This is a genomic window from Gaetbulibacter aestuarii (genome assembly GCF_039537665.1).
Lineage (GTDB): Bacteria > Bacteroidota > Bacteroidia > Flavobacteriales > Flavobacteriaceae > Gaetbulibacter_A > Gaetbulibacter_A aestuarii.
In genome coordinates this window covers 519045-576715 of sequence record NZ_BAABAY010000001.1, presented here as the reverse complement: position 1 = coordinate 576715, position 57671 = coordinate 519045, and the positions used below count along the sequence as shown (strand labels likewise).

General features: G+C 37.6%; 54 protein-coding genes and 1 tRNA gene (2 of these 55 cut by a window edge). 31 read left to right on the top strand and 24 right to left on the bottom strand.

The features are described 5' to 3' along the window. The 4 genes from ABD682_RS02450 to ABD682_RS02435 all read right to left on the bottom strand — a co-directional run. A protein-coding gene (locus ABD682_RS02450; protein WP_344738632.1) for an aldo/keto reductase crosses the window boundary here: on the bottom strand, positions 1 to 796 show its 5' portion. 188 nt of this gene lie to the left of the window's left edge; only the first 796 of its 984 coding nucleotides appear in the window; its start codon is at positions 794 to 796; its stop codon lies beyond the left edge, outside the window. 521 nt (positions 797 to 1317) lie between these two features. Continuing rightward, the gene (locus tag ABD682_RS02445) at positions 1318 to 1827 is read right to left on the bottom strand and encodes an RNA polymerase sigma factor (protein ID WP_344738630.1); all 510 of its coding nucleotides are present in this window, start codon (positions 1825 to 1827) and stop codon (positions 1318 to 1320) included. Positions 1828 to 2043: 216 nt separating this feature from the next. Further along, the gene (locus ABD682_RS02440; protein WP_344738628.1) at positions 2044 to 2820 is read right to left on the bottom strand and encodes a DUF6090 family protein; all 777 of its coding nucleotides are present in this window, start codon (positions 2818 to 2820) and stop codon (positions 2044 to 2046) included. Positions 2821 to 3191: 371 nt separating this feature from the next. Continuing rightward, positions 3192 to 3914 carry a hypothetical protein gene (locus ABD682_RS02435; RefSeq protein WP_344738626.1) on the bottom strand — a complete coding sequence of 241 codons (723 nt, stop codon included), beginning with the start codon at positions 3912 to 3914 and terminating at the stop codon, positions 3192 to 3194. A gap of 565 nt (positions 3915 to 4479) precedes the next feature. On the opposite strand from ABD682_RS02435, the gene ABD682_RS02430 reads away from it, so the two are divergent. Together ABD682_RS02430 and ABD682_RS02425 are read left to right on the top strand one after the other, a co-directional pair. Beyond that, complete coding sequence (locus ABD682_RS02430) at positions 4480 to 5841, top strand: hypothetical protein (RefSeq protein WP_344738624.1); 1362 nt, start codon at positions 4480 to 4482, stop codon at positions 5839 to 5841. Further along, on the top strand, positions 5838 to 6473 hold the full coding sequence (locus tag ABD682_RS02425; RefSeq protein WP_344738622.1) for a CPBP family intramembrane glutamic endopeptidase: 636 nt from the start codon (positions 5838 to 5840) through the stop codon (positions 6471 to 6473). The genes ABD682_RS02430 and ABD682_RS02425 overlap by 4 nt, the downstream gene beginning before the upstream one ends. Before the next feature lie 97 nt (positions 6474 to 6570). Here ABD682_RS02425 and ABD682_RS02420 read toward each other — a convergent pair whose 3' ends face one another. The 10 genes from ABD682_RS02420 to ABD682_RS02375 all read right to left on the bottom strand — a co-directional run bounded on the left by ABD682_RS02420 (position 6571) and on the right by ABD682_RS02375 (position 13321). Further along, positions 6571 to 7221: a hypothetical protein gene (locus tag ABD682_RS02420; protein ID WP_344738620.1), complete on the bottom strand. Its 651-nt coding sequence runs from the start codon at positions 7219 to 7221 to the stop codon at positions 6571 to 6573. Between the two features lie 53 nt (positions 7222 to 7274). Continuing rightward, on the bottom strand, positions 7275 to 8018 hold the full coding sequence (locus ABD682_RS02415) for a hypothetical protein (RefSeq protein WP_344738618.1): 744 nt from the start codon (positions 8016 to 8018) through the stop codon (positions 7275 to 7277). A 203-nt stretch (positions 8019 to 8221) separates the two neighbouring features. Continuing rightward, on the bottom strand, positions 8222 to 8833 hold the full coding sequence (locus ABD682_RS02410; RefSeq protein ID WP_344738616.1) for a porin family protein: 612 nt from the start codon (positions 8831 to 8833) through the stop codon (positions 8222 to 8224). Positions 8834 to 8937: 104 nt separating this feature from the next. Further along, positions 8938 to 9534, bottom strand: a complete 597-nt coding sequence (locus ABD682_RS02405) for a hypothetical protein (RefSeq protein WP_344738614.1) — start codon at positions 9532 to 9534, stop codon at positions 8938 to 8940. Positions 9535 to 9675: 141 nt separating this feature from the next. Next, the gene (locus tag ABD682_RS02400; RefSeq protein WP_344738612.1) at positions 9676 to 10146 is read right to left on the bottom strand and encodes a hypothetical protein; all 471 of its coding nucleotides are present in this window, start codon (positions 10144 to 10146) and stop codon (positions 9676 to 9678) included. A 147-nt stretch (positions 10147 to 10293) separates the two neighbouring features. Continuing rightward, positions 10294 to 11058 carry a DUF6090 family protein gene (locus tag ABD682_RS02395; RefSeq protein WP_344738610.1) on the bottom strand — a complete coding sequence of 255 codons (765 nt, stop codon included), beginning with the start codon at positions 11056 to 11058 and terminating at the stop codon, positions 10294 to 10296. A gap of 162 nt (positions 11059 to 11220) precedes the next feature. Beyond that, complete coding sequence (locus ABD682_RS02390) at positions 11221 to 11925, bottom strand: TPM domain-containing protein (RefSeq protein WP_344738608.1); 705 nt, start codon at positions 11923 to 11925, stop codon at positions 11221 to 11223. Between the two features lie 150 nt (positions 11926 to 12075). After that, positions 12076 to 12576 carry a hypothetical protein gene (locus tag ABD682_RS02385; RefSeq protein WP_344738606.1) on the bottom strand — a complete coding sequence of 167 codons (501 nt, stop codon included), beginning with the start codon at positions 12574 to 12576 and terminating at the stop codon, positions 12076 to 12078. A 269-nt stretch (positions 12577 to 12845) separates the two neighbouring features. After that, positions 12846 to 12930 (bottom strand) — tRNA-Leu (locus ABD682_RS02380). A 13-nt stretch (positions 12931 to 12943) separates the two neighbouring features. Beyond that, positions 12944 to 13321, bottom strand: a complete 378-nt coding sequence (locus ABD682_RS02375) for a GIY-YIG nuclease family protein (RefSeq protein ID WP_344738604.1) — start codon at positions 13319 to 13321, stop codon at positions 12944 to 12946. 141 nt (positions 13322 to 13462) lie between these two features. Here ABD682_RS02375 and ABD682_RS02370 point away from each other — a divergent pair, with 141 nt between their 5' ends. The 3 genes from ABD682_RS02370 (at position 13463) to pth (ending at position 15820) form a co-directional block, all read left to right on the top strand. Then, the gene (locus tag ABD682_RS02370) at positions 13463 to 14404 is read left to right on the top strand and encodes a ribose-phosphate pyrophosphokinase (RefSeq protein WP_344738602.1); all 942 of its coding nucleotides are present in this window, start codon (positions 13463 to 13465) and stop codon (positions 14402 to 14404) included. Between the two features lie 54 nt (positions 14405 to 14458). Continuing rightward, positions 14459 to 15127 carry a 50S ribosomal protein L25/general stress protein Ctc gene (locus tag ABD682_RS02365; RefSeq protein WP_344738600.1) on the top strand — a complete coding sequence of 223 codons (669 nt, stop codon included), beginning with the start codon at positions 14459 to 14461 and terminating at the stop codon, positions 15125 to 15127. 75 nt (positions 15128 to 15202) lie between these two features. Beyond that, positions 15203 to 15820, top strand: coding sequence for an aminoacyl-tRNA hydrolase (gene pth, locus ABD682_RS02360; RefSeq protein ID WP_344738598.1), 618 nt, complete (start codon positions 15203 to 15205; stop codon positions 15818 to 15820). A 3-nt stretch (positions 15821 to 15823) separates the two neighbouring features. On the opposite strand, the gene ABD682_RS02355 is transcribed toward pth, so the two are convergent. Continuing rightward, complete coding sequence (locus tag ABD682_RS02355; RefSeq protein ID WP_344738596.1) at positions 15824 to 18529, bottom strand: zinc-dependent metalloprotease; 2706 nt, start codon at positions 18527 to 18529, stop codon at positions 15824 to 15826. 173 nt (positions 18530 to 18702) lie between these two features. Between ABD682_RS02355 and ABD682_RS02350 the strand changes: the two genes are divergently transcribed. The 14 genes from ABD682_RS02350 (at position 18703) to ABD682_RS02285 (ending at position 31161) form a co-directional block, all read left to right on the top strand. Continuing rightward, positions 18703 to 19638 (top strand): bifunctional riboflavin kinase/FAD synthetase, encoded by a 936-nt coding sequence (locus tag ABD682_RS02350; protein ID WP_344738594.1) that lies wholly within the window; start codon positions 18703 to 18705, stop codon positions 19636 to 19638. Between the two features lie 88 nt (positions 19639 to 19726). Continuing rightward, positions 19727 to 20998 carry a serine--tRNA ligase gene (gene serS / locus ABD682_RS02345; RefSeq protein WP_344738592.1) on the top strand — a complete coding sequence of 424 codons (1272 nt, stop codon included), beginning with the start codon at positions 19727 to 19729 and terminating at the stop codon, positions 20996 to 20998. A gap of 468 nt (positions 20999 to 21466) precedes the next feature. Then, the gene (locus ABD682_RS02340; RefSeq protein WP_344738590.1) at positions 21467 to 23275 is read left to right on the top strand and encodes a tetratricopeptide repeat protein; all 1809 of its coding nucleotides are present in this window, start codon (positions 21467 to 21469) and stop codon (positions 23273 to 23275) included. Positions 23276 to 23299: 24 nt separating this feature from the next. Then, entirely contained in the window at positions 23300 to 23623 is a 324-nt protein-coding gene (locus ABD682_RS02335) for a DUF4286 family protein (protein WP_344738588.1), read from the top strand. Between the two features lie 3 nt (positions 23624 to 23626). After that, on the top strand, positions 23627 to 24400 hold the full coding sequence (rsmA, locus tag ABD682_RS02330) for a 16S rRNA (adenine(1518)-N(6)/adenine(1519)-N(6))-dimethyltransferase RsmA (RefSeq protein ID WP_344738586.1): 774 nt from the start codon (positions 23627 to 23629) through the stop codon (positions 24398 to 24400). An 18-nt stretch (positions 24401 to 24418) separates the two neighbouring features. After that, complete coding sequence (gene mgtE / locus ABD682_RS02325) at positions 24419 to 25792, top strand: magnesium transporter (protein ID WP_344738584.1); 1374 nt, start codon at positions 24419 to 24421, stop codon at positions 25790 to 25792. A 266-nt stretch (positions 25793 to 26058) separates the two neighbouring features. Beyond that, positions 26059 to 26994, top strand: coding sequence for a 2-hydroxyacid dehydrogenase (locus tag ABD682_RS02320; protein ID WP_344738582.1), 936 nt, complete (start codon positions 26059 to 26061; stop codon positions 26992 to 26994). 27 nt (positions 26995 to 27021) lie between these two features. Then, positions 27022 to 27477 (top strand): DUF1801 domain-containing protein, encoded by a 456-nt coding sequence (locus ABD682_RS02315; RefSeq protein WP_344738580.1) that lies wholly within the window; start codon positions 27022 to 27024, stop codon positions 27475 to 27477. A 23-nt stretch (positions 27478 to 27500) separates the two neighbouring features. Next, positions 27501 to 27872, top strand: coding sequence for a VOC family protein (locus ABD682_RS02310; protein ID WP_344738578.1), 372 nt, complete (start codon positions 27501 to 27503; stop codon positions 27870 to 27872). A gap of 83 nt (positions 27873 to 27955) precedes the next feature. Then, positions 27956 to 28720 (top strand): sulfite exporter TauE/SafE family protein, encoded by a 765-nt coding sequence (locus ABD682_RS02305; RefSeq protein ID WP_344738576.1) that lies wholly within the window; start codon positions 27956 to 27958, stop codon positions 28718 to 28720. Positions 28721 to 29401: 681 nt separating this feature from the next. Continuing rightward, positions 29402 to 29761: a TM2 domain-containing protein gene (locus ABD682_RS02300; RefSeq protein ID WP_344738574.1), complete on the top strand. Its 360-nt coding sequence runs from the start codon at positions 29402 to 29404 to the stop codon at positions 29759 to 29761. Positions 29762 to 29847: 86 nt separating this feature from the next. Further along, on the top strand, positions 29848 to 30171 hold the full coding sequence (locus ABD682_RS02295) for an ArsR/SmtB family transcription factor (RefSeq protein ID WP_344738572.1): 324 nt from the start codon (positions 29848 to 29850) through the stop codon (positions 30169 to 30171). 46 nt (positions 30172 to 30217) lie between these two features. Next, on the top strand, positions 30218 to 30715 hold the full coding sequence (locus ABD682_RS02290; RefSeq protein WP_344738570.1) for a DUF6428 family protein: 498 nt from the start codon (positions 30218 to 30220) through the stop codon (positions 30713 to 30715). Between the two features lie 20 nt (positions 30716 to 30735). Next, positions 30736 to 31161, top strand: a complete 426-nt coding sequence (locus ABD682_RS02285; RefSeq protein WP_344738567.1) for an arsenate reductase ArsC — start codon at positions 30736 to 30738, stop codon at positions 31159 to 31161. Here ABD682_RS02285 and ABD682_RS02280 read toward each other — a convergent pair. The 3 genes from ABD682_RS02280 to ABD682_RS02270 are packed head-to-tail and all read right to left on the bottom strand — an operon-like array spanning position 31158 to position 34752. Next, on the bottom strand, positions 31158 to 32984 hold the full coding sequence (locus ABD682_RS02280; protein ID WP_344738565.1) for a GNAT family N-acyltransferase: 1827 nt from the start codon (positions 32982 to 32984) through the stop codon (positions 31158 to 31160). The genes ABD682_RS02285 and ABD682_RS02280 overlap by 4 nt on opposite strands. A 23-nt stretch (positions 32985 to 33007) precedes the next feature. Further along, positions 33008 to 34273, bottom strand: coding sequence for an aspartate kinase (locus ABD682_RS02275; protein ID WP_344738563.1), 1266 nt, complete (start codon positions 34271 to 34273; stop codon positions 33008 to 33010). Next, positions 34273 to 34752, bottom strand: a complete 480-nt coding sequence (locus ABD682_RS02270) for a GNAT family N-acetyltransferase (RefSeq protein ID WP_344738561.1) — start codon at positions 34750 to 34752, stop codon at positions 34273 to 34275. The genes ABD682_RS02275 and ABD682_RS02270 overlap by 1 nt, the downstream gene beginning before the upstream one ends. Positions 34753 to 34873: 121 nt before the next feature. Here ABD682_RS02270 and fbp point away from each other — a divergent pair, with 121 nt between their 5' ends. Further along, positions 34874 to 35881, top strand: coding sequence for a class 1 fructose-bisphosphatase (gene fbp, locus ABD682_RS02265; protein WP_344738559.1), 1008 nt, complete (start codon positions 34874 to 34876; stop codon positions 35879 to 35881). 56 nt (positions 35882 to 35937) lie between these two features. Here fbp and ABD682_RS02260 read toward each other — a convergent pair whose 3' ends face one another. Continuing rightward, positions 35938 to 37401 (bottom strand): glutamate synthase subunit beta, encoded by a 1464-nt coding sequence (locus ABD682_RS02260; protein ID WP_344738556.1) that lies wholly within the window; start codon positions 37399 to 37401, stop codon positions 35938 to 35940. 4 nt (positions 37402 to 37405) lie between these two features. Then, the gene (gltB, locus tag ABD682_RS02255) at positions 37406 to 41920 is read right to left on the bottom strand and encodes a glutamate synthase large subunit (protein WP_344738554.1); all 4515 of its coding nucleotides are present in this window, start codon (positions 41918 to 41920) and stop codon (positions 37406 to 37408) included. 461 nt (positions 41921 to 42381) lie between these two features. Between gltB and ABD682_RS02250 the strand changes: the two genes are divergently transcribed. The 5 genes from ABD682_RS02250 (at position 42382) to ABD682_RS02230 (ending at position 46766) form a co-directional block, all read left to right on the top strand. Next, on the top strand, positions 42382 to 43392 hold the full coding sequence (locus tag ABD682_RS02250; RefSeq protein WP_344738552.1) for an outer membrane beta-barrel protein: 1011 nt from the start codon (positions 42382 to 42384) through the stop codon (positions 43390 to 43392). A gap of 35 nt (positions 43393 to 43427) precedes the next feature. Further along, entirely contained in the window at positions 43428 to 43766 is a 339-nt protein-coding gene (locus tag ABD682_RS02245; protein ID WP_344738550.1) for a P-II family nitrogen regulator, read from the top strand. Between the two features lie 29 nt (positions 43767 to 43795). Further along, entirely contained in the window at positions 43796 to 45040 is a 1245-nt protein-coding gene (locus ABD682_RS02240; RefSeq protein ID WP_344738548.1) for an ammonium transporter, read from the top strand. Between the two features lie 145 nt (positions 45041 to 45185). Further along, a complete protein-coding gene (locus ABD682_RS02235) occupies positions 45186 to 45524 on the top strand; it encodes a P-II family nitrogen regulator (protein WP_344738546.1) in 339 nt (112 codons plus the stop codon). Between the two features lie 30 nt (positions 45525 to 45554). After that, positions 45555 to 46766: an ammonium transporter gene (locus tag ABD682_RS02230; protein WP_344738544.1), complete on the top strand. Its 1212-nt coding sequence runs from the start codon at positions 45555 to 45557 to the stop codon at positions 46764 to 46766. Between the two features lie 73 nt (positions 46767 to 46839). On the opposite strand, the gene ABD682_RS02225 is transcribed toward ABD682_RS02230, so the two are convergent. From ABD682_RS02225 to ABD682_RS02210, 4 genes are all read right to left on the bottom strand, one after another. Next, complete coding sequence (locus ABD682_RS02225; protein WP_344738542.1) at positions 46840 to 48258, bottom strand: amidohydrolase family protein; 1419 nt, start codon at positions 48256 to 48258, stop codon at positions 46840 to 46842. A gap of 68 nt (positions 48259 to 48326) precedes the next feature. Continuing rightward, the gene (locus ABD682_RS02220) at positions 48327 to 50915 is read right to left on the bottom strand and encodes a phosphoenolpyruvate carboxylase (protein WP_344738540.1); all 2589 of its coding nucleotides are present in this window, start codon (positions 50913 to 50915) and stop codon (positions 48327 to 48329) included. A 142-nt stretch (positions 50916 to 51057) separates the two neighbouring features. After that, positions 51058 to 53421 (bottom strand): hybrid sensor histidine kinase/response regulator, encoded by a 2364-nt coding sequence (locus ABD682_RS02215; protein WP_344738538.1) that lies wholly within the window; start codon positions 53419 to 53421, stop codon positions 51058 to 51060. Positions 53422 to 53568: 147 nt separating this feature from the next. Continuing rightward, positions 53569 to 53901: a single-stranded DNA-binding protein gene (locus tag ABD682_RS02210; RefSeq protein WP_344738536.1), complete on the bottom strand. Its 333-nt coding sequence runs from the start codon at positions 53899 to 53901 to the stop codon at positions 53569 to 53571. Between the two features lie 311 nt (positions 53902 to 54212). On the opposite strand from ABD682_RS02210, the gene ABD682_RS02205 reads away from it, so the two are divergent. The 6 genes from ABD682_RS02205 to ABD682_RS02180 form a co-directional block, all read left to right on the top strand. Continuing rightward, entirely contained in the window at positions 54213 to 54698 is a 486-nt protein-coding gene (locus tag ABD682_RS02205; RefSeq protein ID WP_344738534.1) for a hypothetical protein, read from the top strand. A 157-nt stretch (positions 54699 to 54855) separates the two neighbouring features. After that, positions 54856 to 55251, top strand: coding sequence for an META domain-containing protein (locus ABD682_RS02200; protein ID WP_344738532.1), 396 nt, complete (start codon positions 54856 to 54858; stop codon positions 55249 to 55251). Positions 55252 to 55407: 156 nt separating this feature from the next. After that, a complete protein-coding gene (locus ABD682_RS02195; protein ID WP_344738530.1) occupies positions 55408 to 55809 on the top strand; it encodes a hypothetical protein in 402 nt (133 codons plus the stop codon). Further along, positions 55802 to 56269, top strand: coding sequence for a DUF4265 domain-containing protein (locus ABD682_RS02190; RefSeq protein ID WP_344738528.1), 468 nt, complete (start codon positions 55802 to 55804; stop codon positions 56267 to 56269). Before ABD682_RS02195 ends, ABD682_RS02190 begins: the two co-directional genes overlap by 8 nt. A gap of 161 nt (positions 56270 to 56430) precedes the next feature. Next, positions 56431 to 56817 (top strand): mannose-1-phosphate guanylyltransferase, encoded by a 387-nt coding sequence (locus ABD682_RS02185; protein ID WP_344738526.1) that lies wholly within the window; start codon positions 56431 to 56433, stop codon positions 56815 to 56817. A gap of 453 nt (positions 56818 to 57270) precedes the next feature. Beyond that, a protein-coding gene (locus ABD682_RS02180; RefSeq protein ID WP_344738524.1) for an RDD family protein crosses the window boundary here: on the top strand, positions 57271 to 57671 show its 5' portion. It continues 91 nt past the right edge of the window; only the first 401 of its 492 coding nucleotides appear in the window; it begins with the start codon at positions 57271 to 57273; the stop codon falls past the right edge of the window.

Below are 57671 nucleotides of genomic sequence, written 5' to 3'. Positions count from 1 at the left end.
GTAACCAGGCGAGAGCAATTTGGGCAGGAGTTACCTGTTTTTTAGTGGCGATCTGCTTAATTAAATCAACCAGAGCAAGATTAGCTTTAATATTTTCTTTTGAAAAGCGCGGCAAATTATATCTGAAATCGGTTTTTGAAAATTCAGTTTGTGCATCCATAGCACCGGTTAAAAAACCTCTTCCTAAAGGACTAAAAGGAACAAAACCGATCTGTAATGTTTCCATCAACGGAAGGATCTCTTTTTCCGGGTCGCGGTTGAATAAGGAATACTCACTTTGTAAAGCTGAAACAGGTTGTTCTTTGTGAGCCTCTTGGATGGTGTCAGGTCCTGCTTCAGACAAGCCCCAGTATTTTACTTTGCCTTCCTTGATGAGGTCTGTGATCGTGCCGGCAACCGCTTCAATAGGAACATTCGGGTCTACCCGATGCTGATATAACAAATCGATATAATCCGTTTGCAAATAGCGAAGTGAATTTTCAACAACCTTCCTGATCCGTTTTGGGGAACTGTCTAAACCAAAACTGGCATCCCCGTTTTTGAAACCAAATTTTGTTGCAATAATGATCTTATCCCGAAACGGTTTAACCGCTTTTCCTACCAATCGTTCATTACCACCTTTGCTATAGGCTTCGGCGGTATCAAAAAAAGTAATGCCCAGATCATAAGCTTTTCTTACGAGATCGATGCCGGTTTTTTCATCGGGGGGTGTCCCGTAGCCATGCGTCAATCCCATACAGCCCAATCCTAATTCAGAAACCTCTAAACCCTGATTTCCTAGTGTTCTTAAATTCATGAAGTATGTATCAATTTATTATCCTTAAAAGTAAAAAATTCTTGTTAAAGGCCAGGCAAACTAATCCAACCAATGTATGCGTACTGAAATCAATTCCGGCAATTAAATAGGTGTTTTTATAAGATAGAAATATAAAGGATTGTTTGCGCTACATAATGTTGTAGAGATGGGTTTGGGAAGAATCAGGAACCGAGCAAGGAATTTTACACGGTGTTGCCAGTAGTTTTTATCTCTTAAATCTATTAATTACTTTCCTTATAAATTTCGAAATAATATGGATGTCCTTTTTTATGGAATTTTTTTCAAATGGGCTGACGTTATTCCTTTTCGTTTTATCCCAGTTCAATTTCAAAGTAGCTAGGTCTGAGTTAACCGAATCTTTCTCGAATTGACTTATTTTACTTTTGAACTCATTTATGAGCTGTGATACTTGAATATTGATTTTTTCAGATTGAGGTTGTTCATTCCAGGTATTTTTTATGTCTTGCCAAATGTTTTTCTGTTCACTGTTCTTCATAATATTATATTTTATTCGTTATACAATCCAATAGGATTTTTTTAATTCTTTTCATTTTTACTGCAATATGATTTTCTGTTAATCCAGTTATTTCAGCAATTTCTTGATACTTTAATTCTTCTAAATAAAGGATAATGATTGATTTATTTTCATTGTTCAATTTTGAAATACAAGAAGTCAAAGCATTATACTTTTCTTGCTGATTATTCTCAATAGGAATTTCGACAGGAATGAATTGAATAGATTCTAATTGAAGTGTCTTGTTATAGGTTTTCTCTGATTTTTGTTTTGAGCGAAGACAGACATTTAGCGTAATTCTGTAAATCCAAGTGTCAATATTAGAATTGCCTTTAAACGTTGAAAGAGATTTCCAAATTGCAAAAATTACGTCTTGGAAAAGGTCTTGAGGTTCTAAAGGGGAAACTGCGTAGATTTTACAAATTCTATAAATTTTCTCTTTATTATTCTCAAGTAGCTGTTCAAATGTTTCTGTCATTGGTTTATTATCTTCCATTAGTACTCTCTGCTTATTTAGTAACAAGAATTTTCAAATTATGACAGATTTTTGAATTTATTTGTGGATTTCTGAAAATTACTGGTAACGGTTTGGCAATGATTTCGGCGTGGAATCGTCCACAGGACTATTCAGCAGAGAAATCAAGTTGGTTATGTGTTTTACTTTGAGTTTTTGCACTATCGCCACTGAATTATAGCCGGTGTTGTGCTTAGGTTATTTTTTTAAATCCGATTTTAATTGTGCAATCATTATGTTGGTTTTATAAAGACGCATATCATTAAAAAATATCGTTTTTAAATTTAACTCGTAATAGGTGTTTAATAAAGTAATGAATTTGATTTGCACACTATTCCAATCAACATTATTCCATACTTGATTGTATAGATTTTGGTTAACAATGTTCATTCCTTTAGATTGCATGGCAGGAATGTTGTTTATATATTCAAAATACACGTCATTTTTGCTTGTGATTATTTCTTCAATCATAAATGAATATTTTCTAGTGTAACCATAAAAACTCACTATCTCCTCTTGTAGTTTATTGTCAAGTAAAGTTATTTGACCTGAATTCTGAAGCGATTGAAAAGTATTGTCACTTACAAGTGGATATTCGGTAGTGGCTAACATGATCCAAGGTTTTCTTTTAAAAAAAGTCAAGCTTTTTCTAATAACACTGTTTAAAGTGTCTTTGTCTGAACTAGAACGATGAAGTATCGTTCTTAAGCTGTCAATAGTCTTGTTTTCTTGCTTTGCATGAGATAAATGAAATTCGAAGTGACTAACATCCAATAATAAATCGTTTATCAGTTCGGTTTTATAAACTGAAACTAATTCTTGATTTTTTCGATTCTCATTCCAAGTATTAATCTGCAGAGCAATCAAAATTCCAATGACCACCAAGATTATTTCTCCAATAGCATATTCAAAATACTTTCCGGTTTTGTTTTCAATAAGTAAACTTTGGCGGATTTTTCTAAATAATTTTATCATCAGAGGTTAGTTTCTCTAAAGATATGATTTTTAATTAATTGAAATTCTGAGATCATGGAGCACAACGTTTTTGTGTATGGTTTGTTGCTTTGGTTAGGTCATTAATTTAGCAATTAAAACCGAACCATAGGAAAACCCCAAAGATTTTAGTTTAATAGAGGTAGAATGAGCAATAAAGCAAATTTGGTATGATGGCAAATCGTTTTTATTCGTTTATTTCGGCATCAAATATTTACGCTAAATATTTCTTAGAATTTCTACTTTAAAGCCGCCATGAAAGTATCCTGATTGATGAAACAAATTCATTTAAAGCATTTGTTAACTCAGGATCAGAGGTCTTTTTTAGAAATACCGAATTGAACATTTAATTATTAGCCAGTGCCTTGAAAGAATTGTATAATTTCCTTTCCCAATCCTGAATTTACGATATAACTAAACAGTTCATTGGATAATAGAAACCAGACTAGTCCAATTAGACTCACTAAATACGGTCTTTTAAGGGTAATAAGATCATAAATGACAATGGCAGATATTATTAATAATGAACCGACAAAAACGTATATATAGGAATTGAATGCATAATCTGAAGAAAATTTCAGAAATTCATATTTTAGATGTAAACGGTCTAATGCCGGTCCCATCATTGAAATTGTTCCTAAAAGCATCAAACGTTTATGAATCTGAGGCAATCGTCTAAAATAAAATCCAAATCCTATATAACCAGCAAAGGATATCACGCCTAAAAGGTTGCCAATGACAGGGCCCATTACCCGCATCTCATATGAATTTAGATTTTCGGGTCTTTGGGCCACAACGTAAATTATAAAGATATTCATGCATACAATAGCAACTGCAAGGAGTCCCCAAAGAGTGCCAATTTTTTTATGAATATTGAAGTTATTGGTTTGTATCCACCAGCTTTGAGAAACCAGTACAAACATCCATAGCGTATTAAATAGCCCATGAATAATAAAGTAAAAAGGCAATGGATCCTGGTTGGTTAACGATCGTAAGTAGAAGCTAGGTGCAAAAGCAAATAGTACGATTGAGAATAGAATCAGACCCATTATTAAGAAAAATCTATCTCTTTTCATTTTTAAAATGTCTGGTGTTATCAATATGTAAATATACATTTTATTTAGAGCCATACTCCAAATAAAAGGACCTTCTGGTCGTATTCATTGCTATTAATGTAAAACGTTTATTTTAAGGATAGTAGCCGTGGGCATGTCACGTGAGGTTACAAGAAAGAGGAAGTGGTTACTCCCTTGAATTTCCTATTGAACTTGCTATTTTTTTAAATATTCTTCAAAGCTAGCTTTTTCTCCATTTTTATCTGTTATTCAGTTGTTTTCAGTATCGATTACCTGACGAATCAAATCAGGTAAACAGGAATCTTTAAAAACAGCTTGTAAATAATAAGGGTGATATATTTATTCCTTGCGTTTTATCTATGCAGTTCTAAGTCCAGGCATTTTTGATCCTAACAAATCCCATCTGTCACGTCCTGAAATACGGCTAGTTCGGTTAACAATTTCTTTTTTATGCACTACAAACACATGGGTTCTTTAGCCTACGATTTTTTATTCATTCAATTATTCAAATGCTTTATTTCGTATCTTTAATAAGACTTAAGGGGAAAATTCCTGAGCATGCTTTATGTTAAGTAGGAAACACATCAGTTCGGTTATTTTTTTCATTTTGATACTCTTGCTGTGGCAATGCAAACGCAATGAGGAAAACGATATCCGATTAATTACTTTTAAAGGATCAAACGTTGCACGTTTTCTAGATTTTGGCACTAGTTTTCCCCCATTGGATAGCCTTGGATATGGAAGCCTTTTGATGCGTCAGGGAGACTTTCTTTCTACCGATAAGTTTGTTATCTCTGTCCATAGGGATTTGGAAGACACTCTGAGTGTTCAGCAGATAGATTCATTGTTGTTTATCAATGGGCATTTAACCGGGATTTCCATCGGGAATAATAGTCCACCATTATCCTTTTTTAATCAACTTTCAGAAGAAGAAATTTCGCATTTAAGATCCATCCAAGTTGAGAAGCCTATTTTGGATTCGTTGAGACCATATTTAAAAAAAATAGCGCTTCTAAATCCTGATATCGACCTGGTTTATTTCTATGAAATGGACTCAGTAGCACAGGTAAATAAGGATTTGCTGTGGGTCTCTAAAAATTTTAATCCCAAGGCTGTATTCATGGAAAATGAAGCAGATTCTATTTCATTTTCCATTCTTGCCAAATTTCCGTCTTTAGAAACCCTCATGATTTCTGTTCCAAAAAAGGATAGTGGTTACTTTATGCACCTTCCTCATTTGAAAGAAATCATTCTTATTAATAATTCAGACAGTACTTTCATTGGCTCTAATTTTTTTAAGGAAAATACTGATCTAGAGAGTTTAAGAATTATTGATTTCAATGGCGTTGATATGGACTGGACGTCATTAAATAACCTGAAAAAGCTAAAGAGCCTTTACATTGAATCGGATAGTATAAATATCAATGCGCTATATGAGAATCATCCCCAACTTAAGTTCCTTCATTTGGGGATCTATAAGCAAGAGGTTCTGAATTCAGATGTCTTTAAGAAAAACAAACTTAAATGGCTTTCAATTTATCCCGATGATAATCCATTAATGGAGCAAAATCCGAAGGTGTTCCAGGACTCATTTCCTGAATTAGAATATCTTGAATTTAAAAATAATGATACGCTTTTGGATTACAACAATTTTAAAAACTTTAAAAACCTAAAATATCTTATTGTGTCTGGTACAGTGGGGTTAGATTCCACCCTTTATAATTTAGATGGTCTTCATTACCTCTCACTTTCTAATGATTTTTTAAAGGATTCTGTTAATGTATTGAAATTAAAGAAAGCCTTACCAAACACGATCATTACGCCAAACTCTGGAGCTTGTTTGGGCTCCGGTTGGTTACTGCTTATCCTACCTTTGGCTGGTCTCTGGTTTTATTTTTTAAAGCCTAAAAAACATAGGTTTCAATGATTGAAAATGCTAAAAGGATAACATTTAAATCGCTTGCTCTTACCGGTGCTTTATGGCTTTTTTCATTGTTAATCAATTTTGATTTTCCTATAAAAATAATAGCTTTAATTGCCTTGGTAATGTCAGGTTTCTGGGTGCATTCCATTTATAAAGATATCTCTGAATCTCTTTTGTCTGCCTTTTTATGGCGTTTTAAGAAGTTGTTTAACTGGATTTTTATTGCCGTTATTTTTTCCTTTTTGCTTGCCATTTATTCACGAATAGAGGATGGCTTACCGGCAATACCATCAAAAATAGGTGCATTTGTAATACTGGCTGTCCTGATTGGTTTTATTGAGGAAGTTGTCTTCAGGGGATTTGTGCAAGGAGCAGCGCAGCAATGGCATCAGAGAGGAGCCATAGTATTGGCATCGGTGTCCCACGCCGGCTACAAAGCAATGTTATTTGTTTTTCCATTACAACATCTTAACAACAGCGCAGTTGAATTATTTGGGTATACATTTTTGGCAGGTTTAATTTTAGGCTATTCCCGTTATGTTACAGGGTCTTTGTGGCCTGCGATTATAGCACATTGTTTGTTTGACTTTTGGTTATATATAGAGCAACCTTTTGCTCCCTGGTGGGTGTGGTAAATTTAATAGATGCACATGCATTATTCTAAAAATTATTGCAGGGATTTTCCGAAGAGGCAAGAACCTGGCAATGAATTTTACACGGTGTGAGCCAAAGTTATTTTTTATTTTTTTTGGTTAATCTTCCTGTTGCAAATAAAATTCTATCAATATAGTATGAATATTCCTGTTCTTTTTTTAGGGTATCATTTATAGAGTCAGAATTTAGCCAATCTATATAATTTTTTATTAATTCTTTTTCTTTTTTTGTTATTACACTTAGTAGTCTAATTTTAGATATTTCTTTAGTTTCAACATATTGATAAATAGCAAAAGCTCGTAGCACATGCTGGTCAATTATTGGTTGACTTTTTTGTTTTGTTAAATATTTGCCAAACTGATAAAATACAAAGCTATTTTCTTGCTCCATAATGCTTAAGTCTTCTCGGTGAATTCCTTTAGCAATATGCTTTAATTTTTTTAAATCTCCATTTTTCCAGATTATTGAATATAAAAGTTTTATCAAAGAGCTACTATTCTCGGGTATAGGATTTAAGTTATAGTTTTTGTCAATTACATTATTCGCTATCAGATTGTCAATTTCTTCAGATGATATGTTAAAATCAATTTTAGGGAAAGCTTTTGGATCCATCAGATATTTATTATCAAAGCTCTCTTTTTCAATTTTAACTAGATCATTTATTGAATTAGATTTTATTATTTTATCAAATATTTCTGAAACAAAGTTTTTAGATTCCTGGTCTGTCATTTAATATTTAGGTTAAATTTTTGCTAACGGTTATACATTGTTGTATCGCGTTTTTAATTAATATCAGTTAACATTTCTAAATGTTCTAAAGTAGGAATTAAATGAACCGTGTTTACATTTATTCCTACTCCTTCTTTTTCGTCAAAAATTGGTTTTGACTTGGGAATGGTCTCTCGAACTAACATAATTACTAATTCAGTACTTCTTTCAGATTTACTTCCAATGGGTAGTTTATCTTTTTCTTCTTTTGTGAAAAAGTTTTGTATGACAACAGGTTGATCTATAAAAGTAAATCTATTTAATCCTTTGTTATTCTGAGTCATTTTTAATGGGTCCACACTTCCACATTTAGAGATAATTAATAAACTAAAATTTTTGATAGAATTAATTTTCCATACAGTACTATTACTAGAGGACGGATTTTCAGGTTTTAATCTTTTCTTCACATATTCATTGTCTTCAACAAAAAAACTTTCAAGATAAATTGGAAGAAAATGACCTCTTTCTAAATTAAAGGGATTAATTTCAATTTCGATTGGCTCCAAATAAAGCTTTTTTTTCTTTTCATTTTTGAGCTTTGTGTGTATTCTACCGTTATTATGAAAAGATATGTGATCTGGTAAATGCCACTTATCAATTTTATTTGTACTAACATCTTGATACTCACTAGGGGAACGACTGCCCCAAGGAAAATGGTAATACAATTCTATTGAATTAGCTAAAGCACGTATGCTTCCTGCATAATAAGAGACATTATTTATTTCAAAATACAACCGATATTCTCTAATATCTGCCATTAATTAAATCATTTCTGGTTAATTCACTACAACATTCTCAGTTAGCGTAGTTGCGCGTTTTAGTATTTAACTTTACAAAACTTGCTAGCCGGAAGGCAGGTATACAAATTGCTGAAAATTCCGAAGTATTCTTCAGGAAAATCGATAACAGTGCCATTACTTACAGGTATTGTTAACAGCAGGTATTAATTCCGGCTTTCTATTTATATTTTAAAAACAGCACCAAGATTGAAACTCATATAAAAATTCTTTCCATTTCTTTGTTCGGTAGTATCCGTAAGTCCAATTAGATTAGAATTCTCAACGATCAATAAAAATTTTGGCGATACTTTGAATTCGTATCCAATTGCTCCGATAATTCCAAATTGAGTAGAATTGGCGAGGTTATTTATGTCAACAAACCCATTACCATCATTATAATTTGCTTCAGCATTGGTTAAAAATCCAACCCCTATCCCATAATTCACATACCATTTCCATTTTGTTCCGAAATGATAATTCACTGTCAACGGGACAGAAATGTAATTTGTTCTTTCGGAATATTCGTCCGTAAAAATAGAAAAATCAACATTGTTAGTTCCCATTTTTTGATATAACAAACCTGAGCGTAAACTCCATCTATTATTTAAAAAATAATTTCCATAAACTCCAAATTGAATTCCAGAAACTGATGTTGAACCAAAAAGAAAAGAGTGTAATTGATAAGATGTGCTGTATCCAATTATCGGTGTTAATTCAATATCTCCTTTTTCTCTCCTTTGGCCATGGCATAATATACTATTTAATAAAAGTCCAAAGCAGATTAAATATTTCATATTTTCGATTGCATTTAATAAATTAATGCTATTCGTTCTCACTTGCTGTTAATATTCTCGGTGATAACTAGCAATTATTTATAGCCATTGTTGTAACCCGTTTTTTATTTCATGTTTATGATAACATTGGTTAATCCTGTGAACCAAATCAAAAAACCCATACCAATCTGCCATTTAATCTTTTTATGATACCAGATGAATAAACCATACAGAATTAAATAAAATAAAATCCATTCCAAACCAACATTTCCAAACAAATGTCCAGAGGCTCTATCCCAGGCAGGTTGAATGAGAAGAAAAGAGCCAAACATGATATTGGTTTTATGGAGTTCAGAATTCTTCGTTCTATTTCGAAATGCAATCCCAATGAGAATTGTTGCAAAAACCAGTTGACTGAAAACCATTATTGATAATGGCTCAAATTTTTTTAAGTAAAGAGGAAGTGTAGTTATTAAAAATCCTAAATAAATTATAAAACCGATTATCCCGGTTCTCATATGAGCTTTGACATTATTTTTCTTTATTAGCCCATTTTGAACAATTAGAATTGTGAACCAGCTAAAAGCAAAAAATGCATGAATCAGAAATTTTGGTTGAGAATTACTAGGTTGACCTACGTCTGTAAGCCAATTGTCGGAAAATCCAATTAGCATAATTATCCAAAGAATAATACTTAAAGTTAAATAGAAGTGTTTTTTCATGGTTTGAATGGTTTAGCCTTTAGTGAGCAATGGATTATAGCCTTTTTTGGCAAATCGTTTTTATTTTGATTTTACTTCGGTTATTGGTATTACTTCTTCTTCGATTTCATCCAAATTCAATGTTGGAATTATTTTTTCTTCTTAAATTCTTATGTCTGAACAACTTTTTAGTTCAGCTCTTTTTTTAAATTCTGTTAAAATTTTCTTTTTCCAAGAATCAAAATTTGTAAAATCAATATTCTCGATAAAAATATCTTTTTTATTTAATTTTATTGTGTCAATACTCCAGGGCTGTCTTGCAACAAGCGTTAATTTGTTTTCTGATTGAAAAATTGGTTTGAGAGTTAAAGTGTCTCCTAAAAGGTCCGAATTGTTTTCCAATTTCCAAGTTGACCAAATCAACAAATTGTCTTTAAATTTATTTTTTAGAAGCCAAACATTTTCGTCATCTGATGACATGCTCAAAACATAATCTCTAGTTATTTTATATTCATTATAATTGCCTGCACTATCGCAAAAACACCAAGTTCCAATTGTAGCATGAAAGTTTTTTTCGGCTTTGCCACAATTTGTTAGCATAAGAAATATAATTAAGGATATTAATTGTCTCATTTCAAATGATTGCCAACGATTCGTATAACCGTCAGTTACCGGTTAATATGCGTTAATTTTCGGTTTAGCACAGTCTTTAGCAATTCCCAGTGGATTCGGACGTAGGCGAATCCGCCGTAATTGCGGTTATACATTATTATGCTTTCGTTATTTTTTATCAAGTTCGTCATCAATCAAGTTCAAAATAGATTCTATATTCCTTCTTACAATTGATGCTTCATTATTAGTAATTACACATTGTTCAGATATAGTCAAAAAATAATCGTCAATATCATCGTCATCAATTATTTCCTTAACTACAATACTCTTGTCTTTATGTTTAAAATTGAATTTATCTGATTGCCATAATCCGTTAAATAATAGTTTAACATTATGATTGTTGGTTATGTAGGGAAAAAAATGATTAATACTGTAGTTGCGCAAATCTTGTTCATATTCCGTTAGTCTGTTTACTTGACCAGACCAATTGGTCAGCATACTTTTCAAAGTGTCGTTGGTTAAAATGTATAATTTTCCAGATGATAACACTTCATTTGTTGTTCCTGTCACAGGGTCAAAAGTAGGTGTATTATTCAGAGTTAATAAATCTAATGCTATAGTGTCCGCAGGGAGGTTTTCAATAAGTTCTTCTTTGATGGAAAGTATCCGATATGATGCGTTAATCATGTTATTTCGCATCAGGATTTTATTATCGATTTCCGTTAAGTTTTCTTTATATTCATTTTTAAGTTGTAGCAGTATTTGTTGTTCTTTACTACGATTAATTCTATTTTCATTCCAATCATTAATTTGTAGAGCAATCAAAATCCCAATAACCACAAGTACTATTTCTCCAATAGCATATTTTAGGTATTCCCCTGTTTTGCCTTCTAACAGTAAATTTTGCCTAATTTTTCTAAAGAATTTTATCATTGGTTAGTGGTTTCTGATAATGAAGCACAAGGTTTCCTATAAGGTTTGTGGCGTGATTAGGTAACCAATTTAGCAAATAAAACCGAACCGTAGGAAAATCCGCAGGATTTTTGCGGAAAGGTAAGGAACTAGTAATGAATTTTACACGCTGTTGTACACCGTTTATATTCTTTCGTTAATTTTGTCAATCATTATTTTTAGTCCTTTTGAGTATTCTTTCTCTTTGAATAATGGTTTTAAGAATTCAATAATTTCCTCACATTCTTTATCTGTCAATTCTTTTTTTAATTTATTATCAGTTGATAATCTGATATTTCTATCATTTTTATCTAACACGACAATTATTCCGCCATTTTCTTGATACTTCCCAATTTTCCAATTATTCCCTTGTTCAATTGAATATTCAGTTATGTCCTTATATGGATAGAGGTCATCTATTGTAACAATCATTAATTGAACCATTTTTTCTTTTTCAAGATTCTCGATTTTTAATTTAATTTCATCTACTTCTTTATTATTTAATGTATTATCTATGTCTAAAACTCTTGTGAATATACTTCCAAGAGCATAGTATTTAATTTTATATTTTGGACAGTTTTTCCATAAATGACGAGTGGTTATATAATTCAAAACATTTAATTCACTTAAAGGGTTAGAACCATTTTTAATTTTTTCGTCTAAATTCTTGAGTGATTCTTCTTGAATCAATTTCATTTGTAATTTTAATTGATTCTCAATGTTATCATCAATTTGATTGCATAATTTTTCTGTTAAATTTTCAGATGGTTTAGAATCTAGGTTTGTTGTTATGCGATTAGCTTTACAACTAATGAATAAACCTAGTAAAATTATAATTGAATATTTCATTTCTTAAATGGTGTACAACGTTTGGGTTATGAGTAGTTGCGTGGTTTAGCATTTAACTTTACAAGTATACACCGCGCTGAAAATTCCGCAGGAATTTTCAGGATAGGCGAGAATAAGCAATTACTTATAGCCGCTGTTGTGGCGCGTTTCTTATTCTCCAAGAGCAAGTACAATTTCGTATATTTTTGTCCCGTTCCTATCATAGAAATATGCATTTTTTCCACCTAGTTTATCCCTTGTGAATTTGTATTTAATTTGCTTTAAATATTTCTTCGTTGATTTATTTTCAATATCCGCTTTGCCATTTAACAAAAGAGTATGAAATTTTGATTCGTATTCAGCGATAGGTAAAGTTCCAACTGTCCTATCCTTTTCAAAAATAGTGTCTGAATTAAATGCTTTTAATTCATCAACATATGATTTTATTCTATGGTCAGACCAATTTTCTAAATCGTTTTGAAATAGGTTAACTAAATCATTTCTGTTAAACTTTATTAATACAATTCCGTTATCAACACCAACCTTAACTGAATTTTCAGGAAGTGTTTCCAGGTTAATCCTTTTCCTTTTGGTTCTTAAAATAAACGAACTCGAGCAACTTGAAATACCAAGAACTAGAGTTAGAATTAGGATTTTAATTTGATTATTCATTCTTCCTTAATGCGCTACAACTCGTTATATGTCCACAAGATATGTTTTTATCCCGATAATATCACCTTTAAACAACAGTTTTTGTTGTATTTATCCTACATGAAAACATGAAATAATTTAAAAGAGACAACTAAAAGAGGCAACTAATAGAAAAAGATATTTAGAGATCTTAAAAACCTAAGATTTTATCCAATTGTGGGGAATAAGTGGGGAAAATAAAAACGCCCTGCCTTCAATATCATTGAAAAACAGGACGTTAAAATTTAACCTGGTACTCAAGGTGGGAATCGAACCCACACTTCCGAAGAAACTGGATTTTGAATCCAGCGCGTCTACCAATTCCGCCACTTGAGCATTTCTTCAAATATTAGAAATTGTTTTTATTATTTCTAATGATTCGTAACTTTTCTTTTCCTACTCCAGACTTCCAGTACTTTTCTCGCTTTCTGGCTTCAGATCTTGAACCATCAATCGTTTCTGAAAAAAGTAATTCAAAAGGCATGTAGGGCTTGGTTGTTTTTTCTCTACCACTATTGTGCCGTTCTATACGATCTTTTAAATCCTCGGTCATTCCCACATAAATGTAGTTATTACTGAGGCTTGAAAGGGCGTAAATATAGAACATAAGAACATCACAAAAGAACTTCCGAAACCTCGGCGCGCCTGCCTGTCGTGAGACAGGTCTACCAATCCAACCTCCGGTTGGCAGATCCGCTTTACCTATCGAAGATAGGCTCTTGAGCATTTCGGGCTACAAAAATATGTAATTTTTCTAAATCTCAATCAAAAATACTCAGTAATATACTTTCAAGGTAAAAATAAATGTCTAAATTTGCACCTCGTTAAAAAACAGACCGTTTTATCGCTATAAAACAAGACATTAACCATGCCGATAGTAATTACAGAAGCTAAAATTTTTGCGTGTACGCAGAGTCAGGTGCTTGGAGAAAAAATCGCCAAATCTTTTGGCGTGGAATTAGGTAAAGTGATTACCTCAAAATATAGCGATGGCGAATTTCAACCGTCATACGAAGAGTCTATCCGCGGAACCCGAATATTTATTATCGGTTCTACCAATCCCGGACCGGAAAATTTAATGGAAATGCTTTTGATGATCGATGCTGCGAAGCGCGCCTCTGCCCGTCACATCACTGCCGTTTTACCTTATTTCGGCTGGGCCAGACAGGATAGAAAAGATAAACCTCGTGTACCGATCGCTGCTAAATTAGTGGCCAAGATGTTAGAAGCGGCCGGAGCAACACGCATCATAACCATGGATCTGCACGCCGATCAAATTCAGGGCTTTTTCGAAAAACCTGTAGATCACTTGTTTGCTTCAACCATCTTTTTACCTTACTTAAGAAAGTTGAATTTGCCAAACCTAACCATTGCATCCCCGGATATGGGTGGTTCTAAAAGAGCCTATGCCTATTCCAAAGCTTTAAAAAGTGATGTGGTGATCTGTTATAAACAACGCGCCAAGGCGAATGTGATTTCACACATGGAACTTATTGGTAATGTTGAAGGAAAAAATGTGGTGCTTGTTGATGACATGGTTGATACGGCAGGAACTTTAACGAAAGCAGCTGATCTGATGATGGAACGCGGTGCCCTAAGTGTTAGAGCTATTTGCACGCACCCCATTCTTTCGGGAAAAGCTTATGATAATATTAATAAATCAAAATTAGAAGAACTTATCGTAACGGATTCCATTCCTGTGAAACCGCTAAGTGATAAGATCCGGGTGTTAAGTTGTGCCGATTTGTTTGCAGAAGTGATGGAGAAAGTACACAACAACCAATCGATAGCTTCTAATTTTATAATGTAAGCGGCAAAACGGCTCACCAAAACTGTATATTAATTAAATTATATAAATAGAAAAATGAAATCAATTACAATCAAAGGATCTCAAAGAGAAAGCGTGGGCAAGAAAGCTACAAAAGCCTTACGTAATGCTGGTCAGGTTCCTTGCGTATTATACGGAGGAGATAAACCAGTGCATTTCTCTGCTTTAGAAACAGAATTCACTCACCTGGTTTATACGCCAAATGCGCATACCGTTGTGATTGAATTAGACAATGGCGAAAAATTACACGCCGTACTTCAGGATATTCAATTCCACCCGGTGACGGATAACATCCTTCACATCGATTTCTATCAATTATTTGAAGATAAAGAAATCTCAATGAACATTCCGGTTCGTTTGGTAGGAAACTCCAGAGGTGTTAAAAATGGTGGTGTATTAAGACGTAACAACAGAAGATTACGTGTAAAAGCACTTCCTGCTAACTTGCCTGATTTTATCGAAATCGATATTACACCATTAAAAATTGGTGATAACGTTCAGGTTGGTGAATTACCAACTGATGGATACAGATTCTTACACACGGACAACACTGTGGTTTGCCAGATCAAAACGGCTAGAACTGCGATCGTTGATGAGGTGGATGAAGATGAAGAATTGCTTGAAGGTGAAGAAGGAGCAGAAGGAGCAGAAACTCCGGCAGCAGAAGGAGCAGAAGCACCTGCAGAAGCAAAAGCTGAAGAATAAATCATTCTTTAACATAAAAAGAAAAAGCATTCTGTTATCAGAATGCTTTTTTTATTTTTACCAAAACTCACAACTATGTTTTGGTTTTTTAAACGCGGTTCCAAAAACGATTCGAAAGAAGACACTATGAAAAAGTTTCTCATTGTAGGTTTAGGAAATATTGGTGAAAAATACCATAATACGCGGCATAATATCGGGTTTAAGATCCTTGATTTTTATGCTGAACAGGAAGGCTGCACCTTTGAAACTCAAAAACTCGGCGATATCGCCAACCACAAGATCAAAGGAAGAACCTTGATTTTTCTCAAACCGAGCACTTATATGAACCTTAGCGGAAAAGCAGTGTTGTATTGGCTTGCCAAAGAGAAGATCCCTCTGGAAAACCTCCTGATCATTACCGATGATCTCAACTTACCCTTTGGAACGCTTCGTTTAAAAACGAAAGGTAGCGACGGTGGGCATAATGGCTTAAAGGATATTCAGGATAAATTGAATACCACAAAGTATAACCGCTTTCGTTTCGGTATTAGTGATGCTTTTAGTAAAGGGCGTCAGATCGATTATGTTTTAGGCGAATGGACGGAAGAAGAAGATAAAAATCTTCCGGAGCGTCTTAAAAAATCCGTGGAACTTATAAATTCGTTCGTGCTTGCCGGAGTCCATACTACCATGAACGAATTCAACGGAAAATAAACTTTAGTTTACCATAATTTTTTTGATCACAGATCGCCGATTGTCGTCTGAGATCTTCAACAGGTATAAACCTGATGCCACCGTATTCAGGTGAATTTGTTCGTTGAAACCTGGTCGGCTAGTGAAGTTTTGCTTATAAATACTGCGGCCGCTAATATCGAAAGCTTCAATTTGTATCGTTTTAGAATCAGCACCATTTAACTTCACTGTAAAATCTCCCGAATTCGGGTTGGGGAACACGCTAAGGTCGTCAAATGCCACAGCCTCATTAATGCCTAACGTTGCTGTAGTGGTACAAAATTCAAGGTACCAATCGTTCAAGGTTCCGGTATCTCCCGAGTAGTTATCTGTTACAGATAATCGCCAGGTGCCAGCCATATTCTTTCCATCAAAATCGCCCAGAGTGCCTACGGGAGTATAGGTTCCAGCCGTTGGCGTATCACAAAACACGGCGGGAGCACCATCTTCAAATATGATATTGAAATCATTGTCACTGGTATTGAAACAATTTTCATTCCATAGCACAACACTGGTATTATCAGGAGCAGTAACAACCACTTTAAGATCGCTAATAAAGGTATGCGTTACATCTACATTAACCTTTACGTCGCTAATGGATCCGCTATTGGGTACAGTGATAGTACTGGTGGTGGTGCGTCCGTCAAGAATGGCCAGATTTAAATTGCTGCTCGATGCATATTGTTGGTTGCAGGTCGTTGTTACATTATAACCTATGGCAAAATCTACCGGATTTATGGCATAGTAAATATTGTTTATAGGTTGTACCATAACGCGACAGAAAGGTGCCGCCAGGTTTGGCACTGTAATTTGTTCGGAGCCGTCGTTTGGGGTATTCGACTTTAATACGGTATCATAGGTGTAACCGCCATCGGTAGACAGTAAAATATTCACATTTTGGGTGTTCACGCCTGCCGGATCGTTGGTGTTGGCAACATTCCAGGTAATGGTCTCGGTGGTATTTTTTGTCCAACTGATGTTGCTTGCGGTTTGCGAGGTCACTGTAAACGGTCCTACCGTGGTTGAAGAGGAACTATTGATCACATGAATCTGCATGGTGTCATAACTTGTCTGCCCGCCACTTGGAGTCGACGGACTCCGGTCGCGAACGGTAAGCGCCCAATTCAAAAAGCGATCTACGGTGGCAACGGTTTCCCAATCACTTCCCAGGCCAGGATTCGTTTGTGTGATCTGACCATTCAGCACACTTGAAAGTCTTGGAATATAACGATCCGGCGAACTACTCGGAGGTAACGATCGGTTCATAGGTCCGGTGCTAAGAGTCGGACCGAAATTTTGGTAATTGGTAACACCGCTGTCGGTTTCTTCCCAGCAATAGGTCAGGTTATCCGAAGGATCTGCATCCGTAGCGGAGCCTTTTAAAACATATGGCGTTCCGGCGGGTATCGTGTAATCACCTCCCGCATTGCTTACAGGTGGATTGTTGGAGATCACCTGAGTTGTTTGGCAACTTTTGGTACTCAAATTTGCAAGGATCTGTTTGATACTTTGATAGTGAAAGTAGTCGTCACTATCCGGTTGCAAATCATTCTGTCCTGTAACCCCGGCGTATCCCATGATCGTACTGCCGCTTCCGGGTTCTGATTGCACATTGGTGCTTTCCGAAGTATAAGCAAAGGTATGATTCGCTCCCATTTGATGTCCGATCTCATGGGCTACATAATTAATGTCGAAAGTATCACCCTCAGGCACCCCATTGGAAGGCGAAGAGTACGCGCTACCTTTGTTATGATCGGTGGTAGCTGCTGTATCATTTTGGCACACACAACCCAAACAACCGGCGTTTCCACCGCCACCCGAGGCTCCAAATAAATGCCCAATGTCGTAAGCGTTATTACGTTCGTTTAAATTAGCGCCCAGTTCGGTATTGGTAGATAAGGTATTTTGAAGTTGTAAACTCCAGCCGTCGGTGGTGTTAAAATTAGCGCTGTCTGTCCCTACACTCGCATCGGAATAGGGGTCGGTAGCCGCGTTATTAAATATTAAACTCGTAGCATCGACCAGTTGAAAGGTTACCGCCAGATCTGTTTCAAAAACCTCATTCACGCGCGTCAAGGTGACATTAATTGCCGCAAGAGCATCAGCAATAGCATTACCATTACCATTGTTCCCGTCGTCGTGATAGGCCGTGTATTCTGAGGTTGTTGAAATAGCAATTCTAAAAATTTGCAAGGTTTGGTTATCAGCGCCACCTTCTGCAAGTTTAGCGGTACTGGTTTTGTTGATCGAATTCTCCAGGGTTGCCATCGTGGCACAATTAAAAACAGAGCTATTGTCGAGCTTCATGTTTTTATCATAAACCACATAATTTGAAGATCCTTTTGCTACAGGTTCCATAAAAACAGTTGCGGTATTTGGTGCAGACATCATACTGTAAATACCCTGCGGAGAAACACTCAAACGCACGCGTATCTTACTGCCGTCAGTAGCGAAGCCAACATAGGATCGGATATTAGGGTATTTTGCGGCTAATGAAGGTACAAATACCGGGCGCTCTGTTAGTTTAAAAGGATGGATTGTTCCTGAGGCATCGGGGAGTTTTATAAAAGCATTATCAGGATCTTTGTTAGTTTGTAAGGAAGAACTAACGCGACTATCGGACAAATTATATATTGTGGATTCCTGCGGATTTATATGGAGTTTCTCAAGCTTTGGTGGGACTTGGTCCAAACGTTTTGGTTTCCAATAGTCATTTTGTGACACAACTGAAAAGCTGCATAAAAATATGGTTATTGAAAAAACAAAATGTAGATTTGTTTTGAAATAGCAATATGGACTCAAAAGCATGAGACTTTTTTAACAAATCTAATTGATTTTTGTGATATTAACAATCTAATACCTGGATGAGTAAAGTAGAAAATCTTCAAGATTACACCTCTAAAAACCCTACAGTAGTTACCATAGGAACCTTCGACGGAGTTCATATCGGGCATCAAAAAATTATTTCACGGTTAATTAAAAAAGCTAAAAAAGACCGATTAAAGGCGGTTGTGCTTACTTTTTTTCCGCATCCGCGCATGGTTCTTCAAAAGGATATCAATATTAAATTAATAAACACCATCGATGAACGTACAGCCATTTTAAAAGCAACAGGCATCGATTTTTTACTGGTAAAAACCTTTACTAAGGCGTTTTCCAGAATGAAAGCCGAAGATTTTGTAAAAGAAATTTTAGTTGATACGCTTCATGCAAAAAAAGTAATTATTGGTTATGATCACCGTTTTGGACGCAATCGCAATGCTGATATTACCGATCTTCGAATTTTTGGTGAAACCTATGGTTTTGAGGTTGAAGAAATTTCCGCTCAGGACATTGATGATGTTGCTGTGAGTTCTACCAAGATCCGTAAAGCCTTATATGCAGGCGATATGGAAACAGCCAACGCCTATTTGGGTTACCACTTTATGCTCACCGGAACCGTGGTTAAAGGTAAGGGTATGGGCAAAGAGCTTGGCTTTCCAACAGCTAATATTTCTATAAAAGAAGATTATAAACTTATTCCGAAATACGGTTCTTATATAGTGCAGTGTCATATAGATGGAAAAAAAGTTTATGGTATGATGAATATTGGCGTGAATCCTACTTTCGATACCGATAAAGAATCCATTGAAGTGCATTTCTTCGATTTTGATAAGGCGATCTACAACAAATCCATTCAGGTAGATCTTTTAGCACGCTTGCGCGATGAGCAAAAATTTGATTCGATTGAAGGCTTAAAAGCACAACTTCAAAAAGACAAAATTACAGCGCAGCAATACCTTAAAAATCTTAAAAAGTAACAATCCTTTCAAGCCCGGGATTTTACCTCCAAAATAGTTACCGACTATCTGAGTATTTCCTTAAATTTGTGGCTTAAAATTTTAATGCATGTTACAGGTTTCATACATAAGAGAACATAGAGATGACGTGGTAAACAGCCTCGCAAAACGCAATATTGATGCCGGCACGATGATCGATGAGGTTATTGCTTTAGATGAGGAGCGCCGAAAAATCCAGACCCAATTGGATAATACGTTGGCTGAATCGAATACCCTGTCTAAAGAAATTGGAAACCTGTTCAAATCCGGAAAAGCGGAGGAGGCCAACGTTCTAAAAAAGCAAACCACAGCATTGAAAGAGGCTTCAAAAAGTTTAGGAGATGCTTTAAATGCTACGGCAGACAAGTTGAATGAGTTGCTTTATAAAATCCCGAATGTGCCTAATAATTTGGTGCTCAGTGGAAATACGGACGAAGACAACGAAGAAGTATATCGCCAAGGTGATGTGCCGGCTTTACACGAAGGTGCTATGCCACACTGGGATCTGGCCAAGAAATACGATATCATCGATTTTGAATTAGGAAACAAAATTACCGGTGCCGGATTTCCTGTGTATAAAGGAAAAGGCGCTCGGTTACAACGTGCCTTGATCGCTTATTTTTTAGATAAGAATACTGCAGCAGGATACACAGAATATCAATTACCACATTTGGTAAATGAAGCTTCAGGTTTTGGTACGGGGCAATTACCGGATAAGGAAGGGCAGATGTATCATGTTACCGAGGATAATTTATACCTGATTCCAACAGCTGAGGTTCCCGGAACGAATATTTTCAGAGATGTCGTTTTGAATGAAAGTGAGTTACCTGTGGCACTAACGGGATATACACCTTGCTTCCGCCGTGAAGCAGGAAGTTATGGTGCTCACGTAAGAGGACTAAATCGTTTACACCAGTTTGATAAAGTTGAAATTCTGCGCGTGGAACATCCGGATAACTCTTATGCGGCACTGGACAGCATGGTGGAACATGTAAAAACCATATTAAAAGAACTCAAATTACCTTATCGCATTTTGAGATTATGTGGTGGCGACCTTGGATTTACCTCGGCACTTACCTATGATTTTGAAGTTTTCTCTACAGCTCAGGATAAATGGTTGGAAATATCTTCCGTTTCAAATTTTGAAACGTTTCAGGCCAACCGCTTAAAACTTCGCTTTAAAAATAACCAGGGTAAAAATGAACTGGCACATACTTTAAATGGTAGTTCGCTGGCATTGCCTCGGGTTTTAGCAGGGATCTTAGAAAACTATCAAACCCCTGAAGGCATTCGTATTCCTGAAGTATTACAGTCGTATACCGGTTTTGATATTATTGATTAAATTTGTAGGAAAAAGAAATCGAAAAATTCAATTCGAAATTTAAAATATCGATAAAGTGCAATTTTATTCGGTTGTTTAACGAAAAAATTCGATAAAATTTTGTTTTTATGGAGATTGTTAGGAAGTTTATCACAACTTAACCGATCAAACTGCCTAGACCATGAAAAACCTTAAACGCATTTTCATTTTAATTGCCTTAATTTTTTTCGCAAGCAAAATACTTTTTTCAGATTTTGGAACCTCAAAGTCTGCTGAAAAAACTTTAGTAGTAGCTCGTAAATAATAGATTCCTAAATAAGGGTAAATGTTTTTAGAATCTGTTTCTTATCAGCTTAACAATACACTTTTTTAAAAAGCTGTCCCCAATCTAGTTAACGTTTATCTACTTACAGTAAGTTGATAAAACATGTATTTTGGTTGGTTAGTGCCCGAATTTTATTCGGGCATTTTTTTTGTACTTATTTTTCAATGGCTACGATTCACAATTGTTATATTTACAATATGAAATCCCTGATCTTAATATGTTGTTTGATGGTAAGCCTCGGTTTTGCGCAAGAAGATCGATTGGCTCAAACCTATTTTGATAATGGCGATTATGCCAAAGCGGCCCTGGAATATGAAAAGCTGTACAGTGAGCGCCCTAATAACATCAATTATATAGAGGCCTTAATTGATACTTACCAACAACTCGAGGAATACAAAAAAGCAGAAGACTTTATTAATAAGCTCATAAAACGTGTGCCTTATCCCGGCTTTTATGTGTATTTAGGACACAATTATCAACTTCAGGGGAATCAGGATCAAGCTGATTTTTATTATGATGAAGCCATTAAAAGTATAGAAACGGGCGTAAATAATGTGTACGGGGTTACCCGAGCCTTCAAAAAATATGCATTAATAGACCAAACCATTTCTGTATTTGAAAAAGCGATGGAGATTAATCCCGATTTTAATTTCAATTTACAGTTAGCGCAATTATACGGTGAGAAGGGAGACCTGCAAAAAATGTTTGATAGCTATCTGGATTTTGCCGATAAAAATCCGGTGTCTAAAAGCACTGTTAAACGGGCACTAAACGATTTTATTTCTGAGGATCCGGAAAGTGAGAACAATCAGTTATTCCGGAAAACATTGCTGAAGAAAATGCAACAAACGCCTAAGATCTTATGGAACGAAATGCTTAGTTGGCTCTTCATTCAACAAAAAGAATACAACAAGGCGTTCATTCAGGAAAAGGCAATTTTTAAACGGCAACCGGAAAACTTATTCCTTATTGAGGATCTTGCGGATATCGCAGCGGATGACGGTGATACCGAAAGTGCAAAAGGTATATACAAGTATTTGTCTGAAACAGCACAGGATGTCGATACCAAACTGAATGCCGAATATCATTTATTGCAACTTGAGGTTAGAGAGAATGATCCTTCCCTTTATGAGTCGATCAATAAAAAATATACAGCCTTGCTGGATGAATTTGGGCGGTATCAACAAACGCTGAGATTACAAATAGCTTACGCCCATTTTTTGGCTTTCCATCTTAATAAAACGGAGCAGGCCACAAAGCTTCTGGAAACTGCGTTAGACCTTCCGCTTCGAGAGCAAGAAAAAGCTGAAGTAAAAATGGAATTGGGCGATATTTTGGTATTGGAAGAACGTTTCAATAAAGCCTTGATCTATTTCACACAAATTCAGCGAAGCTTAAAAAATAGTGAGATCGCACAAGAGGCGCGCTTCAAAGTAGCAAAGACCAGTTATTATAAAGGCGATTTTAAATGGGCTGAAGCACAGCTTAATATTTTAAAAGCTTCAACCTCACAACTCATGGCCAATGATGCTTTGGAATTAAAATTAATGATCTCCGACAATAAGTATGAGGACTCCACACAAACGGCCTTAAAATTATATGCGAAAGCTGATCTGCGCCATTTTCAAAACAAGCCAAAAGAAGCTGTTGCGCTACTCGATAAGATCATTAATGAACACAAAACTGAACCTATAGTTGCTCAGGCGCTTTATAAACAGGCACAGTTATTCGAAGCGCAAAAAAAGTATTCTGATGCTGCGAATAATTACCAGTTGGTTATCGATAATTACCGCGATGGTATTTTAGCTGATGATGCCTTATATCATTTAGCCAAGCTTTATGATGGGATTTTAAATCAACCTGAAAAAGCTAAAACACTTTACGAACAGATCCTTTTTGATCACGCGGATAGTATTTATCTTGTTGAAGCCCGAAAACGCTACAGAGCCATGCGTGGCGATCTGGTAAATTAATTCACTAAAAACGAAACAAGAATTATGATCATATATAATGTTACAGTAAATATTGACCCTTCCATCCACGAGGAGTGGTTGGTTTGGATCAAAGAACATATTCCACAGGTATTAGGAACCGGAAAATTTGATCGGGCTACCTTTACCCGGGTTTTGGTAGACGATAATTCCGGAGCATTCACGTATTCCATTCAGTATCGTGCGCATTCGCGTAAAGCCCTGGAGGAGTATTATGAAAATCATGCTGAAGGACTCCGTAAAGCCGGAGCGGAAAAATTTGCCGATAAGATGTTGGCCTTTAGAACAGAACTGGAATTTATTGATGAGTACAGTGTCAATTTCGACTAAACCATGAGCGTTAGAGCCAAAAAACATTTAGGACAACATTTTTTAACGGATGAATCGGTGGCTGAACGGATTGCCGATAGCCTGAGTTTAGAAGGTTATGAGCATGTTCTGGAAATTGGTCCCGGCATGGGCGTACTTACCAAATACCTGTTGGAAAAAGACACCACTACCCATGTTATCGAGATCGATACGGAATCCGTAGATTATCTTAAAGCGCATTATCTCAAGTTGGCGCCACGGATCATTGAAAAGGATTTCTTAAAGTTCGATCTGAATAGCGTTTTTAAAGGAGAACCCTTTGCTATTATTGGGAATTTCCCATACAATATTTCTTCTCAGATCGTTTTTAAAGCCTTGGAATTACGGGATCAGGTTCCTGAATTTGCAGGGATGTTTCAAAAGGAAGTTGCCCAGCGCATTTGTTCAAAAGAAGGGAATAAGGTCTATGGCATTTTATCTGTGTTAACACAGGCATTTTATGACGCAGAATATTTGTTTACGGTACCTCCGGGAAAATTCAATCCGCCACCGAAAGTTGATTCCGGCGTTTTAAAACTTACCAGAAAAGCCCATTTTAAACTGCCTTGCGACGAAGCTTTATTCTTCAGAACCGTGAAAACCGCTTTTCAACAACGGAGAAAAACGATTCGTAACAGTTTAAAAACATTCAATTTATCTGATAATTTAAAAGCAAGTAGTATATTTGGCAAACGACCGGAACAATTAAGCGTTTCAGAGTTTATCGAACTCACGCAATCCATCGAAACCGATAGTTAAACTTTTAAATCTTTCCTTTTGTCAGAAGAAAACGAAAACATAGGATTCGAACTTACTGATGAGCTTCTCGAGCAGGTTCGGCAGTTGGTAGAGGAACAGAACGATAAAGAACTTCAAAAATTTCTTGAAGAGTTCCACTATGCAGATATTGCAGAAATTCTGGACGACCTTAATCTGGAAGAGGCCATTTATGTGATCAAGTTACTTGATTCTGAAACCACGGCCGATATCCTAATGGAGCTCGATGAAGACAATCGGGAAAAAGTTTTAAGGAATCTGTCTGCGAAAGAAATTGCTGAAGAGGTTGAAGAACTTGACACCGATGACGCAGCCGATATTATTGCTGAACTTCCGGAAGAACGCCGCCATGAGGTAATTTCGAACATCATAGATGAGGAACACAAGGCCATCATCAAAGAATTATTACTCTATGATGAAGATACGGCCGGTGGACTTATGGCTAAAGAGCTTGTAAAAGTTTACGAAACCTGGACGGTTGCCGGCTGTATGCGACGCATTCGCGGACAGGCTAAAGATGTAACCCGCGTGCATTCCATTTATGTGGTCGATAAGAACGAACGGCTTATTGGTCGATTATCTTTAAAAGATCTAATTACCGCGAAAAGCGAACAAAAAATAGCTGAGATCTCTAATTCCAACGTGGATTCGGTAAATGTTCACGACGAGGCTGAAGATGTAGTGCGTATCATGCAAAAATACGATTTGGAAGCCATCCCTGTAGTTGATGACGACCAGGTATTACTAGGTCGCATTACTATTGATGATATTGTGGATGTAATGAAAGAGGAAGCTGAAAAAGATTATCAACTGGCAGCCGGTATTACCGGTGATGTTGAGGCCGACGATACCATTTGGCGACTTACAAAAGCACGACTTCCCTGGTTACTCATTGGGATGTTTGGCGGTATTGGTGCGGCGAGTATTATTAACGGTTTCAGTGGCGCTTTTCAAAAGTTTCCCATCCTGCTTATTTTTATTCCACTCATTCAGGCAACGGCCGGTAATGTAGGAGTACAATCCTCTGCCATAGTTGTGCAAGGTCTGGCCAACGACACTATCGATGGTAAGATTTTCAGTCGCTTATTCAAAGAATTCATTCTTGCTTTGGTCAACGGACTGGCTATTTCCATCATCGTTCTAGGCATCAGTCACTTTATTTTCCACACCTCTTATTTCGAGTCGCTCACTATTTGTGTTGCTCTGGTTACGGTGATCATTATGGCAGCTATTATTGGAACCTTTATTCCTATTTTTCTCGATAAACGTGGCGTTGATGCCGCGGTGGCTACAGGACCTTTCATAACTACGAGTAACGATGTATTCGGTATTTTTATTTATTTTTTGATAGCAAAAATGATTCTTGGGTTTTAAATTATTTTTTGGGCGTTACCCTGCGGGTCGGGCTATCCGCTACAAGTCCTCGCTCGTACCTCGCTGTGGGCTTTCCACTGCTATCCCTAACGCGCGCTTCTTTGCATAGTTCATTGCTAGCATTAGCGAAGCAATCTGTTTCAAAAGATTACCACGTCGCAAGCTCCTCGTAATGACGTTCCATTTTGTCCTGGCAACCAATTTGTCATTCCCGCGAAGGCGGGAATCTGTAAAAAGATTGTAATTTTACAGTCTAAAATACAAGCATGAAGATCCTCCATCTCGATACCAATCACCCATTATTGCTGGAACAACTCAAAGACCTGGGATTTACCAACCACGAGGATTACACCAGTTCAAAAGAAGCCATTGAAGCCAAAATAGCCGATTACGACGGGATCATTATCCGCAGTCGCTTCACTATCGATAAAACCTTTTTAGATGCTGCCAAAAACCTAAAATTCATTGGTAGAGTAGGTGCAGGTGTAGAAAACATCGATGGGGATTACGCCCGTAAAAAAGGCGTAACTTTGATCGCAGCGCCGGAAGGCAATCGCAATGCTGTTGGCGAGCATACACTGGGGATGATTCTTTCACTTTTCAATAAATTCAATAAGGCCGATCATGAAGTGCGTTCCGGAAAATGGTTGCGCGAAGATAACCGCGGGATCGAACTTGATGGCAAAACAGTAGGCATCATCGGTTACGGAAATATGGGCAATGCTTTTGCGAAAAAACTACAGGGTTTTGACGTTGAGGTTTTGTGTTACGACATTAAACCTCATGTGGGAAACAGCTTTGCACGTCAGGTAAGTTTGGAGGAATTCCAGAAAAAGGTGGATGTGGTAAGTTTACACACACCGCAAACACCGCTCACTATGAATATGATCAATTCAGAATTCATCAACGGATGTACTAAACCGTTTTGGTTTTTCAATACCGCCCGCGGGAAAAGTGTGGTTACCGCCGATCTGGTTTCAGCCCTAAAATCCGGAAAGATCCTCGGTGCGGGACTTGACGTTTTGGAATACGAAAAAGTCTCCTTCGAAAGTTTGTTTGCTTCTGAGATGCCTGAAGCTTTTCAATATCTTATTCAGGCTGAAAATGTATTGCTTACCCCGCATGTAGCCGGTTGGACGGTGGAAAGTAAAATAAAACTTGCCCAAACCATCGTTGATAAGATCAAAGAAAAATTTTGCTAAATTAGTGGAAATCAATCCGCTGATATTATGCCAGACACTTTAGCTTCCGTCGAAGACTACATCCAAAAATCCCGCGAGGAGCGCCAGGTTGTACTTCAAAAACTTCGAAAAGTCATAACATCTAATTTACCCAAAGGTTTTGAAGAAGGGATCCAGTATAAAATGATCGGTTATTATGTTCCGCATAGTTTGTATCCCGCCGGTTATCATTGTAACCCTAAAGAACCGCTGCCATTTTTAAATCTGGCGTCTCAAAAAAACTCGGTCAATCTGTATCACATGGGGATTTATACCGATAAAAACTTGCACGATTGGTTTGTGAGCGAATATCCTAAGCATTCCAAAACGAAACTAGATATGGGGAAAAGCTGTATTCGTTTTAAGAAATTAGATCAGATTCCGTACGGTCTTTTGGCCGAATTATTTCAAAAAATAACACCTCAGGACTGGATTGCCACTTATGAAAAGGTCATCAAAAAATAGTAATCAACTAAAATACAAACGATATGAAGTTAGGAGCATTTTCAATGAGTTTAAGCGTAAAGGATCTAGAGATTTCAAAGAATTTTTATGAAACCTTAGGCTTTTCGGTGTATGCCGGGCAGCCCGAAAAAAATTACCTTATCATGAAAAATGGCAATGCCTTGATCGGATTGTTTCAAGGCATGTTCGAGCAAAATATCATCACTTTTAACCCGGGTTGGGATGAAAACGCCAATCCGGTTAACCCATTCGATGATGTTCGCGAAATTCAAAAACATTTAAAGAAAAACAACCTTAAACTGGAACGCGAAGCAGATGAAACCACTTCAGGCCCTGCAAGTGTAGTGCTATTCGACCCGGATGGCAATACGATTCTCATCGACCAGCATGTTTAATTTAAAAAACTGAGGTAATAAAATAGAACTTTGGGAGCCTGTCCATAGCGCTTTTTTGTAACTTTGCCAGCAAAATTAAGCATTTGGCTTTCACAGAAATTCTTCAATCTTATCATTTAAGCATTTTACAATGGGTGGCTATGGGTCTGGCTTTTTTCATCCTCGGAATTGCCAAAGCCGGGATTAAAGGATTCGGTACTATTATCGTAGTCATTTTAGCCTTCGTATTTCACGAAAAAGCCTCCACCGGGATTTTGTTACCCATGCTGGTAGCCGGCGATATTATGGCGGTTACCTTTTATAACCGACATGCCAAATGGGATTATATCTGGAAATTGGTACCCTGGATGGCTGGTGGTGTGTTACTGGGTGTGTGGATCGGGAATAGCATTTCAGAGGCCGTGTTCAAGCGACTAATGGCCATAATTATCATCGGATCGGTTGTCGCAATGTTCTTTACCGAGATCCGAAAATCCAATGCTGTACCTAAAAATAAATGGTTCGCCCGAGTGTCCGGATTCACGGCAGGTTTTACTACCATGGTAGGTAATTTAGCCGGGCCTATCGCCAATATTTACTTTTTGGCCATGCGTTTCCCAAAAAACGAATTTATAGGAACCGCCGCCTGGGTGTTCTTTATCATTAATATATTCAAATTACCTTTTCACGTATTCGTTTGGCACACCATCGACACTCATAGTTTTATGTTAAATCTGGTTATGCTGCCCGTGGTTATCATCGGGTTTTTAATAGGAGCCCAGATCGTAAAACGCATTTCTAACCTCAGTTACCGCAGGTTTATTTTAGTGGTAACGGCCATTGGTGGTTTAGTGTTATTATTCAGATAAATTTCTATTACTTTTTTTTGGGCGTTACCCTCCGGGTCGGGCTATCCGCTGCAAGTCCGCGCTCGTGCCTCGCTGTGGGCTTTCCGCTACTATCCCTAACGCAGGCCTTAACTACCAGTGAAGTGAAGCAATCTGTTTCATGAGATTACCACGTCGCAAAGCTCCTCGTAATGACGTTCCATTTTGTCCTGCCAACCAATTTGCCGCCCCCGCGGAGGCGGGAATCTTATTGTTAATGCGTATGAAGTAAAGTAGTCTGTTTCATGAGATTACCACGTCGCAAAGCTCCTCGTAATGACGTTCCATTTTGTCCTGCCAACCAATTTGCCGCCCCCGCGAAGGCGAGAATCTTATTGTTAATGCGTATGAAGTAAAGTAGTCTGTTTCATGAGATTACCACGTCGCAAAGCTCCTCGTAATGACGTTCCATTTTGTCCTGCCAACCAATTTGCCGTCCCCGCGAAGGCGGGAATCTTATTGTTAATGCGTGTGAAGTGAAGTAGTCTGATTCATGAGATTACCACGTCGCAAAGCTCCTCGTAATGACGTTTCGATCCGTCGTTGCGAGCGTAGTGAAGCAACCTCACACGCGCTGATTACCATGATACCCTGAATGACCTAAGGTTTCATAGGATTTTATTTTTTACTACTTTTAAAACATCAATTAACAAATCAAATACTATGGCAGAAAAAAACAACTTGGAAGACGACATCAATAAAATGGCTGATGAAGCGAAGACTACCGCTTCAGAGTTTGCGCAAGGCGCTAAAGAAACCTTCGCCTCGGAGGACAATAAAAAAGTATTAGCAGGAGTTTTGGCTATTCTTTTAGGTGCATTAGGAATACATAAGTTTATCCTAGGGTATACTAAAGAAGGTGTGATTATGCTTGTCGCTACATTGGTTCTTACCGTTTTTACTTGTGGTATAGCGGGTTGGCTTATGGGTGTTATCGGTTTGATCGAAGGCATTATTTACCTTACCAAATCTGACGCGGATTTTTACAACACCTATCAGGTAGGTAAAAAGCCCTGGTTCTAAAAAACTAAAAAAAGTAAAAATGAAAGTTTTTACTTTTTTAATTTATTTTAATATCGTAATATTGCGATATATAAATAATAGAAGCTATGGGACTCACAAAAACCCAGATATTTACGGAAAATCAAAACGACCTGGCACAATTCTTTAAGGTGCTCGGGCATCCTGCCCGAATTGCGATCCTACAGCACATCAGTGCTCAAGACGCCTGTATTTGTAACGACCTCGTAGAAGAGATTGGTTTAGCTCAGGCCACTATTTCTCAACATTTAAAAGAACTCAAAAGTATCGGATTGCTTAAAGGAGATATCGAGGGGAAACGGATGTGCTATTGTATCGATGTTGATCGCTGGAATACGATTCAGGAACAACTCAATAGCTTTTTTAATACAACAAAATCGAATTGTTGTTAGTCGGTTATCCTTCCGCGACAGCGATAAATCAAAAAATATTTAGATCATGAAAACACACGAATTTTTAAGCTTTTTAGAGCAACATAAGAACAAAAGCCTTTTGTTTGAATATGCTCCAAACGCCTTTGTTGGCCATAATTATCACATCACTGAAGTGAAACATATCCATATTGATTCCGTGGATTGTGGCGCCCAAGCTGATACCTGGAATGAAACGGTTATCCAGCTTTGGGAGAGTCCGCAGGAACGCGATACAAAAGACGCGATGAGCGTTTATAAAGCCATGGGAATCCTGAATAAAGTGGCGCGTATCAAATCTTTCGATCTTGAGGCCGAAATAAAATTTGAATATGGTAACACTACGTTTCACACAGCGCAACTATTTGTTAACGATTTTGAAATACAAGGGGACCATTTAATCATTAAACTTGCCGTGCAGAAAACGGATTGTAAAGCCAAAGAAGCCTGCGGAATTGCGGAACCAGAAGCAATAGCGGCTGGTAAAGCTGAACCGTGTTGCGAACCTGGAGGTAATTGTTGTTAAGTCCATTTAAAAATCTATAGATGAAAAATATTTTAGTGTTATGCACGGGAAACTCTTGTAGAAGTCAGATGGCACATGGCTATCTGGCGGATTTTTTGAAAGATCAGGACGTGACTGTTTACAGCGCGGGTATTGAAACGCATGGTTTGAACCCCGGAGCCCTGGCTATTATGAAAGAAGATGGTTTGAATATTTCAACACATACCTCAAATCATGTGGATGAATATGCGAACGTTGATTTTGATTACATCATTACGGTTTGTGATCATGCCAACGAGAATTGTCCGTATATCCCAAGTAAAAATGCGCTACGGTTACACCATAATTTTTTCGATCCTTCTAAGGTTATCGGAACAGAAGAAGAAAAACACGAAGCCTTTTTGAAAGCTCGGGAAGAGATCAAGGGCTATTTTAAGAATTTTGTAGAAAAGTATTTCGCGGCCTAGCTTCCGTTCTTATCCGCAAACTTACGTTCCAGTTCGGCCTGGAATTCTTCCATTACAGGGCGTACGGTACTTTCCGGAAGGTCTGCTATTTTAATATACATCAAACCATCTACAGAATTATTGAACAGCGGGTCTACGTTGAAGGCTACGAGTTTTGCATTTTGTTTGATGTATTTTTTCAATAACACGGGCAGGCGTAAAGCTCCCGGCTCGATTTCATCAATGAACTTATCAAATTTAACAAGGTCAGCTTCAGCTTCGTCAAAAACAAAATCCTTATCGGCATCCTTGAGTTTTACTTTGAATTCCTTTTTAGGCCGAACATATTGTGCGATATATGGATCGTAGTAATGTGATTTCATAAACTCGACCATCAATGATTTTGAAAAGTTGGTGAATTGGTTACTGATACTCACCCCACCAATAAGATATTTATGCTCCGGGTAACGCAAGGTGGTATGCACAATACCTTTCCAAAGTAAAAACAAAGGCATCGGTTTTTGCTGATATTCTTTAATGATGAAAGCGCGTCCCATCTCTATGGACTGACTCATCATTTTATAAAGTTCCGGTTCAAAACGGAACAGGTCCTGCAAATAAAATCCGTCGATCCCATAACGTTCAAAGATCTTGGAGCCCAGACCCATGCGATAAGCTCCTGCAATTAATTTCCGCTCATTATCCCACAGGAACATGTGATGGTAATAGGTGTCGAAAGAATCCAGATCGATAGCTTCGTTAGTTCCTTCTCCCACTTCACGGAAAGTAATTTCCCGAAGGCGCCCGATTTCCTGAAGAATATTCGGGATGTGATCAGCAGGCGCAAGGAATACCTCATAATTTTTACTTTCCAGTAATCTGAAATCGCCTTTATACAGTGCTTCCACCTCTTTTTCCATAAGTTCCGATGGAACCTTAGTCACAATGCGTTTTGGACTTTTGGGAGCTTTTAAGGTTGAGGTTATATTTTCGAATAATTTTTTATTGTCGAAGGAATTGGACAGCATATAGGTCTTACGGCGCAAGAAATCACAGAAACCATCAATATCCGGAAATTCTCTTTGATCATCAACGGAAATAGGACGCCCGATCCGTACTTTTATAACACGGCGTTTTTGAGTAAGAAGTTCCGAGGGTAATTTTGCAGTTCGGAAAATATCGCTGATGCGAGATAGTTTATAAAACAAGCGGCTGTTCTTGGCGTGAAAATAAATAGGTACCACAGGAACCTCGGCTTTTTTGATCAGTTTGATAGCGGCTTCTTCCCAGGGGCGATCCACAACCAGTTTTCCATCACGATATGTAGATACTTCCCCCGCAGGGAAAATTCCAAGCGGATGTCCTTCACGTAAATGCGTTATAGCACTTTTAAAACCGGACACACTTGATTTCACATCCTTACGATCTTCAAACGGATTTACCGGCATGATAAAAGGAATTAAAGGTTCGATCCGGTGCAATAAAAAGTTGGCGATGATCTTGAAATCGTTGCGCTTTTCCAGCATTAATTTCAACAATAAAATACCATCAATACCACCCAAAGGATGGTTGGAAATGGTAATATAAGGGCCGTCTTTAGGTAAGCGTTTTAGATCTTCTTCAGGAATTTCAAAACGAATTTCAAAATCATCCAAAAGGGCATTTAAAAATTCAAGATCTTCCAAATGTTTATTCCGTTTGTAAATGCGGTTCAAGGTAGAGATCTTGAGTAACTTCATTAACAGCCACCCTATGAAAGTTCCAATAAATCCATATTTGTCTAATTGTATGGCTTTGGCAACTTCTTTGGCACTAACAAGTCCTGTATCTTGCTGTTTGGTCATGACTGTAAATGTACTAAAATGTTTTATTTTGTTACTAATTGAATGGTTTCCGGGGTTAATTGTTTTAATAACAAGGTTTTACCCTTTTCAATATCACTAATGGTCTTATCGGTGTAATGCCTAATCGTGTAAAGTGAGACGTTTTCATAACAATTTACCTTGAATTTTGCTTTTAGTTCCTGAAGCAGATCTTCCAAGTTTTCATAGATATCTTCAAAGCAAACAGAAAAGCTGATGGCGGAGTTTTGGATGGCATCTACCTTCATTTTATATTGATGTAATAAATTGAAAATATGACTGATATTCTCTTCTACGATATAAGAAAAATCCAAAGAGGATAAGGAAATTAATACCTGATTTCTTTTTAATATAAAGCAGGGTGTTTGCGGATCGAGCTTTGGATCTTTACTAATTCTTGTTCCGGGGAATTCCGGGTGTAAAAACGATTTTACAAACAACGGAATTTCTTTGCGCTGTAATGGCTGTAGGGTTTTAGGGTGAATTACGGTTGCCCCGTAAAATGCCAATTCGATAGCCTCGCGATAGGAGATACTATTTAGCAATTGCGCATTTTCAAAGTAACGCGGATCAGCATTTAGAACGCCTTCCACATCTTTCCAAATCGTGACGCTTTCAGCATTCAAACAATAGGCAAAAATAGCTGCGGTATAATCACTTCCTTCACGGCCTAGAGTGGTGGTAAAATTATTAGGATCGCTACCTAAAAACCCCTGCGTTATATTTAAAACCTTAGGATCTATTCCTTTTTTAATATTTTTTTGCGTAGCCTCCCAATCCACGTTGGCACGCCGGTAATAACTATCGGTTTTGATCAATGGACGGACATCGATCCAGTTATTTTTTAAACCTATCTCATTGAGATAAGCACTTACAATGGTGGTAGAAACCAGCTCTCCAAATCCAACAACCTGATCGTATACAAAGTTGTAATCCGGCGATTTATTACTTTTTAATATAGCTGCTAATTCGTTGAATAAAGCGTCAACTTTTTTAAAAATAGGGTGTGTTTCAGAACTTGAATCATTGGTGTCGAATAACGCCATTATGATGGTATTATGGAATTTTTTTACCTCCTGAAGACTACTTTGCAGGGCCTTTTTATTTTGAAAGTAATCCTGTACTACCTGCTCCAAAGCGTTGGTTGTTTTTCCCATGGCAGAAACCACGATCAGGGTATTCTTATAGTCTACGGTTTTTAAAACCCGAACTAAATTTTTTACGCCCTGGGCATCCTTTACGGAAGCACCACCAAATTTGAAGATCTGCATTATATATTCGACATGTAATTTTTTATACCCTGTTCATCCAGATGGACCACGTTCCAATCACGTTTCACATCGGCGCCTTTATTTTCATAGAATTCAATGGCCGGTGTATTCCAATCTAAAACTTCCCAATTGATACGTTTTACACCTAATTGGTGACCATACTGTATTACCGTATCCAGAAGGGCGGTGCCCAAACCATGACCACGAGCCGCCTCGCTTACAATAAGATCTTCCAGGTGCAAAACCTTTCCTTTCCAGGTAGAGTACCTAAAATATACGAGGGCAATGGCTTTTATAGATTGATCGACTTCGGCAACAAAACATTCAAACTGTTTATGGTCTCCAAAACCATCATTTTCAAGGTCTTCAAGGGTAACTTCAACAGCATCGGGTTCTTTTTCAAAAACAGCAAGTTCATGAATAAGATCCAATACTGCAGGCATATCTGATTTTTCAGCTTTTCTAATATGATAGGTCATACTTATTTTTTATGATACCAAATATAACCCAATCTAAAATATTTTTTGTCATTTTTTCTTTACGAAAACGTTGTAGTTAGTCAAAAAATAGAAGATATTTGCACAACCAAACTACAATCTCATGACGCATAAAAAACAAACCTTAGGGGAATTCATTATTGAACATCAGGCATCCTTTAAGTATTCTTCCGGCGAATTATCCAGTTTAATTAACTCTATTCGATTAGCAGCTAAAGTGGTTAACCACGAAGTGAATAAAGCTGGTTTAGTTGATATTATCGGGCAATTTGGAGAAACGAATATACAGGGCGAAGACCAGCAAAAATTGGATGTTTACGCTAATAACAAGTTTATTCAAACCATGACTAACCGGAATATTGTTTGTGGTATTGCCAGTGAAGAGGAGGACGATTTTATTTCCATCAACAGCCAGGATGAAAAACATCAAAATAAATATGTGGTTTTGATCGATCCGTTGGATGGTTCTACCAATATCGATGTTAATGTTTCTGTTGGAACCATTTTTTCTATTTACAGACGTATAACACCGATCGGAACTCCGGTAACGATTGATGATTTTTTACAGAAAGGGAGTCAGCAGGTAGCGGCAGGTTATATTGTTTATGGAACTTCTACCATGCTGGTTTATACCACTGGCGACGGTGTTAATGGTTTTACACTGAATCCTGCTATAGGCTCGTTTTATCTATCGCATCCGGATATGGAATTCCCTGAAGACGGTAATATTTATTCAGTGAATGAAGGCAATTATCTGGATTTCCCTTTGGGGATAAAAAAGTATATTAAGTACTGCCAGATGGAGGAGGACGAACGCCCTTATACGTCGCGATATATTGGCTCATTGGTTTCTGATTTCCATAGAAATATGATCAAGGGCGGTATCTATTTATATCCAAAGAGTACCAAAAACCCAAACGGGAAACTTCGGTTATTATACGAATGTAACCCGATGGCCTTCCTTGCTGAACAGGCCAAAGGTAAAGCGAGTGATGGCTTTACGCGAATTTTAGACATTCAACCAACAGAACTTCATCAAAGGGTTCCTTTTATTTGTGGCAGTAAAAATATGGTTGAAAAAGCTGAAGAATTTATGCGGGAATTTCAATAGAAAAAGCGACCATTTCTGATCGCTTTTATCACCATTTATTTCCAGAGTATATAATTTTATAAGGCTACAAGATCGCCTGTCATATCTTTTGAAGGCAGATCTGATTTACCCATCAAAAAGATATCTACTTGTCTTGCTGCTTCACGACCTTCTGAAATGGCCCAAACAATTAGAGACTGTCCGCGACGCATATCGCCGGCCGTAAAAATGTTTGGTATATTGGTTTGATATTTTCCATATTCCGCTTTATAATTAGAGCGGGTATCGGTTTCAATACCTAATTTATCAGCTAAGGTGCTTTCCGGACCTGTAAATCCCAGTGCTAACAGGGCAAGATCACAAGGCCAGATCTTTTCAGTTCCGGGAACTTCAACAAGTTGAGGTCGTCCACCGGGAACCGTTTTCCATTCTACGTTTACCGTTTTTAAAGCGGTCAATTTGCCTTTATCATCTGTAATGAATTCCTTAGTATTTATTAACCAATTGCGCTCTACACCTTCTTCATGTGATGAAGAGGTTTTTAGTTGTAATGGCCAATACGGCCAAGGTGTTGTTGGCGAACGATGCCCGGGAGGTTTGGGCATAATTTCAAAATTCACCACCGATTTTGCTCCGTGACGATTTGAAGTTCCAATACAATCCGAACCGGTATCTCCACCCCCAATAACAATCACGTTTTTATCAGTCGCTTTAATTTGGTTTTCAACTTTCTTACCAAATAACACTTTGGTTTGCTGAGTTAAAAAGTCCATCGCCTGAACCACACCATCGGCATCAATGCCCGGAGTTGGAAGGCTACGTCGTTCAGTGGCACCGCCACAAAGAACAATAGCATCAAAAGCTTGTAATTTTTCCACATCGTAATTAACACCAACATTAACATTGGTTTCGAATTTGATGCCTTCAGCCTGAAGTATTGCGAGTCGGCGATCAATAATCTCTTTTTCCATTTTGAAGTTCGGAATACCGTAGCGTAAAAGACCTCCGATTTCATCATCACGTTCAAAAACAGTTACGGTATGGCCGGCTCTGTTCAGTTGTTGCGCAGCTGCTAAGCCTGCCGGACCGGAGCCCACGACAGCAACCGTTTTATCTGTGCGTTCTTTAGGTGGTTGTGGTTTGATCCATCCTTCCTTAAAGGCGCGCTCTACAATGTTTTTTTCAATATTTTCTATCGAAACAGGGTCTTCAATAATTCCCAGAACACAAGATTTTTCACAAGGAGCAGGACATAGTCGCCCGGTAAATTCCGGAAAGTTATTCGTGGAATGTAAAATCCATGAGGCTTTTTGCCATTCGCCCTGATGTACCATGTGATTAAAATCCGGTATCAAGTTTCCAAGGGGGCAACCGCTATGGCAAAATGGAATACCACAATCCATGCAGCGAGAACCTTGTTTTGATACCTCTTCCGGTTTCATCGGAATGGTAAATTCTTTATAGTTTTTCACCCGCTCTTCAACAGGAGCGTAGTGCTCATCTTCTCTTTCAAATTCTTTAAATCCAGTTACTTTTCCCATGATCTTATGCGGTTGTTAATTCTTCCACCATTGGTTCTTCATTTTCAATACGCTCTAAAGCACGTTTGAATTCTGTTGGCATCACTTTCACGAAGTTTTTCAAACTTGTATCCCAATCAGATAGTAATCGTTCTGCCAAATGACTATTGGTATATAATTTATGATTTTCAATAAGCCCTTTCATTTCTTTGGCATCGTCTTCGGTGATGGTTTCAAATTCGATACTTTCCATGTTACAAAGGCCGTTTACGAACTTCTTGTTCGGATCGTAAACATAGGCAATACCACCACTCATACCGGCGGCAAAATTACGTCCGGTTTTACCAAGAACCACCACACGACCACCGGTCATGTATTCACAACAATGGTCGCCAACACCTTCTACAACGGCGCGTGCCCCGGAGTTTCGAACAGCAAAACGCTCCCCTGCAATACCGTTAATATAGGCTTCACCCTGAATAGCACCGAACAAACAAACATTACCAACAATAATATTCTCTTCGGCAATAAAGGTGGCGCCTTCCGGTTTTTTCACAATGATTTTTGCTCCGGATAAACTCTTACCTAAATAGTCATTGGTGTTTCCTGAAAGCGTAAAACTTAAGCCATGAGCTCCGAAAGCTCCGAAACTTTGTCCTGCTGATCCTGTGAAATTAAGATTCAGAGTGTCTTCAGGTAAGCCCAAGTGACCGTAAATTTTAGAAATCTCGTTACTCACAATAGCACCAACAGTACGATTGACATTGCGAATAGGATATTCTAGCGTCATTTTTTCTTTGCGGTACAAGGCGCGGTGAGAATCTTTCAATATGGTGAAATCCAGAACATTTTCAAGATGATGTTCTTGCTTTTCTGTATTTCTAACCGTCATTTGGCTGTATGCTGACGGACGGTGTAAAATGCCTGAAAGATCTAAACCTTTGGCTTTATAGTGTTTTATGGCTTTGTTCGCATTGATCTTATGTGTTTGACCTACCATTTCAGCAAGCGTTCTGAAACCTAATTGTGCCATGATACCCCGCAATTCTTCAGCAATGTAGTAGAAGAAATTGATCACATGTTCTGGGGTTCCTTTAAAATTCTTACGTAGCTCCTTGTCTTGCGTAGCAATACCTACGGGGCAGGTATTTAAATGGCATTTACGCATCATGATACAACCTGAAGCTACCAGAGGAGCCGTGGCAAAACCAAATTCTTCAGCGCCAAGTAAAGCGGCAATAGCCACGTCGCGTCCTGTTTTTAACTGACCGTCACATTCTACTACGATACGACTTCTTAAATTGTTAAGAACCAGCGTTTGCTGAGCTTCGGACAAACCAAGTTCCCAGGGCAAACCGGCGTGTTTCAACGAAGTTAAAGGCGATGCTCCGGTTCCTCCGTCGTAACCGGAAATAAGAACCACATCGGCTTTTGCTTTTGCAACTCCGGCGGCAATAGTTCCAACACCAACTTCGGAAACTAATTTCACATTAATTCGCGCATCTCGATTAGCATTTTTCAGGTCAAAAATAAGCTGTGCTAAATCTTCAATAGAATAAATATCGTGATGTGGTGGTGGTGAAATTAATCCAACAAAAGGCGTTGAATTACGGGCAGCGGCAATCCATGGCAATACTTTTTCACCGGGAAGTTGCCCGCCTTCACCAGGTTTCGCACCTTGTGCCATTTTAATTTGAATTTCTCTGGCATTCGTTAAATAATGTGACGTTACACCAAATCGGCCTGAGGCTACCTGCTTAATGGCTGAGTTACGGCTATCGCCATTCATATCCGGATGGAAGCGTTTACGATCTTCACCACCTTCGCCGGAATTGGATTTTCCGCCAATACGATTCATCGCGATGGCCAGATTTTCATGTGCCTCCCGGGAAATAGATCCGTAAGACATCGCGCCTGTTTTGAAACGCTTTACAATTTCGGTCCAGGGTTCTACCTGCTCAATAGGAATCGGGTCTAAATTATCAAACTCAAATAAACCACGAATGGTCATTAGGTTTTCAGATTGTTCATTTATGGCCTTGGCATATACATCATAACTTTTTTGATCGCTCAACCTTACAGCTTGCTGTAATTTCGCAACTGTAGTAGGGTTAAACATGTGGCGTTCACCATTTCGTCTCCAACGATAATCGCCACCAATATTCAAGCCTAAACGTTTGTCGATGGCATTATCCGGGTAGGCGTATTTGTAGCGTTCCGTAATTTCTTTTTCAATTTCATACAAGCCAATACCTTCAATTCTTGAAGCTGTATAAGGGAAGTATTTTTCAACAAATTGAGAATTAAAGCCAACGATCTCGAAGATCTGGGAACCACGATAGGAGTGGAGGGTAGAAATCCCGATCTTATTCATGATCTTCAACAATCCCTTTCCGATAGCTTTGTTGAAATTATCCACGGCTTTTTGTTCATCCATACCGGTTATGAAACCTTCTTTAACCTGCATTCTGATGATCTCGTTTACCATATAAGGGTTGATGGCACTGGCACCATAACCAAATAAGGTAGCAAAATGATGCGGTTCACGAGGTTCTGCAGATTCGATGATGATATCGAAATAGGAACGCTTGCGTAAACGGTTCATTTGATGATTAACATACGAACAGGCTAATAGCGCAGGTATTGGAGCGAACTCTTTGTTCACACCGCGGTCGGACAAAATGATAATATTTGTTTTACGAGCCAGGGCATTTTCAACCTGTTTGATAATATCTTCCAGGGCATCCTCCAATCCATTTAAACCATTGGCTTTCTTATACAGAATTTCAATGGTCTCTGCTTTAAAACTATCTATCTCAATGGTTCTGATCTTTTCCAGATCGGCATTTGATATCACCGGATTTTGAATGCGTAGTTTGCGACATTGTCTATCGGTAATACTAAAAATATTGCGGTCTTTACCTAGATTCAAACTAATGTCGGTTACAATTTCTTCACGGATACCATCCAATGGCGGATTGGTAACCTGAGCGAACAATTGTTTAAAATAATTGGAAATAATTTGTGGTTTATCCGAAAGCACCGCTAACGGCGTATCGGTTCCCATGGAGCCCAAAGCTTCTTTACCATTAACCGCCATCGGGGTAATGACTTCCTGAATATCTTCAAAAGTATAATTGAATAAACGCTGACGTGTTTTAATATCTATGGTTTCAATCGGGCAGGTAGTATTTGTATACGGCACTTCTTTTAAATGCAAGCGCGATTTATCCAGCCATTTCTTGTAAGGACGTTCGGATACAATTTTATCCTTGATCTCCTCGTCTTCAATAATTCGGCCTTCATTCATATCAACCAGGAACATTTTCCCCGGTTCCAATCGACCATGTTTTTCGATGTCTTCCGGTGGTAAATCAACCACACCAATTTCAGAAGACATGATAATTTTACCACTTTTTGTTACCGTATATCGGGATGGTCTCAAGCCGTTTCTATCTAATAAAGCGCCGATATAATCACCATCAGTGAAAGGTATAGACGCAGGCCCGTCCCAGGGCTCCATAATACAGGCATTATACTCGTAAAACGCTTTACGATCTTCGGACATGGTATTGTGCTTTTCCCAGGCTTCGGGAATCATCATCATCATGATTTCCGGTAAGGATCGTCCGGTATGTAATAATAATTCAACAACCATATCCATGGATGCAGAATCTGATTTTCCGGGTAAAATGATAGGAAATAATTTTTCGATCTGCGGACCAAAAACATCACTTTTCATGATCTCCTCGCGCACACGCATACGACTTACATTACCCCGAAGCGTGTTGATCTCACCATTTTGACACATGTAGCGAAATGGTTGAGCGAGCTCCCAAGTAGGCATGGTGTTGGTTGAGAAGCGTTGATGCACTAAAGCTAAACGCGTTACCAGATCGATCTGTTGAAGATCGGTATAATAAGGACCAATATCTTCAGGCATGATAATGCCTTTATATATTAAGGTGGTTGTTGATAAACTGGGGATATAAAAATAGCTGCTTTCAGAAATTTTAGAATTTCTAATGGTGTGTTCTGTTATTTTACGAGCAGCATACAGTTTGGCTTTAAATGTGGCATCGTCAATATCTTCTGTTTTTCCTATGAAGATCTGTTCAATAGTAGGTTCACTTGCCAATGCGATTTCTCCGAGATGCGAAGAGTCTACAGGTACTTTTCTCCAACCTAAAACCTTCAACCCTTGAAGGGTAACTTCTTTTTCAAAGATGGTTTTACAAAACTCGTGTTGATTAGGTATTTTGGGTAAGAAAACCATACCAACAGCATAGGCTCTGGGTGCGGGTAAACTAAAATCGCAAACGCGTACAAAATAGTCGTGTGGAATATCAATTAAAAGACCGGCGCCATCACCTGTTTTTCCATCGGCACTAACGCCACCCCGGTGCTCTAATTTCACCAGTATTTCCAAGGCGTCATGGATGATTTGATTTGTTTTCTCACCCTTGAGATTACAAATAAACCCAGCCCCACAATTTTCATGTTCAAATTCAGGCAAATAAAGTCCTTGTTTCTTCAGCATAATCAACAAATTAATGAGTTAAAATTTGAGTTGAAGGATAAAGATAGAACCTTGTTTATGAATTACAATGGAGGCAATTTCATTATTTCGATTTTTTAAGTTAAGTGAAGTTTAAAATGTTTTTCTAATAATATATAGGCCATTTATTATTAAATATTCAATAAGGAATTTTCAATAGGAAATAAAGAAATGTGAATTTAAAGCAGGAAATCATTTAAATCTTAGAAATAATAGCAGTAAAAAATCCAGAAAACTGACAATAATTCAATTTTTAAGTTTGTAGAAATAACAAAAAATCTAAATAATTTGTTAATACCTCTAAAAAAATAGGGGTAAAAATGAAATATCAATAAAAGTAAGTCATTAACCCCCAAAATTTATGGGGGTTAAAAGTTTTTAATATAGATTTACCCCGTTCGAATTGATAACTAACAAAAAATTAATAACTAAAATTGAACATTATGAAGAAAATTTTAACACTCTCAATGCTTTTAGTTGCAACTACCCTATTTGCCCAGGAAGAAGAAAAATCTGCTTTGTCAGTAAGTGGTAGTGTCGATGCCTATTATCAAACCTATTTAACTGCTCCTGACAATGAAGGTGCTACTTTTGGTACTGCTTTTGCCGGAAAGTCTGGTTTCGCTCTTGGTATGGCTAATCTTATTGTATCCTATGAAGGTGAAAAAGTAGGTGCTGTACTTGATTTAGTAACTGGACCAAGAGGTGCAGGTGCTACTTTTAATACTGACATTGTTGACGGTATTGTAAATCAAGCTTATGTTTATTGGAATGTATCTGAAGGTACTACCTTAACATTTGGTAGATGGAATACTTTCTTAGGCTATGAGGTAATCGCACCAGCCGGTAATTTTAACTACAGCTGTTCATACCTTTTTTCCAGTGGTCCTTTTTCTCACATGGGTTTAAAGGCTGACTTTACACTAGGAGATGATTTTAGCTTAATGTTAGCGGTAACCAATCCTTGGGATACTAACGACGTTTCTTTCACAGGAGAATATGCTCTTGGAGCTCAATTAGGATACTCAGGTCAATTCCTTAATCTATATTATGACAGTGGTAAACATGGTGGTCTAGGTTTTGAAATTGATTATACAGGAGGATTTGACTTAACTGACTCTTTCTATCTAGGAATCAATGCTGCATATAATGATAATGATGGTTCAGGATTTTATGGCGCTGCATTATACCCGCAGATAGCTACTTCTGATGATTTCAGTATTGGTTTAAGAGGGGAGTACTTTGTTTTACACGGAGGACCAGTAGAGCCAAGTGCGCTAGGTTTAACCTTAACAGGAAGTTATACAGTAGAAAATTTAATCATTAAGCCCGAAATAAGATTAGATTCTTTAACAGATGCTACTGGTGGTTTATACGGAACGTTTATTAACAATGATGGTGTTCCATCTGATAGCTTAGCTGCATTTACTTTAGCAGCGATCTACTCGTTCTAAAAAAATCTTAATTAAATAAAACACATATCATTATTATGAAGAAAATTGAAGCAATAGTCAGAAAATCAAAATACCGTGAGGTAAAAGAAGCTCTTCATGGTGTAGGAGTAAACTTTTTCTCTTACTGGGATGTTACCGGATTAGGAAATGAAAAGGAAGGTCATGTTTATCGCGGAATCTCTTACAGCACCAGTGATATTCAGCGCCGATATTTATCCATCGTAGTTAACGATGACTTCGCCGAAAAAACTATCAAGGCTATTCTTGAGTCTGGTGCCACCGGTGACGTAGGAGATGGAAAGATTTTCGTATCGGATATACTGGAATCGTACCGAATCAGAACTGGAGAAAAAGGTGGTGACACTCTAAAATAATAAAACAACTAAAAATAATTTAAGAAATTATGGAAGAAGTAGTAAAAGGAATAGAAAACATCAATGGTGTTTTAGACATCCTATGGATCTTAGTAGCTGGTATATTAGTATTCTTTATGCAAGCAGGATTCACACTCGTAGAAACTGGATTCACCAGATCTAAGAACACAATTAACATTGTAATGAAGAACTTAATGGACCTCTGTATAGGGTCACTTGGGTTCTGGTTAATCGGATATACGTTAATGTATGGAGATGATTTAGGATCTTTTATAGGAATCCCAACCTTGTTTTACAATGCTCCCGGAGAAATGCATAACCTGTTTTTTCAAACCGTATTCTGCGCCACGGCAGCTACGATCGTATCCGGAGCTATTGCTGAGAGAACTAAATTCTCAACCTATTTAATTTTCTCTTTTATCATGACCGTACTTATATATCCTGTTTCAGGCCACTGGGTATGGCAAGGTGATGGTTGGTTAACCGACCTGGGATTTATTGATTTTGCAGGATCAACAGTAGTACACTCTGTAGGAGGATGGGCTGCATTAATTGCTGCGGCATTGGTAGGTCCGCGAATTGGAAAATATTCAGCCGATGGAAAATCAAATGCAATTCCGGGTCACAGTATCTTATTTGGAGCCCTGGGGGTATTCATCCTGTGGTTAGGATGGTTCGGATTTAACGGTGGTTCAGAGTTGGCTATTAATGGTGAAAGTGCTAATCATGTTTCTAACATCATCATCACAACCAATTTAGCTGCAGCAGCAGGTGCTATGGCTTCATTATTTTTAACCTGGGCAAAATACGGAAAGCCTGATGCCTCTATGACCTTAAACGGTGCTCTAGCCGGATTGGTTGGTATTACTGCCGGTTGTGCCGCTGTTGACAATTACGGTGCTGTAATTATCGGATTGATCTGTGGTATCGTTGTAGTTTACTCTATTGAGTTTGTTGATAAAAAACTTAAAGTTGATGACCCGGTAGGAGCGGTTTCTGTTCACGGTGTTTGCGGTGCTCTGGGAACGCTTTTAGTTGGTGTTTTCGCTCTTGATGGTGGCTTAGTTTATGGCGGAGGATTTGGACAATTAGGTGTTCAGGCTGCCGGTGTATTCGGTATCGGAGCATGGTCATTAATCACCTCATTTATTGTTTTATTCATTCTTAAGAAAACTATCGGACTTCGCGTTTCTGAGAAGGAAGAAGTTGAAGGACTTGACATCCATGAACATGGTATGGAAGCTTATCCTGATTTCAGATTGAATGAACACTAAGCTATTTAATCTTTAGTTTTATCTTAATTATATTGAAGAAAGCCCGCCCTGTGCGGGCTTCTTTTTTTGTTCTATTATTAAAAGCCTCACAGGATTTTCAAAATATTTTTTTCTTATTTTTAGTTTCTAACAAAATATAATGATCATGAAAAAAATTGAAGCGATTATCAGAAAATCCAAGTATCGCGAGGTAAAAGAGGCCTTGCATACCGTTGGTGTAAACTTTTTTTCCTACTGGGATGTTACCGGAGTTGGAAATGAAAAAGAAGGTCATGTTTATCGGGGTATCTCTTACAGCACCAGCGATATTCAGCGCCGCTTTTTATCCATTGTTGTTAATGACGACTTTGAAAAAACCACAATTGATGCCATCCTCAAATCGGCTGCTACAGGCGATGTTGGCGATGGTAAGATCTTTGTTTCTGATATTAAGGAATCATATCGCATTCGAACGGGTGAAAAAGGAGGCGTCACCCTAAAATAGCTTCTCTAAAATTAACAACTAACTAACATTATGGAATTATTTACAACAAACAATGTATGGATGATGATCTGTACAGCACTCGTGTTTTTTATGCACGCCGGTTTTGCATTTCTCGAGATCGGATTAACAAGACAGAAAAATACGATTAACATTTTATTCAAAAATATTTTTATTATCACCGTTGGGCTGTTGCTCTATTATTTAATTGGCTTCAATTTAATGTATCCCGGAGAATTCAATGGTTATTTAGGATCTATCGTTCCCGGGATCACACCACCTGAAAATGGGATGACGCCCATGTATGCCAATGGTGGATATACCTGGTGGACCGACTTTTTATTCCAGGGGATGTTTGCTGCCACTGCTGCCACCATTGTGTCCGGAGCCGTAGCCGAACGTATTAAAATAGGACCCTTTATGCTTTTTACCATTCTTTATGTAGGACTCATTTACCCAGTTGCAGGTTCCTGGAAATGGGGCGGTGGTTTCCTGGACGATATGGGCTTTTATGATTTTGCAGGTTCTACTTTAGTGCATTCTGTTGGAGGATGGGCAGCTCTGGTTGCTGTTTGGCTTTTAGGACCACGTATCGGAAAATTCAAGGATGGTAAACCTCAGGCGATTCCCGGTCATAATATTCCTTTGGCAACGGCCGGTGTTTTAATTTTATGGTTAGGATGGTTCGGGTTTAACGGAGGCTCCGTTTTATCAGCCGATCCTGAACTTACTTCATTAACTTTGGTAAATACCTGTTTAGCTGCTGCGGCAGGTGGTGTAGTGGCCATGATCACATCGACAATTATGTATAAGAACCTCGATCTTACGATGTTCTTAAATGGTATTCTAGGAGGACTCGTTGGTATTACAGCAGGAGCCGATATAATGTCGCCGGAAACAGCCATTCTTATAGGTGGTTTCGCGGGAATCCTGATCGTACTTGCTGTGGCATTTATTGATAAGATCCATTTGGATGATCCGGTAGGAGCTATTGCAGTTCATTTAATTTGTGGAATCTGGGGAACACTTGCCGTTGGGGTCTTCTCTTCGGAGCATTCGTTCCTTACACAGCTTATAGGCGTACTTTGTTATGGTGCCATTTGTGTCGCATCCTCTTTTGTCATCTTTTTTGTAATGAAGAAAACAATTGGCATTCGCGTTTCGGAAAAAGAAGAACTCGAAGGTCTCGATGTTCACGAACATGGTATGGATGCCTATCCCGACTTCCGTTTGAACGAACATTAATTATAAAGTTCAGTGGATATAAAAAGGGTGTTTCAATTGAAACACCCTTTTTTTTTGGAATTATTTTCTGTTTTTAGCGGATTCCAACCTTACCATCGGCAGCTCTGAATAACTTTTCAGAACTATAGCCTATGCCGTTTCTAAAGGTGGTTTTAATACTGCGGATGGCACGGATGTCTTTACTAATATCTTCATCAAGAATGAGCAGATCGGCTATTTTGTTGGGTTCAATAGTTCCTATGGTATCAGCTTGCTCTAAATAGGTGGCGCCATTCAAGGTACATATTTTAACGGCTTCAGGAATACTAAAACCCATTTCAACAAAGATCTCCAATAAGCGCATGTTGGCATATCCTGCCACGATACGGCCGTCGTACGTAGGATCTGTTCCTGCAACCAATAAACCGCCCGCATCATGAAAAGCCTTTTCCCAAACTTTAGATTTATTGAAAAGCACATAATCCAGAGAATCCCGATTTTGTTTACTTGCCCAACGGCGATACACTTTATCCCGAGCGTCCTGATAAAGTGCTTGCAGACCGCCACCGGGAACGACTTCCCGTCCGGTATATGGTTCAAAAACATTAATGGTTGAGGTCACCGCTACTTTTTTATCTACAAGATGCCGGATCAGGGCTTTCATTTTCGGAGAATCCACAGGAAGATCCAACAGCGATTTGTGTTGTTTGAAAGGTTCGCATTCGTCAGGGGTTTTGTCTTCGATAAAATCACTGCTTGCCATAAAACCGTGTTCCAGGTTATCGATTCCAAGATCAGCAGCTTCACGATGGGTAATGGAACATAAATGCCCCGTAACCTTAAACCCGCGTTTATGGGCAGTTTCATTGATGGCTTTCAGATCGGCGCGCGTAATGTAATTGTATACTTTGAACGACGTGGAACCCATATTGGCATAAAAGTTAACTGCTTCAATGGCTTGCTGAGTTGATTTTAATGGTGAAATTTCTAAAATCCCCAATCCCTCACGATCCAGGAACGGACTTGTGGCATCGATCTTCGGACCGGGAACCTTGCCTTCCAAAATAAAATTCTTCAAATTAATATCGGTTTGCGGCATGATGCTTCCGGCGGTTCGCATGGAAGTTACGCCACCCGCCAGATATAATTTAGGAAAGCTGTAACTCATTTCATTCACGCCAAAGGTGCCTCCAGGAGTAGCCTTCGGATAGAATAAATGCTCATGTAACATCACCATACCTGGCATGACGCTTTTTCCGGTCATGTCAATAATGGTAGCGCCCTCAGGTACAGCTAGATTCTGGCCAACAGCCTCGATAATTTCACCATGAATGATGATATCCTGATCGGTCTTCGGAGCCGCACCGGTACCGTCAACAATGCTAGCATGTTGCAGCACATAAAGGCCACGAGGATGTGAAACGTAGGATTGTGTTTCTTGGGACAAGGTAGTTTGAGCAACTACGGAAGCACTCAAAAGGCATCCCAGTAGTAAAGAGAAAAAATGTTTCATTAGAAATTGGTTGGCTTGATTAATGCAATCAAGATAATCAATTCTATCTAAAAAATGGGACTAAACTTTTAAGCCGAGTTTCTACTGGCGTTAATATTACCAAATAATGATCGGGTTACGATTTTTTCAAAAATAGCCAACTGTTCCGTATCCAGGTTTTCCTCACGGCTAAGTTCTTGAACACGTTTTAAGGCGTATTGCTGAATGGTCAACAAAGGCAAAACAATAGATTCACGAACATCGATCGAGGCTTTTCCGGCAGGTTCATTTTCCATTAAACCTTTGTAACCGGTAACTTTCAGAAGCAAACGTTTTGAAGTCTTATATTCTTCAAAAATAATCTTCCAGAAGTCACCAAACTCAGGATCATCGGCCATATATTTGGTAAGGTCGAAGAAGGATTTAGTAAGCGACATCATACTATTCTCCAACAAGGTTTTAAAGAATTTCGAATTGGCATAAAGCTGCTCTACTTTGTCGAATTCATTATTGTCTTCGTATTTCTTGAGGGCTGTACCCACTCCGAAAAACCCGGGAACATTCTGTTTTAACTGACTCCAGGAGCCTACAAAAGGAATGGCTCTGAGATCAGAGAAAATGAGTTTATCGGATTTTGAACGTTTTGAAGGACGACTACCAATATTTGTTTTTGCATAGTATTTTAAGGTACTCATACGTTCCAAATACGGAATAAACATCGGATGATTTTTGAAATCCTTGTACGTTTGATAACTGGTTTCTGCCAGGTCGTTCATCACCTCTCGATCTTCATCAGACATTGGGATTCTGTTCTTACTAAAGCGATTAAAGAGACCGGAACTTATTAGTTGTTCCAGATTGTAGCGCGACGAATCCAGAGTTCCGAAATTGGAACTAATGGTTTGTCCCTGTATGGTAATTTGAACTTCTTTGTCTTCAATGGTTGGTCCTAATGAGGAATAAAACTGATGTGTTTTTCCACCACCACGGGCCGGTGGTCCGCCACGACCATCAAAGAAAATAGCGGTAATATCATATTTACGCGACATGGCAGTGAGCAATTCTTTCGCTTTAAAAATGCCCCAGTTAGCCATGAGGTATCCACCATCTTTAGTACCATCGGAGAAGCCTAACATGATGGTTTGCTTGTTTCCGCGTTTTGCCAAATGTGCTTTATAAGCCGGGTTGGTGTAAAGTTGTTCCATTACGGCAGGTGCATTTTCCAGATCGGTAATGGTTTCAAATAAAGGTACCACATCAACGGTAAGCTCATCTTTAAAGCCTGCAATTTTCAACATGGCGAATAATTGCATCACGTTAAGTGCTGTTTGGTTATTACTGATGATGTAACGATTTGCACCACGTTCTCCATTGGAGTTTTGAATATCCTTGATGCATCTGATAGTCTTTAAAGTGTTTACAACCATTTCATCTTCAAAAACATCCAGATCAGGAATATCGTCATCAGCTTTTGAAAGTATTTCGATCTGTTCCGCTTCCGATAGATCGTGATAATTATCTGGGAACGATGAGGTTCCGGTGCTTATTAAATGATCAATAACCGTATTGAAAACAGCATCGTGAATACGACTGTCCTGACGAATATCCAACGAAGCAAAATAGTAGCCAAAGAGATGAATTCTGTTGATTACCATGTTGATCTCAGAGTAATATAACGACTGGTGTTCTTCCACAATATGATCTCGAATACTCAATAACTCTTTAACGAGATCGCGGGCACTGATCATGTCTTCGGCATCCGGATTTAAACTGTACTGATACATGATAGTTTCCAGCTTAACGATGCGATCTTCAACACCTCTAAAAGTCAGTTTGCGTCGTAGATCTTTAAGATCCTCATAGTATTTTTTAAGAATGGATTGCTTGAGCTTTCTCGCTACCTTTATGGTTGTATCCGGTTTTACAAATGGATTTCCATCGCGGTCGCCACCGGGCCAAAAACCAATATTGATGATCTCGTTATGACGTTTACGATCGTCGTAAATATTTTGTTGAATGTAATTATAGATCTCACTGAAGGATTTGTAGAATACATTCTCCAAATACCAAACAAGACTTACAGCTTCATCATACGGCGTTGGTTTTTCGCGTTTGAAGAATGGCGTTTTACCTAATTGTCCGAAGAGGTTATTAATATCAATAAGATTATTTTCTTTGATCGCTGCAGACAGATCCGTAATGATTCCCAGAACCGAACCTGGATAAAATTGTGTTGGATGCGCCGTTAGTACAATGCGTACTTTAAATTCTTCCAAATAATTCCGTAATTCTTCCAAACGGTTGTCTGAGTTGGCGGTTTCCTTTAAGTTTCGCAGCGTACCAATACCTTCCATATTATTCACGATCGGGAAGGCAGCATCTTCAATGGCATCAAAAAGTACCACCTGACGCTCTATATATTGAATAAAACGAAACAATAAATTAATCTGACTTTGTTTACTGCGGCGTGCCTGATATTTTTTAAAGAAGGTGTCTACAATGGTTGTAGGGTCGTCGCCGTTCTTAAAACCCTTTTCGCAGGTTTCATGAAATAGCGGTAATAAAACACCGGTTTTGGTAATGGTATCAAACGGTAAGGTCATAAATATACTGTTGTATATTTGATATTTTGACAATACGTTTTGCTTGAATCTGACTAATTTTGGTTCTACGGACATATATATGTTTCAATGGAATGAAACATAAAAATACTAAAGCAAAATTGAAGCAAAGAACAACTTGCGAAGTTTTATTGATTTTATTCGATTATTATTCGATTATTATGAATAATTAAAAAAATTCCCATAAAAAATGGATATTTTAGGCTGTTTCCGAAAGCGCACCACCTTGCGAATAACGAAATATTTTTTGTAAGATAAGTTCTTTCTCAATAGGCTTTGTCATATGGTCGATCATACCCATATTGAGCACACGCTCTTTAGTTTCCTGAGTGGCATCCGCCGTTACTGCGATAATCGGCAGATCTTGTACTTTGGTTCCTAAAGCGCCGCTTTTAATGATCTCGGTAGCTTCATAACCGTCCATAACAGGCATTTGCAGATCCATAAGAATGATATCAAAGGTTTCTTCCTTTAATTTATCAATGGCTTCCTGACCATTATTGGCAATACTATAAACGATCTCAGATTTCGTTTTTAGGATGCGTGCTAAAACCATTTGATTCATCTTGTTATCTTCAACCATCAAAACCTTAACCGGCATTTCGTTTTCGGTTTTCGAGTCTTCAACCTTAGTTAATTTTGCTAGTTTTTGTTCTTGTAATCTAAAATCGATGAATACATCTGTGCCTTTCCCGAGTTCACTTTCAATTTTAATGTTTCCGTCGCATAAAGATAAAATGTGATTTACAATAGTTAAACCTAAACCAATACCACCAAACTTACGCTTATTGTCCAGACGCATTTGGTTGAAACTATCAAAAGCCTGGTTTTTGAACTGTACGTCCATGCCTACACCGGTATCGGAGATTTGGATGGAGAAGCGATGCACGTTATTAGGTTGTGGCGTACTTATTAATTTAAATACCACCTGACCTTTTTCGGTGAATTTCACGGCGTTGGATAACAGATTGTTTAAGATCTGTACCAAACGTTTGTCATCGCCAATAACGCGTTTTGGAATATTTTCATCGATTTCAGAAATGAATTTCAATCCTTTTTTCTCAGCTTCTAATTTCCAGTTGGTGCAGATCTGACGCATGGTTTCCTTCGGATCAAAAGGCTGCTTATTGAGTTTTAATTCATTCTTTTCGATCTTTTCAAAATCCAGAATATCGTTCACGTTACTTAATAAACTTACGGAAGCATTCTTGATAATATCGAGTGCATTCTTGATCTCCGGACTTGGGTTTTTAGCAATTTCATCATCGGCTACACCCATAATGGCATTGATCGGGGTGCGTAACTCGTGACTCATATTCGACATGAAATAGGTTTTCAAACCACTGATTTCTTCCGATTTCAATAGCGCTTCTTCCTGCGACCGTTCTTTTTCAATGCGCAGTTTTCTGATCAAATTGGTCATCGAAAGGGAAAGGAAGATCACCTCAAAACCCGATCCGAACTTTGCACTGTTCAAAGTGTAGAAATTGTTGGGTAACAAGCTCAGATTATTCATTACAAATCCTAAAAGCCCAATGACTAAAAAGAAGATACCAAAAGAGAAATACGGGTCGATCTTCATACGTTTAAAACGCATGGTAAAGGTTGTGGCCAGGATAAGTATCAGACTGAAAAGGCCGTTTAAATTACTAATAGGGTAGGCCAACTCCAGGGTTTTATCACTAATAAATACCAGCGCAAACAACACGCCGATGATACCGTAGATAACATGAAAGGCTTTTTTAAATCCGTTCAATTGGGTGTTTACTCTTAAGAAATGCTCACAGTATTTTAATAAGTAAAGATTGGATAACAGGGCGGTAATTAAAACCAGACGACTGTTGAAATACCCTCCGGAAGTGAACAGATATTCGTGTAAAAAACCATCCAAAGCTAATTGCATCAAGGCTATGGAAAGCACATAAAAACCGTAGTATAAAAAAGCTTTTTCCTTCAGACTGGAATAAAAGAACAAATAAATAATACTTGCTAAAAACAAAATACCGTAAAAAAGCCCGAGGAACATTTGCTGGTGGTAATTGTTTATCCAGAATGCTTCGGCAGAGTATAAGGTTAAGGGCAGGTTGATGGTTTCGCCATCACTTTTGTAATGAATATAAATTTGTTGTGCCTTTTGCGGTGGAAGATCCAGTTTGAAAACGGTAGAGCGGTGTTCTACCTGTTTTTTGCTAAACGGAATATCATCTCCGTTTTTAAAATGAGAGATCTTAGCCCCGTTTATTTGATACAGATCCACAACGTCGGTAATAGGGCGGCCGGTTTCCAGATAATAGGTTTTGGAGCTGGCATCGTTGTTCTCGATCTTAAATTTTACCCAATAGTTATCTGACGTAAAACCAACACTATGATTTTCGGATTCCAGATCTTTGTATTTTAAAAAGGAACTATGTTGCACGTCGGAAATCGAAAGATCCAGATTTCCGGCATTGGTGTATTGGGCGTATTCGTAAAGTTGACCTTTACTGTTTTGAATATTGTAAACAGGTTGCTGCGCGTGAAGACTTAGGCAGCCTAAGTAGGCTATTAATACTAATTGTTTCATGTTTGGGGCATTTAACAGCCTCAAACATAATGCATGACATGAGTAACCTCCTATTTTATCTGATAAAATCAAAAATAAATTCGTTAAAACGTTTTGGATACCTACGAAAAAAAGTAGAGGGCGGTTTTATACGCCCTCTTTTGTAAGTTATTTCCCTAGCATCAGGAGTTCGTTACAGACTACTTCGGTAATGTAACGCTTTTGTCCGTCTTTGTCTTCGTAGTTACGTGAGGTAAGTTTACCTTCAACGGCAACTTCTTTTCCTTTTTTAAGATATTTTTCAATGATCTCGGCCGTTTTACCCCAGGCTACGACGTTGTGCCATTGGGTATCGGTTATTTTTTCACCTTTATTATTGGTGTAGCTGTCATTGGTTGCGATATTGAATTTCGCCACCACTTTACCGGAATCCAAATGGATGACTTCCGGATCGTTTCCCAGGTTTCCAATCAACTGTACTCTGTTTCTAAGCGTGTTCATAATACTAAAATTTAAATGTTAAACAGTTCATTCTATCGCCATTCGAATTAGCGACAGGGCAAAGTTGCGATGGCGGGCAGCATTTACTCGGTAGTTAACTATTTAAATTCGTTTGTAAATGTTTGTAGTCGTTTGTAAACGGATATAAGTATAGAATACAGGATATTCATAAGAAAATTTCTATATTTAGGTGATGTATATATAATTAGGATATGTACACCGGTGAATATATACGTATGTTGGCTGTAATTTGCAACGTCAGGTATTCATTCAAGGTGAATTAATCGAAATTGAATTTAAATGGTAAATATTTGAAAAAGTTATTCCTTCTGTCTTTTTTATTCACTTGCGGATTAGGAATCATGCAAACTAATATTCCGTTTTTTGAACAAATTGCGTTTGACTTTTATCGGACTGAAATTCTAGTTAAAAATCCTGTTAAAAAGAAAATAAGTGTATATGAGGAGATTCAACCGTTTCAATTGACCGAAATTCCATTTTGGTATCCAAGATGCATAGATCAATTTGAAATTAAAGAACATGACAACTTTAAATCAAACCTTTCAAAAAAAAAGGTGTTAAACCTTGAAAATCTGGACCACAGCAAATTCAAAATAAAAGAATATGGAAAAGGCAGTTTTCCCAAACTTTTCGTCAGTCAATCACTACTTTTTAACGAAAACAGAAATTTAGTAGTTATTCAAGAAATTTATAAATGGAGTGCAACTTATTATTACATTGAACTCGACAATCACGGAAAAATAATAGACTGGTGTAGTGGTGGTTATATTGAATGAAAAACTACAGCCAACAGCGTATAAAATTTATTGCTAGATCCTTGCCTATCCGGAAAATCCTGCGGATTTTCCTACGGTTCCTTTTTATTTGCTAAATTGGTTACCTAAACACGCAACAAACCTTATACGAAACGTTAGCACACATTTGAGAAAAAATATGAGAATATTATTAATACTGACTTTAATTCTCGGAATTAATTCTTGCAAAGCACAATCCATATCGGAAAACAAACTTTACGGAAAATGGATTTTAGTTACGGAAACGGACTCTTTTCCTGACGATATTGAGCCACTTGCAGAAAATAACTCTAATTCGGAATCAGAATCTGGCTCAAAAGCGGAACTGAAAACCACTCTGACTTTTAATAAAGACAAAAAAATATTCATTAACCAAATGGGAAATGAATATGATGCAACTTATAAATTGACTGACTCAACTCTGACTATCGGAAATCGGAATTATGTTATAGTCAAAATTGACAAAAACAAACTGATTTATAAAAATAAAGGCGGACTTTTTGACAAGCATTATGAATATAAAAAAGTGGAATAAAAACGTGTGCTAACAATGTGTATAATTCATTGCTTAGGTTCTCGATTATCGGAAAATCCTGCGGATTTTCCTACGAGTGGTTTTTATTTGCTAATTTGGGTACCTAAAATCGCAACAAACCATACACGAAACGTTCTACGCAATTTAAAACAAACATTGAGCAAAGCATTAAAATACGGACTTCTAATTTCTGGAATTGTGATTATCGCAGTTGTCGGACTTATTGGATTTGGACTTCACGCAATGGAAATTGAAGACCATTATGGAGACTATCAAGAGATTTATTATGAATCAAAAGATTCGGATATAATTGTCAATGAAGAAACTTCTGAATTTGGAATAGTTGGAAAGAACTGGAAAAGATTAAATATTAGAACTAAAGAGAAAGATTCGACTGATTTATACACTTTTGTGAGTAAAGCAAGTTATTATTCGAACATAAAAGTATATCGACCGAAGACAACGATTGAGCGAATAGAACAAATGAATTTTAAAGATGTTCAAAAACTAATATCCGAAAAGAAAGTAGAATTAATATTCGAGCATCAAAATGAGTGAACAAGTAAAAATATTATTCAATTTTCATAGCAACATATTTGACGAACAAATGGTTGAAACTGTTTGGGCTAATAAAGTTGACCAAGAAAAAGGATACTATAAAATTGATAATATTCCTTTCTACATTCCGCTTGTTGCATCAGAAGACATTGTATTTGCGGAATTTGACGAAACTGAACAAATGCTGACTTATAGAAAGACAATTAAATATTCAGGTCGGACTGTTGTTCAAGTTGTCATTATGGACAAAACGACTGAAACAAATATTATTCGTGATATATTTTTTAAATTAGGTTGCGAATCAGAAAAAGCAAATGAAGGATATTTCTCAATGGAAATTCCTGCGAATTTGGATTATAAGCCCATTAAAAAGGAACTTGACAGAATGGAAAATGCTGAAATTATTGGTTACGCAGAACCTACAATTTCGGACAAACATCGAACTGAAGGTTACAGTTGAGAATAAAAAACTGCGTAGAACACCGTGTATAATTCATTGCTAGTACTAGCCTACTTACGAAAATCCTAGCGGATTTTCTATTCGGTTTGTATTTGCTAAATTAGTTGCTTAAACACGCAACGAAATCATACACAAACACGTTGTAGCACATTTGAGAAACAATGAAATCTGAATTAAGGTATATCGAATTAAAAAGCGGATTTGAAAATACTGGACCTGCTTGGATTGGATTGGCGGAATTCTCAAAATCTGGTCGCACTGTGTATTTTAATGGAAAAGCTCTTAAAAATTCAAAGGCAAAAGGAATTGCTGGAAATTTTTACGATATAGAAAACGGAGACGAATATTGGATTTCTGGAATAAAGAAAAACGGAACTGACCGACATTGGGCAGGTGGTGGAAAAATAATGATTGACAGAAAGGTGGTTCACCTATATTTGAGCCTGGTTGATTTTAAGATTTTGGATAAAAAACGATTTGAATTAGTTGATATTTTACCAACTGATAAGCAAAATTTTGCGGAATTGGAAAACCAGGAATTAAACTAAAAATTTTTTTGAAAAAATATATTAACATCGTTTTAGGCTTATTTCAAATTGTATTATCTGTTTACTGGATTTATCAAATAATATCCCTTTATTATAAATATAATTATACAGACATTCTTTTTGGTTTTAGGTATCCTAATTGGGTGCTATTCTCTAATATTTTATTAAGTATTATAAACCTATATTTTGGTGTAATATTAATCAAGGGAACTGTATCCATTAAGCGAAGTTATTTGACAATGTTAATTTTAATAATCATTGGAGGATTGATTAATATTCTGAGCGCAGCATAAAATAAAAACGTGCTACAACAACGTATAAAATTCATTGCTAGGTTCTTGCCTATCCGGAAAATCCTACGGATTTTCCTACGGTTCGGTTTTATTTGCTAAATTGGTTACCTAAACACGCAACAAACCTTATACGAAACGTTACCATACATTAAGAAAACCGATGATAGAAACAAACTTAACCACTACTGCATTAAAAACTGAACCAAATATTGGAAACCGAATTTTGGCAGGAATTGTAGATTATTTAATTATTTACACCTTTTTCTTCATTTATTTATATGCTTTTGGAGAACCGAATGATGAAGGAGGATATCATATTAGTGGACTTCTAGGTCTTGCGCCAATTCTATTTTGGGGATTAATGACTGTCGGAGTTGAGCAATGGTTTGGAGCAACACTCGGAAACTCTTTAGTCGGACTAAAACCTATGTCAATCCGAAAATCAAATGATAATTCAACTTTTAGCGGAACTGACGAAAAACTAAGTTTTGGACAATCTTTTAAAAGACATTTACTCGACCCAATCGATATGTTCTTTTTTGGACTAATCGGAATTATAAC

Coding starts and splice junctions, on each gene's coding strand:
- ABD682_RS02215 (WP_344738538.1), bottom strand. CDS start 53,421: ATGAAACAATTAGTATTAATAGCCTACTTAGGCTGCCTAAGTCTTCAC.
- ABD682_RS02365 (WP_344738600.1), top strand. CDS start 14,459: ATGAAATCAATTACAATCAAAGGATCTCAAAGAGAAAGCGTGGGCAAG.
- ABD682_RS02185 (WP_344738526.1), top strand. CDS start 56,431: ATGAAATCTGAATTAAGGTATATCGAATTAAAAAGCGGATTTGAAAAT.
- ABD682_RS02280 (WP_344738565.1), bottom strand. CDS start 32,984: ATGACCAAACAGCAAGATACAGGACTTGTTAGTGCCAAAGAAGTTGCC.
- ABD682_RS02220 (WP_344738540.1), bottom strand. CDS start 50,915: ATGTCCGTAGAACCAAAATTAGTCAGATTCAAGCAAAACGTATTGTCA.
- ABD682_RS02295 (WP_344738572.1), top strand. CDS start 29,848: ATGGGACTCACAAAAACCCAGATATTTACGGAAAATCAAAACGACCTG.
- ABD682_RS02240 (WP_344738548.1), top strand. CDS start 43,796: ATGGAAGAAGTAGTAAAAGGAATAGAAAACATCAATGGTGTTTTAGAC.
- ABD682_RS02445 (WP_344738630.1), bottom strand. CDS start 1,827: ATGGAAGATAATAAACCAATGACAGAAACATTTGAACAGCTACTTGAG.
- ABD682_RS02335 (WP_344738588.1), top strand. CDS start 23,300: ATGATCATATATAATGTTACAGTAAATATTGACCCTTCCATCCACGAG.
- ABD682_RS02370 (WP_344738602.1), top strand. CDS start 13,463: ATGCCGATAGTAATTACAGAAGCTAAAATTTTTGCGTGTACGCAGAGT.
- serS (WP_344738592.1), top strand. CDS start 19,727: ATGTTACAGGTTTCATACATAAGAGAACATAGAGATGACGTGGTAAAC.
- ABD682_RS02300 (WP_344738574.1), top strand. CDS start 29,402: ATGGCAGAAAAAAACAACTTGGAAGACGACATCAATAAAATGGCTGAT.
- ABD682_RS02235 (WP_344738546.1), top strand. CDS start 45,186: ATGAAAAAAATTGAAGCGATTATCAGAAAATCCAAGTATCGCGAGGTA.
- ABD682_RS02385 (WP_344738606.1), bottom strand. CDS start 12,576: ATGAATAATCAAATTAAAATCCTAATTCTAACTCTAGTTCTTGGTATT.
- ABD682_RS02200 (WP_344738532.1), top strand. CDS start 54,856: ATGAGAATATTATTAATACTGACTTTAATTCTCGGAATTAATTCTTGC.
- ABD682_RS02410 (WP_344738616.1), bottom strand. CDS start 8,833: ATGAAATATTTAATCTGCTTTGGACTTTTATTAAATAGTATATTATGC.
- ABD682_RS02405 (WP_344738614.1), bottom strand. CDS start 9,534: ATGAAAAAACACTTCTATTTAACTTTAAGTATTATTCTTTGGATAATT.
- ABD682_RS02260 (WP_344738556.1), bottom strand. CDS start 37,401: ATGGGAAAAGTAACTGGATTTAAAGAATTTGAAAGAGAAGATGAGCAC.
- ABD682_RS02390 (WP_344738608.1), bottom strand. CDS start 11,925: ATGAAATATTCAATTATAATTTTACTAGGTTTATTCATTAGTTGTAAA.
- ABD682_RS02375 (WP_344738604.1), bottom strand. CDS start 13,321: ATGCTCAAGAGCCTATCTTCGATAGGTAAAGCGGATCTGCCAACCGGA.
- ABD682_RS02395 (WP_344738610.1), bottom strand. CDS start 11,058: ATGATAAAATTCTTTAGAAAAATTAGGCAAAATTTACTGTTAGAAGGC.
- rsmA (WP_344738586.1), top strand. CDS start 23,627: ATGAGCGTTAGAGCCAAAAAACATTTAGGACAACATTTTTTAACGGAT.
- ABD682_RS02435 (WP_344738626.1), bottom strand. CDS start 3,914: ATGAAAAGAGATAGATTTTTCTTAATAATGGGTCTGATTCTATTCTCA.
- ABD682_RS02340 (WP_344738590.1), top strand. CDS start 21,467: ATGGCTACGATTCACAATTGTTATATTTACAATATGAAATCCCTGATC.
- ABD682_RS02400 (WP_344738612.1), bottom strand. CDS start 10,146: ATGAGACAATTAATATCCTTAATTATATTTCTTATGCTAACAAATTGT.
- fbp (WP_344738559.1), top strand. CDS start 34,874: ATGACGCATAAAAAACAAACCTTAGGGGAATTCATTATTGAACATCAG.
- ABD682_RS02225 (WP_344738542.1), bottom strand. CDS start 48,258: ATGAAACATTTTTTCTCTTTACTACTGGGATGCCTTTTGAGTGCTTCC.
- gltB (WP_344738554.1), bottom strand. CDS start 41,920: ATGCTGAAGAAACAAGGACTTTATTTGCCTGAATTTGAACATGAAAAT.
- pth (WP_344738598.1), top strand. CDS start 15,203: ATGTTTTGGTTTTTTAAACGCGGTTCCAAAAACGATTCGAAAGAAGAC.
- ABD682_RS02190 (WP_344738528.1), top strand. CDS start 55,802: ATGAGTGAACAAGTAAAAATATTATTCAATTTTCATAGCAACATATTT.
- ABD682_RS02415 (WP_344738618.1), bottom strand. CDS start 8,018: ATGGCAGATATTAGAGAATATCGGTTGTATTTTGAAATAAATAATGTC.
- ABD682_RS02310 (WP_344738578.1), top strand. CDS start 27,501: ATGAAGTTAGGAGCATTTTCAATGAGTTTAAGCGTAAAGGATCTAGAG.
- ABD682_RS02210 (WP_344738536.1), bottom strand. CDS start 53,901: ATGAACACGCTTAGAAACAGAGTACAGTTGATTGGAAACCTGGGAAAC.
- ABD682_RS02250 (WP_344738552.1), top strand. CDS start 42,382: ATGAAGAAAATTTTAACACTCTCAATGCTTTTAGTTGCAACTACCCTA.
- ABD682_RS02245 (WP_344738550.1), top strand. CDS start 43,428: ATGAAGAAAATTGAAGCAATAGTCAGAAAATCAAAATACCGTGAGGTA.
- ABD682_RS02440 (WP_344738628.1), bottom strand. CDS start 2,820: ATGATAAAATTATTTAGAAAAATCCGCCAAAGTTTACTTATTGAAAAC.
- ABD682_RS02315 (WP_344738580.1), top strand. CDS start 27,022: ATGCCAGACACTTTAGCTTCCGTCGAAGACTACATCCAAAAATCCCGC.
- ABD682_RS02350 (WP_344738594.1), top strand. CDS start 18,703: ATGAGTAAAGTAGAAAATCTTCAAGATTACACCTCTAAAAACCCTACA.
- ABD682_RS02430 (WP_344738624.1), top strand. CDS start 4,480: ATGTTAAGTAGGAAACACATCAGTTCGGTTATTTTTTTCATTTTGATA.
- ABD682_RS02290 (WP_344738570.1), top strand. CDS start 30,218: ATGAAAACACACGAATTTTTAAGCTTTTTAGAGCAACATAAGAACAAA.
- ABD682_RS02275 (WP_344738563.1), bottom strand. CDS start 34,273: ATGCAGATCTTCAAATTTGGTGGTGCTTCCGTAAAGGATGCCCAGGGC.
- ABD682_RS02420 (WP_344738620.1), bottom strand. CDS start 7,221: ATGACAGACCAGGAATCTAAAAACTTTGTTTCAGAAATATTTGATAAA.
- ABD682_RS02425 (WP_344738622.1), top strand. CDS start 5,838: ATGATTGAAAATGCTAAAAGGATAACATTTAAATCGCTTGCTCTTACC.
- ABD682_RS02285 (WP_344738567.1), top strand. CDS start 30,736: ATGAAAAATATTTTAGTGTTATGCACGGGAAACTCTTGTAGAAGTCAG.
- ABD682_RS02320 (WP_344738582.1), top strand. CDS start 26,059: ATGAAGATCCTCCATCTCGATACCAATCACCCATTATTGCTGGAACAA.
- ABD682_RS02270 (WP_344738561.1), bottom strand. CDS start 34,752: ATGACCTATCATATTAGAAAAGCTGAAAAATCAGATATGCCTGCAGTA.
- ABD682_RS02230 (WP_344738544.1), top strand. CDS start 45,555: ATGGAATTATTTACAACAAACAATGTATGGATGATGATCTGTACAGCA.